The sequence below is a fragment of the Streptomyces sp. BBFR2 genome (assembly GCF_044497305.1).
In the GTDB taxonomy this organism is placed as follows: domain Bacteria; phylum Actinomycetota; class Actinomycetes; order Streptomycetales; family Streptomycetaceae; genus Streptomyces.
Map to the genome: position 1 here is coordinate 5325418 of NZ_CP172415.1, position 57671 is coordinate 5383088.

Annotated in this window: 53 protein-coding genes (2 of these 53 only partly in view); 42 read left to right on the forward strand and 11 right to left on the reverse strand. The window is 72.6% G+C overall.

Going from position 1 to position 57671, the window contains the following annotated elements; all coding sequences use genetic code 11:
* The 14 genes from ACGH2B_RS21665 to ACGH2B_RS21730 form a co-directional block, all read left to right on the forward strand.
* Positions 1 to 1137: the 3' portion of a peptidoglycan D,D-transpeptidase FtsI family protein gene (locus ACGH2B_RS21665; protein WP_399092318.1), read on the forward strand. It extends 897 nt beyond the left edge of the window; only the last 1137 of its 2034 coding nucleotides appear in the window; its start codon lies off the left edge, out of view; the stop codon is at positions 1135 to 1137.
* Between the two features lie 18 nt (positions 1138 to 1155).
* On the forward strand, positions 1156 to 2874 hold the full coding sequence (locus ACGH2B_RS21670) for a UDP-N-acetylmuramoyl-L-alanyl-D-glutamate--2,6-diaminopimelate ligase (RefSeq protein WP_399092321.1): 1719 nt from the start codon (positions 1156 to 1158) through the stop codon (positions 2872 to 2874).
* Positions 2875 to 2936: 62 nt separating this feature from the next.
* Positions 2937 to 4427 (forward strand): UDP-N-acetylmuramoyl-tripeptide--D-alanyl-D-alanine ligase, encoded by a 1491-nt coding sequence (murF, locus tag ACGH2B_RS21675; RefSeq protein ID WP_399092325.1) that lies wholly within the window; start codon positions 2937 to 2939, stop codon positions 4425 to 4427.
* A gap of 5 nt (positions 4428 to 4432) precedes the next feature.
* Positions 4433 to 5497, forward strand: a complete 1065-nt coding sequence (gene mraY, locus ACGH2B_RS21680; RefSeq protein ID WP_399092328.1) for a phospho-N-acetylmuramoyl-pentapeptide-transferase — start codon at positions 4433 to 4435, stop codon at positions 5495 to 5497.
* A complete protein-coding gene (murD, locus tag ACGH2B_RS21685; protein ID WP_399092331.1) occupies positions 5494 to 6939 on the forward strand; it encodes a UDP-N-acetylmuramoyl-L-alanine--D-glutamate ligase in 1446 nt (481 codons plus the stop codon). The genes mraY and murD overlap by 4 nt, the downstream gene beginning before the upstream one ends.
* Positions 6940 to 6993: 54 nt before the next feature.
* Positions 6994 to 8349 (forward strand): putative lipid II flippase FtsW, encoded by a 1356-nt coding sequence (gene ftsW, locus ACGH2B_RS21690; protein WP_399092334.1) that lies wholly within the window; start codon positions 6994 to 6996, stop codon positions 8347 to 8349.
* A 6-nt stretch (positions 8350 to 8355) separates the two neighbouring features.
* The gene (murG, locus tag ACGH2B_RS21695) at positions 8356 to 9447 is read left to right on the forward strand and encodes an undecaprenyldiphospho-muramoylpentapeptide beta-N-acetylglucosaminyltransferase (protein ID WP_399092337.1); all 1092 of its coding nucleotides are present in this window, start codon (positions 8356 to 8358) and stop codon (positions 9445 to 9447) included.
* 18 nt (positions 9448 to 9465) lie between these two features.
* Complete coding sequence (locus ACGH2B_RS21700) at positions 9466 to 10272, forward strand: cell division protein FtsQ/DivIB (protein ID WP_399092340.1); 807 nt, start codon at positions 9466 to 9468, stop codon at positions 10270 to 10272.
* A 284-nt stretch (positions 10273 to 10556) separates the two neighbouring features.
* Positions 10557 to 11783: a cell division protein FtsZ gene (gene ftsZ / locus ACGH2B_RS21705; RefSeq protein ID WP_399092343.1), complete on the forward strand. Its 1227-nt coding sequence runs from the start codon at positions 10557 to 10559 to the stop codon at positions 11781 to 11783.
* Between the two features lie 13 nt (positions 11784 to 11796).
* Positions 11797 to 12534, forward strand: coding sequence for a peptidoglycan editing factor PgeF (pgeF, locus tag ACGH2B_RS21710; RefSeq protein ID WP_399092346.1), 738 nt, complete (start codon positions 11797 to 11799; stop codon positions 12532 to 12534).
* The gene (locus ACGH2B_RS21715) at positions 12531 to 13250 is read left to right on the forward strand and encodes a YggS family pyridoxal phosphate-dependent enzyme (RefSeq protein ID WP_399092349.1); all 720 of its coding nucleotides are present in this window, start codon (positions 12531 to 12533) and stop codon (positions 13248 to 13250) included. The genes pgeF and ACGH2B_RS21715 overlap by 4 nt, the downstream gene beginning before the upstream one ends.
* 124 nt (positions 13251 to 13374) lie before the next feature.
* The gene (locus ACGH2B_RS21720; protein ID WP_399092352.1) at positions 13375 to 13995 is read left to right on the forward strand and encodes a cell division protein SepF; all 621 of its coding nucleotides are present in this window, start codon (positions 13375 to 13377) and stop codon (positions 13993 to 13995) included.
* A gap of 68 nt (positions 13996 to 14063) precedes the next feature.
* Entirely contained in the window at positions 14064 to 14357 is a 294-nt protein-coding gene (locus ACGH2B_RS21725; RefSeq protein WP_399092355.1) for a YggT family protein, read from the forward strand.
* Between the two features lie 49 nt (positions 14358 to 14406).
* Positions 14407 to 15513, forward strand: coding sequence for a DivIVA domain-containing protein (locus tag ACGH2B_RS21730; RefSeq protein WP_399092358.1), 1107 nt, complete (start codon positions 14407 to 14409; stop codon positions 15511 to 15513).
* Positions 15514 to 16265: 752 nt separating this feature from the next.
* Here the strand turns inward: ACGH2B_RS21730 and ileS are convergent.
* Positions 16266 to 19421 carry an isoleucine--tRNA ligase gene (gene ileS / locus ACGH2B_RS21735; protein WP_399092361.1) on the reverse strand — a complete coding sequence of 1052 codons (3156 nt, stop codon included), beginning with the start codon at positions 19419 to 19421 and terminating at the stop codon, positions 16266 to 16268.
* A 552-nt stretch (positions 19422 to 19973) separates the two neighbouring features.
* Here ileS and ACGH2B_RS21740 point away from each other — a divergent pair.
* The 4 genes from ACGH2B_RS21740 (at position 19974) to ACGH2B_RS21755 (ending at position 24562) form a co-directional block, all read left to right on the forward strand.
* The gene (locus tag ACGH2B_RS21740; RefSeq protein ID WP_399092364.1) at positions 19974 to 20738 is read left to right on the forward strand and encodes a TraR/DksA family transcriptional regulator; all 765 of its coding nucleotides are present in this window, start codon (positions 19974 to 19976) and stop codon (positions 20736 to 20738) included.
* 488 nt (positions 20739 to 21226) lie between these two features.
* On the forward strand, positions 21227 to 21829 hold the full coding sequence (lspA, locus tag ACGH2B_RS21745; RefSeq protein ID WP_399092367.1) for a signal peptidase II: 603 nt from the start codon (positions 21227 to 21229) through the stop codon (positions 21827 to 21829).
* A 69-nt stretch (positions 21830 to 21898) separates the two neighbouring features.
* A complete protein-coding gene (locus tag ACGH2B_RS21750; protein ID WP_399092370.1) occupies positions 21899 to 22840 on the forward strand; it encodes an RluA family pseudouridine synthase in 942 nt (313 codons plus the stop codon).
* A gap of 114 nt (positions 22841 to 22954) precedes the next feature.
* A complete protein-coding gene (locus ACGH2B_RS21755) occupies positions 22955 to 24562 on the forward strand; it encodes a Na+/H+ antiporter (RefSeq protein WP_399092373.1) in 1608 nt (535 codons plus the stop codon).
* Between the two features lie 21 nt (positions 24563 to 24583).
* On the opposite strand, the gene ACGH2B_RS21760 is transcribed toward ACGH2B_RS21755, so the two are convergent.
* Entirely contained in the window at positions 24584 to 25666 is a 1083-nt protein-coding gene (locus ACGH2B_RS21760) for a mechanosensitive ion channel family protein (protein WP_399097208.1), read from the reverse strand.
* Between the two features lie 166 nt (positions 25667 to 25832).
* Here ACGH2B_RS21760 and ACGH2B_RS21765 point away from each other — a divergent pair, with 166 nt between their 5' ends.
* Positions 25833 to 26444 carry a dienelactone hydrolase family protein gene (locus ACGH2B_RS21765; RefSeq protein WP_399092376.1) on the forward strand — a complete coding sequence of 204 codons (612 nt, stop codon included), beginning with the start codon at positions 25833 to 25835 and terminating at the stop codon, positions 26442 to 26444.
* 84 nt (positions 26445 to 26528) lie between these two features.
* Here the strand turns inward: ACGH2B_RS21765 and ACGH2B_RS21770 are convergent, their stop codons facing one another.
* The 4 genes from ACGH2B_RS21770 to ACGH2B_RS21785 all read right to left on the reverse strand — a co-directional run bounded on the left by ACGH2B_RS21770 (position 26529) and on the right by ACGH2B_RS21785 (position 31170).
* Positions 26529 to 28166, reverse strand: a complete 1638-nt coding sequence (locus tag ACGH2B_RS21770; protein WP_399097211.1) for an alkaline phosphatase D family protein — start codon at positions 28164 to 28166, stop codon at positions 26529 to 26531.
* Between the two features lie 139 nt (positions 28167 to 28305).
* The gene (locus ACGH2B_RS21775) at positions 28306 to 29307 is read right to left on the reverse strand and encodes a thioredoxin domain-containing protein (protein WP_399092379.1); all 1002 of its coding nucleotides are present in this window, start codon (positions 29305 to 29307) and stop codon (positions 28306 to 28308) included.
* 196 nt (positions 29308 to 29503) lie between these two features.
* The gene (locus ACGH2B_RS21780) at positions 29504 to 30373 is read right to left on the reverse strand and encodes a thioredoxin domain-containing protein (RefSeq protein WP_399092382.1); all 870 of its coding nucleotides are present in this window, start codon (positions 30371 to 30373) and stop codon (positions 29504 to 29506) included.
* 104 nt (positions 30374 to 30477) lie between these two features.
* On the reverse strand, positions 30478 to 31170 hold the full coding sequence (locus ACGH2B_RS21785; RefSeq protein WP_399092385.1) for a hypothetical protein: 693 nt from the start codon (positions 31168 to 31170) through the stop codon (positions 30478 to 30480).
* A 331-nt stretch (positions 31171 to 31501) separates the two neighbouring features.
* On the opposite strand from ACGH2B_RS21785, the gene dnaE reads away from it, so the two are divergent.
* Positions 31502 to 35044: a DNA polymerase III subunit alpha gene (gene dnaE / locus ACGH2B_RS21790; RefSeq protein ID WP_399092388.1), complete on the forward strand. Its 3543-nt coding sequence runs from the start codon at positions 31502 to 31504 to the stop codon at positions 35042 to 35044.
* Positions 35045 to 35169: 125 nt separating this feature from the next.
* On the opposite strand, the gene ACGH2B_RS21795 is transcribed toward dnaE, so the two are convergent.
* Positions 35170 to 35346, reverse strand: a complete 177-nt coding sequence (locus ACGH2B_RS21795; protein WP_399092390.1) for a hypothetical protein — start codon at positions 35344 to 35346, stop codon at positions 35170 to 35172.
* 272 nt (positions 35347 to 35618) lie between these two features.
* Here ACGH2B_RS21795 and ACGH2B_RS21800 point away from each other — a divergent pair, with 272 nt between their 5' ends.
* From ACGH2B_RS21800 to ACGH2B_RS21815, 4 genes are all read left to right on the forward strand, one after another.
* A complete protein-coding gene (locus ACGH2B_RS21800) occupies positions 35619 to 36899 on the forward strand; it encodes an NYN domain-containing protein (RefSeq protein ID WP_399092393.1) in 1281 nt (426 codons plus the stop codon).
* 62 nt (positions 36900 to 36961) lie between these two features.
* The gene (locus ACGH2B_RS21805; RefSeq protein WP_399092396.1) at positions 36962 to 37972 is read left to right on the forward strand and encodes an ABC transporter ATP-binding protein; all 1011 of its coding nucleotides are present in this window, start codon (positions 36962 to 36964) and stop codon (positions 37970 to 37972) included.
* Positions 37973 to 38009: 37 nt separating this feature from the next.
* Positions 38010 to 38867 (forward strand): ABC transporter permease, encoded by an 858-nt coding sequence (locus ACGH2B_RS21810; protein WP_399092399.1) that lies wholly within the window; start codon positions 38010 to 38012, stop codon positions 38865 to 38867.
* Positions 38868 to 38948: 81 nt separating this feature from the next.
* Entirely contained in the window at positions 38949 to 39632 is a 684-nt protein-coding gene (locus ACGH2B_RS21815) for an ABC transporter permease (RefSeq protein WP_399092402.1), read from the forward strand.
* Positions 39633 to 39792: 160 nt separating this feature from the next.
* On the opposite strand, the gene ybaK is transcribed toward ACGH2B_RS21815, so the two are convergent.
* The 3 genes from ybaK to ACGH2B_RS21830 form a co-directional block, all read right to left on the reverse strand.
* Complete coding sequence (gene ybaK, locus ACGH2B_RS21820) at positions 39793 to 40308, reverse strand: Cys-tRNA(Pro) deacylase (RefSeq protein ID WP_399092405.1); 516 nt, start codon at positions 40306 to 40308, stop codon at positions 39793 to 39795.
* Between the two features lie 56 nt (positions 40309 to 40364).
* The gene (locus ACGH2B_RS21825) at positions 40365 to 41111 is read right to left on the reverse strand and encodes an LON peptidase substrate-binding domain-containing protein (RefSeq protein WP_399092408.1); all 747 of its coding nucleotides are present in this window, start codon (positions 41109 to 41111) and stop codon (positions 40365 to 40367) included.
* 159 nt (positions 41112 to 41270) lie between these two features.
* Positions 41271 to 42896 carry an oxidoreductase gene (locus ACGH2B_RS21830; protein ID WP_399092411.1) on the reverse strand — a complete coding sequence of 542 codons (1626 nt, stop codon included), beginning with the start codon at positions 42894 to 42896 and terminating at the stop codon, positions 41271 to 41273.
* A 270-nt stretch (positions 42897 to 43166) separates the two neighbouring features.
* Here ACGH2B_RS21830 and hisD point away from each other — a divergent pair, with 270 nt between their 5' ends.
* Genes hisD through hisF form a run of 8 tightly spaced genes read left to right on the forward strand, consistent with a single transcriptional unit; the run spans position 43167 to position 48996 of the window.
* Positions 43167 to 44489 (forward strand): histidinol dehydrogenase, encoded by a 1323-nt coding sequence (hisD, locus tag ACGH2B_RS21835; protein ID WP_399092414.1) that lies wholly within the window; start codon positions 43167 to 43169, stop codon positions 44487 to 44489.
* Complete coding sequence (locus tag ACGH2B_RS21840) at positions 44486 to 45631, forward strand: histidinol-phosphate transaminase (protein ID WP_399092418.1); 1146 nt, start codon at positions 44486 to 44488, stop codon at positions 45629 to 45631. Before hisD ends, ACGH2B_RS21840 begins: the two co-directional genes overlap by 4 nt.
* On the forward strand, positions 45628 to 46221 hold the full coding sequence (gene hisB, locus ACGH2B_RS21845; protein ID WP_399092421.1) for an imidazoleglycerol-phosphate dehydratase HisB: 594 nt from the start codon (positions 45628 to 45630) through the stop codon (positions 46219 to 46221). The genes ACGH2B_RS21840 and hisB overlap by 4 nt, the downstream gene beginning before the upstream one ends.
* Entirely contained in the window at positions 46218 to 46382 is a 165-nt protein-coding gene (locus ACGH2B_RS21850; RefSeq protein ID WP_399092424.1) for a hypothetical protein, read from the forward strand. The genes hisB and ACGH2B_RS21850 overlap by 4 nt, the downstream gene beginning before the upstream one ends.
* Entirely contained in the window at positions 46373 to 47020 is a 648-nt protein-coding gene (gene hisH, locus ACGH2B_RS21855) for an imidazole glycerol phosphate synthase subunit HisH (RefSeq protein ID WP_399092427.1), read from the forward strand. Before ACGH2B_RS21850 ends, hisH begins: the two co-directional genes overlap by 10 nt.
* Positions 47020 to 47748 carry a bifunctional 1-(5-phosphoribosyl)-5-((5-phosphoribosylamino)methylideneamino)imidazole-4-carboxamide isomerase/phosphoribosylanthranilate isomerase PriA gene (gene priA / locus ACGH2B_RS21860; protein ID WP_399092430.1) on the forward strand — a complete coding sequence of 243 codons (729 nt, stop codon included), beginning with the start codon at positions 47020 to 47022 and terminating at the stop codon, positions 47746 to 47748. Before hisH ends, priA begins: the two co-directional genes overlap by 1 nt.
* Positions 47749 to 47771: 23 nt before the next feature.
* Positions 47772 to 48224: a RidA family protein gene (locus ACGH2B_RS21865; protein ID WP_399092433.1), complete on the forward strand. Its 453-nt coding sequence runs from the start codon at positions 47772 to 47774 to the stop codon at positions 48222 to 48224.
* Between the two features lie 4 nt (positions 48225 to 48228).
* Positions 48229 to 48996, forward strand: coding sequence for an imidazole glycerol phosphate synthase subunit HisF (gene hisF, locus ACGH2B_RS21870; protein WP_399092437.1), 768 nt, complete (start codon positions 48229 to 48231; stop codon positions 48994 to 48996).
* A 354-nt stretch (positions 48997 to 49350) separates the two neighbouring features.
* Here the strand turns inward: hisF and ACGH2B_RS21875 are convergent, their stop codons facing one another.
* Positions 49351 to 49983, reverse strand: a complete 633-nt coding sequence (locus ACGH2B_RS21875; protein WP_399092440.1) for a TIGR03085 family metal-binding protein — start codon at positions 49981 to 49983, stop codon at positions 49351 to 49353.
* 81 nt (positions 49984 to 50064) lie between these two features.
* Between ACGH2B_RS21875 and hisI the strand changes: the two genes are divergently transcribed.
* From hisI to ACGH2B_RS21925, 10 genes are all read left to right on the forward strand, one after another.
* Entirely contained in the window at positions 50065 to 50496 is a 432-nt protein-coding gene (hisI, locus tag ACGH2B_RS21880; protein ID WP_399092443.1) for a phosphoribosyl-AMP cyclohydrolase, read from the forward strand.
* 11 nt (positions 50497 to 50507) lie between these two features.
* Positions 50508 to 52046, forward strand: coding sequence for an anthranilate synthase component I (locus ACGH2B_RS21885; RefSeq protein ID WP_399092446.1), 1539 nt, complete (start codon positions 50508 to 50510; stop codon positions 52044 to 52046).
* A gap of 79 nt (positions 52047 to 52125) precedes the next feature.
* Positions 52126 to 52773, forward strand: coding sequence for a TIGR02234 family membrane protein (locus tag ACGH2B_RS21890; RefSeq protein WP_399092449.1), 648 nt, complete (start codon positions 52126 to 52128; stop codon positions 52771 to 52773).
* An 85-nt stretch (positions 52774 to 52858) separates the two neighbouring features.
* On the forward strand, positions 52859 to 53098 hold the full coding sequence (locus ACGH2B_RS21895) for an HGxxPAAW family protein (RefSeq protein ID WP_399092452.1): 240 nt from the start codon (positions 52859 to 52861) through the stop codon (positions 53096 to 53098).
* A 130-nt stretch (positions 53099 to 53228) separates the two neighbouring features.
* Complete coding sequence (locus tag ACGH2B_RS21900; protein WP_399092455.1) at positions 53229 to 53693, forward strand: DUF2752 domain-containing protein; 465 nt, start codon at positions 53229 to 53231, stop codon at positions 53691 to 53693.
* A 148-nt stretch (positions 53694 to 53841) separates the two neighbouring features.
* Entirely contained in the window at positions 53842 to 54651 is an 810-nt protein-coding gene (trpC, locus tag ACGH2B_RS21905; protein WP_399092458.1) for an indole-3-glycerol phosphate synthase TrpC, read from the forward strand.
* Positions 54652 to 54668: 17 nt separating this feature from the next.
* Positions 54669 to 54977, forward strand: a complete 309-nt coding sequence (gene trpM / locus ACGH2B_RS21910) for a tryptophan biosynthesis modulator TrpM (protein WP_399092461.1) — start codon at positions 54669 to 54671, stop codon at positions 54975 to 54977.
* Positions 54978 to 55385: 408 nt separating this feature from the next.
* The gene (gene trpB, locus ACGH2B_RS21915; RefSeq protein ID WP_399092464.1) at positions 55386 to 56630 is read left to right on the forward strand and encodes a tryptophan synthase subunit beta; all 1245 of its coding nucleotides are present in this window, start codon (positions 55386 to 55388) and stop codon (positions 56628 to 56630) included.
* Complete coding sequence (gene trpA / locus ACGH2B_RS21920) at positions 56630 to 57460, forward strand: tryptophan synthase subunit alpha (RefSeq protein WP_399092467.1); 831 nt, start codon at positions 56630 to 56632, stop codon at positions 57458 to 57460. The genes trpB and trpA overlap by 1 nt, the downstream gene beginning before the upstream one ends.
* A gap of 126 nt (positions 57461 to 57586) precedes the next feature.
* On the forward strand, positions 57587 to 57671 hold the beginning of the coding sequence (locus ACGH2B_RS21925; RefSeq protein ID WP_399092470.1) for a DsbA family protein. Its footprint extends 725 nt past the window's final position; the window shows 85 of its 810 coding nt (coding positions 1-85); the start codon lies at positions 57587 to 57589; its stop codon lies beyond the right edge, outside the window.

Here is a 57671-nt window from a genome sequence, read left to right on the forward strand (position 1 = left end):
CACCCCGCCGTCCCCGGCACCGACGTCCGCCTCACCCTGGACCGCGACATCCAGTGGGAGGCGCAGAAGGCCATCACCGAACAGGTCACCGAATCCAAGGCCGACCGCGGCTACGTCGTCGTGCAGGACACCCGCACCGGCCAGATCCTCGCCCTCGCCAACGCCCCCGGCTTCGACCCCAACCACCTCGACCGGGCGAACCCCGCGGCCCTCGGCAACGCCGCCCTCACCGACGCCTACGAACCGGGCTCCACCAGCAAGCTCATGTCGATGGCCGCCGTCCTGGAGGAGGGCGCCGCCACCCCCGCGACCCGCGTCACCGTCCCCAACCGCCTGCACCGCGGCGACCGGCTCTTCGCCGACGACGTCGACCACGACACCTGGCACCTCACGCTCAACGGCGTCCTCGCCAAGTCCAGCAACATCGGCACCATCCTCGCCACCGGCCAGCTCGGGAAGACCCAGCCCGAGGCCAACCGGGTGCTCCACTCCTACCTCGACAAGTTCGGCATCGGCCGCCCCACCGGGCTCGCCTTCCCCGGCGAGACCGACGGCATCCTGGCGAAGCCGCAGGACTGGAACACCTCGCAGCAGTACACGATCCCGTTCGGCCAGGGCCTCTCCCTCAACGCCGTCCAGGCCGCCTCCGTCTACTCCACCATCGCCAACGGCGGCGAGCGCGTCGCCCCCACCCTCGTCCGCGGCACCACCGGCCCGGACGGCCGGTACCGGCCGGCGCCCGCCCCGGAGAAGACCCGCGTGGTGAGCCCGAAGACCGCCCGGCAGCTCGCCACCATGCTCGAATCGGTCGTCGACGACCGGGAGGGCACCGGTGCCGCCGCGAAGATCGACGGCTACCGCGTGGGCGGCAAGACCGGCACGTCCAACCGGGTGGATCCCAAGACCGGCCGCTACCACGGCTACACCGCGTCCTTCGCCGGTTTCGCCCCCGCCGACGCCCCCCGCATCACCGTCTACTGCGCCGTCCAGAACCCCACCAAGGGCAGCTACTTCGGCGGTCAGGTCTGCGGACCCGTCTACCAGCAGGTGATGAAGTTCGCGCTGAAAACCCTCCAGGTCCCGCCCAGCGGCAGCGCGCCCCCGAGGCTGCCCGTCACCTTCACGCCAGGCGACTGAAAACGAGGCAACATCGCCGTGACGACGATCACTCCCCACCAAACACCCGACCCGGCGCACGACTCCCGCCCGCGGCCCTCGCTTCGCCTCGGAGCCGCCGCGCCCGGTACGCTCACCGCCGTGTCACATGCTGAACAGTCCCCCAACGCCCAGAAGGACGCCTCCGGAACTTATCCGGGAGCGCCCCGCCCCGAGGAGGTCCGGCCCACCCCCCTGGCGGTCCTCGCCGAGCAGCTGGGCAACCCGGCTCCGGAAGCGGCAGACGTCCAGGTCACCGGCATCACCCACGACTCCCGGGCGGTCCGTCCCGGTGATGTCTACGCGGCTCTGCCCGGGGCCCGCCTGCACGGCGCCGACTTCGTCGCCCAGGCCGCCGACCTCGGCGCCGCGGCGATCCTGACCGACCCGACGGGCGAGAAGCGCGCCGCCGGGACGGGCCTGCCGGTCCTCGTCACCGAGGACCCGCGCGCCCGGATGGGTGCCCTCGCCGTCTCCATCTACGGCGCGCCGGGCGAGGACCTCCTCCAGATCGGCATCACGGGGACCTCCGGCAAGACCACCACGGCGTATCTGATGGAGGGCGGGCTCAAGGCCGCGGCCGAGGCCGACGGCAAGGGCGCGCTGACCGGCCTGATCGGCACCGTCGAGACCCGTATCGGCGACGAGCGCATCAAGTCGGAGCGGACCACCCCCGAGGCCACCGACCTCCAGGCGCTCTTCGCCGTCATGCGCGAGCGGGGCGTCGGCTCCGTCGCCATGGAGGTCTCCAGCCACGCGCTGGTCCTCGGCCGGGTCGACGGCTGCGTCTTCGACGTCGCCGTCTTCAACAACCTCAGCCCGGAGCACATGGAGTTCCACTCCGGCATGGAGGACTACTTCCAGGCCAAGGCCCGCCTGTTCACCCGCGCCCGCAGCCGCGCCGGTGTCGTCAACCTCGACGACGAGTACGGCAAGCGGCTGGCCCGCGGCGAGGCCGAGGTCCCGGTGACCACCTTCTCCGCCGAGGGGCACCCGGACGCCGACTGGCGCGCCGCCGACGTCGAGATCGGCGCGCTCGGCTCGACGTTCACCGTGTACGGCCCGAACGGCGAGAAGCTGCGGGCCGCCTCGCCGCTGGCCGGCCCGTTCAACGTCGCCAACGCGCTCGCCGCGATCACCGCCCTGGTCGTCGCCGGGATCGACCCGCAGACCGCCGCCGACGGCGTCGCCGCGGTCCCCGGCGTCCCCGGCCGGCTGGAGCGCGTCGACGCCGGTCAGCCGTATCTCGCCGTCGTCGACTACGCGCACAAGACCGACGCCGTCGAATCGGTTCTGCGGGCCCTGCGCAAGGTGACCGACGGCAAGCTGCACGCCGTCCTCGGCTGCGGCGGCGACCGCGACCCGCACAAGCGCGTCCCGATGGGCGCCGCGGTGGCCCGCCTCGCCGACACCGCCGTACTGACCTCCGACAACCCGCGCTCCGAGGACCCGCTCGCGATCCTCGCCACGATGCTCGCGGGCGCCGCCGAGGTACCGATCCACGAGCGCGGCACCGTCCTCGTCGAGGAGGAGCGCGGCGCCGCCATCGCCGCCGCCGTCGCCCGCGCCGAACCGGGCGACACCGTGATCGTCGCCGGCAAGGGCCACGAACAGGGCCAGGACATCGCCGGAGTGGTCCGCCCCTTCGACGACCGCCAGGTGTTGCGCGAGGCCATCGTGGCCTCGATGTCCGAGCAGCAGCCGAACCACCAGGGATGACACACCGCCATGCGCGCACAACCTTTCCGCTGGTCTCTTCCGCCGCTCGCCGGGGGTGAGCTGTGATCTCCCTGACCCTCGCCGAGATCGCGAGCATCACCGGCGGGCAGCCGCACGACATACCGGACCCGGAACTCCAGGTCACCGGCCCGGTCGTGCAGGACTCCCGGCAGGTACGCCCCGGCAGCCTCTTCGTGGCGTTCGCCGGTGAACGCGCCGACGGCCACGACTTCGCCGCCGGCGCGGTCGCCGACGGCGCGACGGCGGTCCTCGCCGCCCGCCCCGTCGGCGTCCCGGCGATCGTCGTCGACGACGTCGTCGCCGCGCTCGGCGCGCTGGCCCGCGCCGTCGTCGGGCGGCTGGGCACCAACGTCATCGCCCTCACCGGCTCCGCGGGCAAGACCAGCACCAAGGACCTGATCGCCCAGTTGCTGCGGCGCAACGGCCCGACGGTGTGGCCGGAGGGCAACCTCAACAACGAGATCGGCCTGCCGCTCACCGCGCTCCGCGCCGACGAGACCACCCGCCACCTCGTTCTGGAGATGGGCGCGCGCGGCGTCGGCCACATCCGCTACCTCGCGGCGCTCACCCCGCCCCGGATCGGTGTGGTCCTCAACGTCGGCAGCGCCCACATCGGCGAGTTCGGTGGCCGCGAGCAGATTGCCCTGGCAAAGGGCGAACTGGTGGAAGCGCTGCCCGCCGCGGACGAAGAGGGGCCCGAAGGGCTTCCGCAGGAGGGTGGCGGCGGGCGACGGGCGGGCGGAGTGGCCGTGCTCAACGCCGACGATCCCTACGTCCGCGCCATGGTCCACCGCACGAAGGCCCGTACGGTCCTCTTCGGCGAGGCGCCGGAGGCCGACGTCCGTGCCGAGAATGTCCGGCTCACCACACTCGGTCAGCCCGCCTTCACGCTCCACACACCCTCCGGGTGCAGCGAGGTGACCATGCGGCTGTACGGTGAGCACCACGTGTCGAACGCGCTCGCCGCGGCCGCCGTCGCCCACGAGTCGGGCATGCCCGTGGACGAGATCGCCACCGCGCTCTCCGAAGCCGGCACGCTCTCCCGCTGGCGGATGGAGGTCACCGAGCGCGCGGACGGCGTGACGGTGGTCAACGACGCCTACAACGCGAACCCCGAGTCCATGCGAGCGGCGCTGCGAGCGCTGGTCGCGATGGGCGAAGCCGGCAAGGAGCGGGGCGGGCGCACGTGGGCGGTGCTCGGCGAGATGGCCGAGCTGGGCGAGGACGCCCTCGCCGAACACGACGCGGTCGGACGCCTGGCCGTCCGGCTCAACGTCAGCAAGCTCGTCGCGGTCGGCGGCAGGGAAGCCGCCTGGCTGCGGATGGGCGCTTACAACGAGGGTTCGTGGGGTGAGGAGTCGGTGCACGTGTCCGACACACGGGCGGCGGTGGACCTGTTGCGCAGCGAGCTGCGGCCGGGGGACGTCGTGCTGGTGAAGGCATCCAGGTCGGTGGGGCTCGAACGGGTCGCGGCGGCACTGCTGGAGGGTGAGGGCGTACAGGGCGCCGAGAGCGGGTCCGCGACCCGATGAACTCCATGAAGCAGATCCTCTTCTCCGGAATGATCGGGCTCTTCCTGACCCTGATCGGTACCCCGCTGCTGATCAAGCTGCTGGCCAAGAAGGGCTACGGGCAGTTCATCCGCGATGACGGCCCCCGCACCCACGGCAGCAAGAAGGGCACGCCCACCATGGGCGGTATCTCCTTCATCCTGGCCACGATCATCGCGTACGCCCTGACGAAGGTGATCACCTCCAGTGACCCGACGTTCTCGGGTGTGCTGGTCCTCTTCCTCTTCGCGGGGATGGGCCTGGTCGGCTTCCTCGACGACTACATCAAGATCGTCAAGCAGCGGTCGCTGGGTCTGCGGGCCAAGGCGAAGATGGCCGGCCAGTTGATCGTCGGTATCGCCTTCGCGGTGCTCTCGCTGCAATTCGCCGACCTGCGCGGTGCGACGCCGGCGTCCGACCGGATCTCGTTCACCCAGGACTTCGGCTGGCAGATCGGCCCGGTGCTCTTCGTCATCTGGGCGCTGTTCATGATCCTGGCGATGTCCAACGGCGTGAACCTCACCGACGGTCTCGACGGTCTGGCCACCGGCGCCTCGGTGATGGTCTTCGGCGCGTACACCTTCATCGGCATCTGGCAGCACCAGGAGTCCTGCGCCAACGCGATCACCGCGGGCCCCGGCTGTTACGAGGTCCGTGACCCGCTCGACCTCGCCGTCGTCGCCTCCGCCCTGATGGGCGCCTGCTTCGGCTTCCTGTGGTGGAACACCTCGCCCGCCAAGATCTTCATGGGTGACACCGGCTCGCTGGCGCTCGGCGGCGCCCTCGCCGGTCTCGCGATCTGCTCCCGCACCGAGCTGCTGCTGGCCGTCCTGGGCGGTCTGTTCGTCCTCATCACCATGTCCGTGGTCATCCAGGTCGGCTCGTTCCGCCTGACCGGCAAGCGGGTGTTCCGGATGGCGCCACTCCAGCACCACTTCGAACTCAAGGGGTGGTCCGAAGTCCTTGTCGTGGTCCGCTTCTGGATCATCCAGGGCATGTGCGTGATCGTCGGCCTGGGCCTCTTCTACGGCGGCTGGCAGGCCGCCAAGTGACCGCCGGATTCGCGGGCGCGTACATCACCGTCGCCGGTCTGGGCGTGAGCGGCATCAGCGCCGCCCGCGCCCTGGCCGGCCGCGGCGCCCACGTCACCGTCGTGGACGGCGGCGACGGCGAGCGGCAGCGGGCCGCCGCCGCGGAGCTGGAGAGGTGGGCGGAGAAGGAGGCCGCCGAGGGTTCGGTCACCGTCCGCCTCGGCGACGGCGCCACCCTCCCCGAGAGCACCGGCCTCGTCGTCACCTCGCCCGGCTGGAAGCCGGACAGCCCGCTGTTCACCGCGGCCGCCGAGGCCGGGGTGGACGTCGTCGGTGACGTCGAGATCGCCTGGCGGCTGCGCGGCCCGGACGCCGCCGACTGGCTGGCGGTCACCGGTACCAACGGCAAGACCACCACGGTGCGGATGCTCGCCGCGATCCTGGAGGCCGAGGGCCTGCGCACCACGGTCGCGGGCAACATCGGCACCCCGATCATCGACCTGGTCCTCGCCCAGGACACCGAGCACTACGACGTCCTCGCCGTGGAACTCTCCAGCTACCAGCTCCACTGGGCCCCGTCCGTACGGGCCCACTCCGGCGCGGTCCTCAACCTCGCCCCCGACCACCTCGACTGGCACGGCTCCATGGCGGCGTACGCCGCCGACAAGGGCCGGATCTACGAGGGCAACACCGTCGCCTGCGTCTACAACGTGGCCGACGAGGCGACCGAGGACCTGGTCCGCGAGGCCGACGTCGAGGAGGGCTGCCGCGCGATCGGTTTCACCCTCGGCACGCCCGGCCCCTCGCAGCTCGGCGTCGTCGAGGGCCTCCTCGTCGACCGCGCCTTCGTCGAGAACCGCCACAAGCAGGCCCAGGAACTCGCCGAGGTCGCCGACATCACGCCGCCCGCCCCGCACAACATCGCCAACGCCCTCGCGGCGGCGGCGCTGGCCCGTGCGTACGGCGTACGGCCCGCGGCGGTCCGGGAGGGGCTGCGGGCGTTCCAGCCGGACGCCCACCGCATCCAGCACGTCGCGGAGGTCGCCGGTGTGACGTACATCGACGATTCCAAGGCGACCAACACCCACGCGGCCGAGGCGTCGTTGGCCTCGTATGACCACATCGTCTGGATCGCCGGGGGACTCGCCAAGGGAGCCACCTTCGACGAGCTGGTGCGCACGGCCGCGGGACGGCTGCGCGGGGTGGTGCTGATCGGTGCCGACCGGGCGCTGATCCGCGAAGCCCTGGCGCGACACGCCCCCGATGTCCCGGTGGTCGACCTCGACCGGACCGACACTGGGGCGATGTCCGCGGCGGTCCGCGAAGCGGCCGCCCTGGCCGGGCCCGGTGACACGGTGCTCCTGGCCCCGGCCTGCGCCTCGATGGACATGTATCTGAACTACAACAAGCGCGGCGACGCCTTCGCCGACGCGGTGCGCGAGCTGAACGCACCAGGCCGGTAGCCGCTCGTCCCGCTCCCGTCGAGGATCTGCGGCCCGCACTGTGGAGGGGACGAGATGACGGCCCGATCGGCGAAGACGGCGCCGCCGCGGCCGCGGCGCACCGCCGCCGCGCCGCGGCCGCCGCGTGGGGGCCGCCGCCCGACCGGCGGCGCCCCGCGGCGGCTCTACACCCGGGTCCGGCGGGCCTGGGACCGTCCGCTGACGGCGTACTACCTGATCCTCGGCGGCAGCATGCTGCTCATCGTCCTCGGTCTGGTGATGGTCTACTCGGCCTCGCAGATCAAGGCGCTGCAGTCCGGGCTCGCGCCGAGCTTCTTCTTCCGCAAACAGTTGATGGCCGCGGTCATCGGCGCCGTGCTGCTCCACCTCGCCGCCCGGCTGCCGGTCCGGCTGCACCGCACGCTGGCCTATCCGCTGCTGGCCGTCTCGGTGTTCGCGATGTGTCTGGTGCAGGTGCCGGGGATCGGGGTCGCGGTCAACGGCAACCAGAACTGGATCAGTCTCGGCGGCGCCTTCCAGATGCAGCCCAGCGAGTTCGGCAAGCTCGCGCTCGTCCTGTGGGGCGCCGATCTGCTCGCCCGCAAGCAGGAGCGGAAGCTGCTGACGCAGTGGAAGCATCTACTGGTGCCGCTGATCCCGGTCGCCTTCCTGCTGCTCGGGCTGATCATGCTCGGCGGCGACATGGGCACCGCGATCATTCTCACGGCGATCCTCTTCGGACTGCTGTGGCTGGCGGGCGCTCCGACCCGGCTGTTCGCCGGGGTGCTGGGCGCCGCGGCGGTGATCGGCGCGCTGCTGATCAAGACCAGCGCCAACCGGATGTCCCGTCTCGCCTGCATCGGTGCGACCGATCCGGGCCCCAGCGACCAGTGCTGGCAGGCGGTGCACGGTATCTACGCGCTGGCCTCCGGCGGATTCTTCGGTTCCGGGCTCGGCGCGAGTATGGAAAAATGGGGTGAACTCCCTGAACCGCACACCGACTTCATCTTCGCCATCACCGGGGAGGAACTGGGACTGGCGGGGACGCTGTCGGTGCTCGCCCTGTTCGCGGCTCTAGGCTATGCGGGTATCCGCGTGGCCGGACGCACGGAGGACCCCTTCGTGAGGTACGCCGCGGGAGGTGTGACCACCTGGATCATGGCCCAGACCATGGTCAACATCGGTGCGGTGCTCGGCCTGTTGCCGATCGCCGGCGTCCCGCTCCCGCTGTTCTCCTACGGAGGCTCCGCCCTGCTGCCGTCGATGTTCGCCGTCGGGCTGCTGATCGCCTTCGCGCGTGACGAGCCCGCGGCACGGGCGGCGCTGGCCGCGCAGGCCACGCGGCGGCCGGGTTCCGGAAGGAAACCGGCCGGGGTGAGATGGAAGACGATGAGACGGCGCGTCACGAGGCGACCGTCCGGAGAGCGGTGAATTTCGGTGCATGTCGTACTCGCCGGCGGGGGGACCGCCGGCCACATCGAGCCCGCGCTCGCCCTCGCGGACGCCCTGCGGAGGCAGGACCCGACCGTGGGGATCACGGCCCTCGGCACGGAACGGGGTCTGGAGACCCGGCTCGTCCCGGAGCGCGGCTACGAGCTGGGACTGATCCCGGCCGTACCGCTGCCCCGTAAGCCCACCCCCGAACTCATCACCGTCCCCGGGCGGCTGCGCGGCACCATCAAGGCGGCCGAGCAGATCCTGGAGCGGACGAAGGCGGACTGCGTCGTCGGCTTCGGCGGCTACGTCGCGCTGCCCGGCTACCTCGCCGCCAAGCGGCTGGGCGTGCCGATCGTCGTCCACGAGGCCAACGCCCGCCCCGGCCTCGCCAACAAGATCGGCTCGCGGTACGCCAAGTACGTCGCGGTCTCCACCCCGGACAGCAAGCTGCGCGGCGCCCGCTACGTCGGCATTCCGCTGCGCCGCACCATCGCGACGCTCGACCGGGCGGCCGTCCGCCCCGAGGCGCGCGCCGCGTTCGGGCTCGACCCGAACCTCCCGACGCTGCTGGTCTCCGGCGGCTCCCAGGGCGCGCGCCGCCTCAACGAGATGATCCAGGCGGCGGTTCCGGCGCTCCAGCGCTCCGGCATCCAGGTGCTGCACGCGGTCGGCCCGAAGAACGAACTGCCGCACGTCGACAACATGCCGGGGATGCCCCCCTACGTCCCGGTACCGTACGTGGACCGGATGGATCTCGCGTACGCCGCGGCGGACATGATGCTCTGCCGCGCGGGCGCGATGACCGTCGCCGAACTCTCCGCCGTCGGGCTCCCCGCCGCCTACGTCCCGCTGCCGATCGGCAACGGCGAACAGCGGCTCAACGCCCAGCCGGTGGTCAACGCCGGCGGTGGACTCCTCGTCGACGACGCCCAGCTCACCCCGGAGTGGGTGCAGTCCACGGTCCTCCCGGTCCTCGCCGACCCGCACCGGCTGTACGAGATGTCCCGCGCGGCCTCCGAGTTCGGCCGCCGGGACGCCGACGAACTCCTCGTCGGCATGGTGTACGAGGCGATTGCCCAGCGGAACAGCTAGACGAAAGGCAGGGGGAGCGTGGCCGGACCGACCGCCGCCCGCAGCGGTACCAAGGGGGCGCCGGTCTCCGGCCCGCCCCCCGCCGAACCGGCCCGCGCCCGACGGCGTTTGTGGCCACGCCTCCCCGCCCGCCGCGGTCTGATCATCACTCTGATCGCGGTGTTCCTCCTCGGCGGCTTCACGGTCTGGGCCCTCTACGGCTCCGACTGGCTACGGGTGACGGGCGTCCGGACCTCCGGCACCCGCGTGCTGACCCCCCGCGAGGTGACCGAAGCCGCCGATGTCCCGCTGCACACCCCGCTGGTCTCGGTCGGCACCGACGAGATCGGCGCCCGGTTGCGCCACCGGCTGCCGCGGATCAAATCCGTGGACGTGGTCCGTTCCTGGCCGCACACCATCGCCTTGAAGGTGACCGAAAGGGTGCCGGAACTGGTCATGCCCGAAGGCGGCAAGTACGTCGAAGTCGATGCCCAGGGCGTCCGTTTCGCGACGGTGCCCGCACCTCCCAAGGGCGTTCCCGCACTTCAGCTCGCGGCGGACAACGCCCCGAGCCTGGACCGCTTCGGCCCCGCCCGGCTGCGCCGCGCCGCGGTCGAAGTGGCGTCCAGCCTCCCCAAAACCCTTCATCATCAGGTCAAAACCGTGCGCGTGACGTCGTACGATGCGATCACACTCGAACTGAACGGGAACCGCACGGTGCTGTGGGGAAGCAGTGAACGCGGCACCCGGAAGGCCGCGGTGCTGACCGCTCTCCTCAAAGCCGCGCGTGACGCACGCCACTTTGACGTATCCGTTCCCAGCGCACCTGCGGTGTCCGGGAGTTGACGGCCGTCGTCGCAGGCCAGCCCCCTGGATGGCTATCACCGCGGGTGATCACATAGGGTGAAAAGAAAAACGGGAGGTTCGGCGTGTTCGTTGAACGTGCGCCACTTGTCGACTTAGTGTCTCGTTCCAAAGGGACTTTGCTTCCAAGGAACACGGATACAAGTAACCCTAAACTTCAACGTTAGGGTTCGGGTCGGCATTAACGGACCGTCCCATCGGCATCAGTCGGCGTCCACAAGGAATGTGAGGCGGCGACACGTAACTCGAGGCGAGAGGCCTTCGACGTGGCAGCACCGCAGAACTACCTCGCAGTCATCAAGGTCGTCGGCATCGGCGGCGGTGGCGTGAACGCCATCAACCGGATGATCGAGGTCGGGCTCAAGGGCGTCGAGTTCATCGCGATCAACACCGATGCGCAGGCGTTGCTGATGAGCGACGCCGACGTCAAGCTCGACGTCGGCCGCGAAATGACCCGCGGACTCGGCGCCGGGGCCAACCCGGACGTCGGCCGTAAGGCGGCCGAGGACCACCGCGAGGAGATCGAGGAGGTCCTCAAGGGGGCCGACATGGTCTTCGTGACCGCGGGCGAGGGCGGCGGCACCGGCACCGGCGGCGCCCCCGTCGTCGCCAACATCGCCCGTTCGCTGGGCGCCCTGACGATCGGTGTGGTCACCCGGCCGTTCACCTTCGAGGGCCGCCGACGGGCCAACCAGGCCGAGGACGGCATCGCCAGCCTCCGCGAAGAGGTCGACACCCTCATCGTCATCCCCAACGACCGCCTGCTGTCCATCTCGGACCGCCAGGTGAGCGTGCTGGACGCGTTCAAGTCGGCGGACCAGGTGCTGCTGTCGGGTGTCCAGGGCATCACCGACCTGATCACCACGCCGGGCCTGATCAACCTCGACTTCGCCGACGTCAAGTCCGTGATGTCGGAGGCCGGTTCGGCGCTCATGGGTATCGGCTCGGCGCGCGGCGACGACCGCGCGGTGGCCGCCGCGGAGATGGCGATCTCCTCGCCCCTCCTGGAGGCGTCCATCGACGGCGCCCGTGGCGTGCTGCTCTCCATCTCCGGCGGCTCGGACCTCGGTCTCTTCGAGATCAACGAGGCCGCGCAACTGGTCAGCGAGGCGGCGCACCCCGAGGCGAACATCATCTTCGGCGCGGTCATCGACGACGCGCTCGGCGACGAGGTGCGCGTCACCGTCATCGCCGCGGGCTTCGACGGCGGTCAGCCGCCGGCCCGCCGCGACACGGTCATCGGCTCCTCCTCGGCCAAGCGCGAGGACCCGGCCCCGGCCCCGAGCCGTCCGGTCACCCCGCCCGAGCCGCGTTCGTCGTCCTTCGCCGGACTGGGCGCGGTGCCGGTGCGCGACGAGGAGCCGGCCCCGGCCGAGTCCTCCTCGCTGGGCGAGGTGCTGTCCCCGCAGCCCACCACCCCGCAGGTGCCCCCGGCCCGTCCGTACTCGGACACCGCGGCCGAGGAGCTGGACGTCCCCGACTTCCTGAAGTAGCCGAAGCACAGCAGTGATAGGGCAGCAGCGGTACGCGAGCGGCGCGCACTTCGCCTTCACCGACAGGTGGGGCGGGGTGAGCGCCGCTCCGTACGATCAGCTCAATCTCGGCGGCGCGGTCGGCGACGACCCCGCGGCCGTACGGGAGAACCGTGCCCGCGCCGCCCGGGAGCTCGGCCTCGCGCCCGGGTCCGTGGTCTGGATGAACCAGGTGCACGGCAAGGACGTCGCGGTGGTCGACGGACCGTGGCGCGACGACGCCATCCCCTGTGTGGACGCGCTGGTGACCACCCGCCGGGGCCTGGCCCTCGCGGTGCTCACCGCCGACTGCACCCCGGTACTCCTCGCCGACCCGGTCGCCGGGGTCATCGGCGCCGCGCACGCCGGGCGGCCCGGGATGGTGGCGGGCGTGGTGCCCGAAACGGTCCGCGCCATGACCGCACTGGGCGCGCGGCCCGACCGGATCACCGCCCACACCGGACCGTCGGTGTGTGGACGGTGTTACGAGGTGCCCGCCGCGATGCGGGACGAGGTCGCGTCCGTGGTCCCCGAGGCGTGGGCGACCACCTCCTGGGGCACCCCGGCGGTCGATGTCACCGCGGGTGTCGTGGCCCAACTCGCCGCCGCCGGCGTACCGGTCAGTGAAGATTCCCACATCTGCACCCTGGAATCGGCGGACCACTTCTCCTATCGGCGCGACCGCACCACCGGGCGGCTCGCGAGTTACGTATGGCTGGACGGGGCGTTGTGACGGATCGCAGGACGGAACTGGCCGCCAATCTGGCGCGGGTCGAGGAGCGCATCGCGGCCGCGTGCGCCGCCGCCGGGCGCCAACGTGACGAGGTCACGCTGATCGTGGTCACCAAGACCTACCCGGCGAGCGATGTACGGCTGCTCGCGGAGCTGGGAGTGCGTCAGGTCGCGGAGAACCGCGATCAGGACGCGGCGCCGAAGGCCGCCGAATGTTCTGATCTGCCCCTTACTTGGCATTTTGTTGGTCAACTGCAGACCAACAAGGTCCGCTCCGTGGCCGGCTACGCCGGGCTCGTGCAGTCCGTCGACCGCGCCCGTCTGGTCACCGCGCTCTCCAGGGAAGCGGTGCGCGCGGAGCGGGAGATGGGGTGCCTGATCCAGGTGGCGCTGGATGCCGAGGCGGGGGAGCGGGGTGACCGCGGCGGGGTGGCGCCGGACGGTGTCGCCGCTCTCGCGGAGGCGATCGACGGCGCTCAAGGGCTGCGCCTGGACGGTGTGATGACGGTCGCACCGCTGGCCGGGCCGTATGCCGGGCGCCAACGGGCCGCGTTCGAGCGGCTCATGGAAATCTCAACCGACCTGCGCGCCGCTTATCCTGCTGCCACCATGGTGTCGGCGGGCATGAGCGCGGACCTGGAGGACGCCGTGGCGGCCGGAGCGACACATGTGCGCGTCGGCACTGCGGTGCTCGGAGTCCGTCCACGCCTCGGGTAACGTCGCCAAGCAAGTCGGACCACAGCACAAAATATGGTCATTCCCGTAAAAAATGGGACAGGCCCAGTGGATCCAGGGCACCCGGTGACGGAGCCGATCCACCACAGAGCGGAGGACGCAGAGAATGGCCGGCGCGATGCGCAAGATGGCGGTCTACCTCGGCCTCGTGGAGGACGATGGGTACGACGGCCGGGGGTTCGACCCCGATGACGAGTTCGAGCCCGAGCTCGATCCGGAGCCCGACCGCGGGCGGCGGCAACAGCAGCAAGTGCAGCCGGAGACACGCCCGGAGCGGGAGGAGCCGGTCAGATCCGTACAGCCTCCCGCGCAGCGTGAGCCTGCTCCGCTGCCCGCGGAAAGCGGACGACCCGCCCGAATCGCCCCCGTGGCATCCATCACACCCGACCGTCCGAATCTGGAGAAGAACGCACCGGTGATCATGCCCAAAGTTGTGTCCGAGCGGGAGCCTTACCGCATCACCACACTGCACCCCCGGACCTACAACGAAGCCCGTACCATCGGGGAACACTTCCGTGAGGGCACTCCGGTGATCATGAATCTCACGGAGATGGACGACACCGACGCGAAGCGACTTGTCGACTTTGCCGCCGGGCTAGTCTTCGGTCTGCACGGCAGCATCGAGCGCGTGACGCAGAAGGTGTTCCTGTTGTCGCCTGCTAACGTCGATGTCACGGCGGAGGACAAGGCCCGTATCGCAGAGGGTGGGTTCTTCAACCAGAGCTGAGACGCAACACCGGGCACACCGAGGCCGCGAGGCCGACACGAGGGATCAGGGGAGAGGGACGCGCGAAGATGAATGTCTTTGGGCAGGTGATCTACATCGCGCTGTACTGCTTCCTGATCGTGTTGATCTTCCGGCTGGTGATGGACTACGTGTTCCAGTTCGCCCGTTCATGGCAGCCAGGCAAGGCAATGGTCGTCATTCTCGAGGCCGCTTACACCATCACGGATCCGCCACTCAAGCTTCTGCGGCGGGTCATCCCGCCGCTGCGTCTCGGGGGCGTGGCGCTTGACCTGTCCTTCTTCGTATTGATGATCATCGTATACATCCTGATCACCGCTGTGAGGTCGGTGTTGTTGGTGTGAACGATACGGTCTTGCCGATTGCCGACGACTACGTTGAGGTGAAGTAGAGATGCCGTTGACCCCCGAGGACGTGCGGAACAAGCAGTTCACGACCGTCCGCCTCCGAGAAGGCTATGACGAGGACGAGGTCGATGCCTTCCTCGACGAGGTGGAAGCCGAACTGACCCGTCTGCTGCGGGAGAACGAGGACCTGCGCGCGAAGCTGGCCGCCGCCACGCGGGCCGCCGCGCAGAACCAGCAGCAGGGCCTGCGTAAGGGACCCGACCAGCAGCAGGAGCAGCAGCAGCGCGGCGGGGCCCCGGTGCCCGCCGCCATATCGGGTCCGCAGCCGGTCCCGCCGCAGCAGCAGGGGATGGGTGGACCTCCCCAGCTTCCCGGCGGTGCACCCCAGCTGCCCGCAGGTCCCGGTGGACACGGCCCGCAGGCCGGTCCGCACGGCCCCGGCCCGATGGGCCCCGGCGGTCCGATGGGTGGCGGCCCCCTGGGCGGCCCCGGCGGTCCGCAGCAGTTGCCCCAGGGCGGGCAGCAGCAGGGCGGTCCCGGCGGTGACAGCGCGGCGCGCGTGCTGTCGCTGGCGCAGCAGACCGCCGACCAGGCGATCGCGGAGGCCCGTTCCGAGGCCAACAAGATCGTCGGCGAGGCGCGTTCGCGCGCCGAGGGCCTGGAGCGGGACGCCCGCGCCAAGGCCGACGCGCTGGAGCGGGACGCGCAGGAGAAGCACCGCGTCGCGATGGGCTCCCTGGAGTCCGCCCGCGCCACGCTGGAGCGCAAGGTCGAGGACCTGCGCGGCTTCGAGCGCGAGTACCGCACGCGTCTGAAGTCGTACCTGGAGAGCCAGCTTCGTCAGTTGGAGAACCAGGCGGACGACTCGCTGGCCCCGCCGCGGACCCCGGCGACCGCGTCGCTGCCGCCGTCGCCCTCGATGGCGTCGGCCGGTGCCGGCTCCATGGGCGGTGGCAACCACACCATGGGTGGCGGTCAGTCGATGGGCGGCCACAACGGCGGCTCCAGCGGCGGCCCGTCGTACGGCGGCCAGCAGCAGATGGCGCCCGCGATGACCCAGCCGATGGCTCCGGTGCGGCCGCAGAGCCCGCAGCCGATGGGCCAGGCGCCGTCGCCGATGCGCGGCTTCCTCATCGACGAGGACGACAACTGACGTAGACCGGCGCTCCGCGTCGCACACGTTCGGCAATCAGGGCCGGGCCCCGAGGGACATGTTCCCCCGGGGCCCGGCCCTTTCGCGTGTGCGGAGCGATGGGGTGCGCCGGAATGGGGTGGTGGGTGTGGGGAGTTGGTCCGGCTTCCGGCGGACGCCCGGCGGGCGTGATGCGGGCCGGCCGTTGCGAGGTTCGCGGTCCGGCGCGTTCTGCCGGGGTTGTCAGCCGTGGTGTGCGTCGCGTCCCCCGTTCGTGCGGCGCTCGTTCGGGGGGTGGTGGCCCGGGGTGGCGCGGCGGGTGCCGGGCGGGAAATCGCACCGGTCCGGACGGAGAACGTGCGGGTGCCCGGCCCCGTCGGGCGGGAACGCACCGGGCGGCCGGGCCGGTCGGGGCGGAGAACGTACCGGGTGCTGGGCCGGGGCCGGGCGGAGAACGTACCGGGTGCTGGGCCGGGGCCGGGCGGAGAACGTGCCGGGTGCTGGGCCGGGGCCGGGCGGAGAACGTGCCGGGTGCTGGGCCGGGGCCGGGCGGAGAACGTACCGTCACCCGGCCTCGTACGAGGGGAAACATCAGCTCCGGGACCTGCCGGGGGTGAGGGTGAGGCGGCCCCGCCGTGCGGGGGCACGCCGGGGGCGCCGGGCGGGGCGTCACGCGGGGGGCCACGGCCCGGGGTCCGGGGGAGCGCCGGGCCCCGGCGCACGCGAGGTGTGCCGGGGCCCGGTGCCGTACGGCGGGCGGGGCCCGCCCGGGGTTATGCCTTGCGGAGGCGGAAGGTGAGGTTCAGGGGCTCGTCGGTGAACGGGGCGCCGTAGCCGTCGGTGGTGCCGGACGCCTCCTGCTCGGTGGCGAAGGCGGTGGCCAGGACCTCGTCGGCGATGAGTGCGGCGTGCTCGGCCAGGGCGGTGCGCAGCTCCGCGTCGGGGGTCTCCCAGCGCAGGGCGATCCGGTCGGAGACGTCCAGTCCGCTGTTCTTGCGCGCCTCCTGGATGAGGCGGATCGCGTCGCGGGCCAGACCGGCGCGGCGCAGCTCCGGGGTGATCTCCAGGTCGAGGGCGACGGTCGCACCGGCGTCGGACGCCACCGACCAGCCCTCGCGCGGGGTTTCGGTGATGATCACCTCGTCCGGGGCGAGGGTGACGGTCTCGCCGTCGACCTCGACCGTGGCCTCGCCGTCGCGCAGCGCCAGCGAGAGCGCCGCGGCGTCGGCGGCGGCGACGGCCTTGGCGACCGCCTGGACGCCCTTGCCGAACCGCTTGCCCAGGGCCCGGAAGTTGGCCTTGGCGGTGGTGTCGACCAGCGAGCCGCCCATGTCGGAGAGGGCGGCGAGCGAGGTGACGTTCAGCTCCTCGGTGATCTGCGCGCGCAGGTCGTCGGAGAGGGCGGCGAAACCGTGCGCCGCGACCAGCGCGCGGGAGAGCGGCTGGCGGGTCTTCACACCGGATTCGGCGCGGGTGGCCCGGCCCAGCTCGACGAGCCGGCGCACCAACTGCATCTGCGCGGACAGCTCCGGGTCGATGAGCCCCGGGTCGGCCAGCGGCCACGACGACAGGTGGACGGAGTCCGGCGCCTGCGGGGTGACCGGCACGACCAGGTCCTGCCAGACCCGCTCGGTGATGAACGGTGTGAGCGGCGCCATCAGCCGCGTCACCGTCTCGACGACCTCGTGCAGGGTGCGCAGCGCGGCCGGGTCGCCCTGCCAGAAGCGGCGGCGGGAGCGGCGCACGTACCAGTTGGAGAGGTCGTCGACGAAGGACGACAGCAGCTTGCCGGCGCGCTGGGTGTCGTACGCCTCCAGCGCCTCGGTGACGCCCTCGACGAGAGTGTTCAGCTCGCCGAGCAGCCAGCGGTCGAGCAGCGGGCGCTCGGCCGGGGCCGGGTCGGCGGCGGAGGGGGCCCAGTGGGAGGTGCGGGCGTAGAGCGCCTGGAAGGCGACGGTGTTCCAGTACGTCAGCAGGGTCTTGCGGACGACTTCCTGGATGGTGGTGTGGCCCACCCGGCGGGCGGACCAGGGGGAGCCGCCGGCGGCCATGAACCAGCGGACCGCGTCGGCGCCGTGCTGGTCCATCAGCGGGATCGGCTGGAGGATGTTGCCCAGGTGCTTGGACATCTTGCGGCCGTCCTCGGCGAGGATGTGGCCCAGGCAGACGACGTTCTCGTAGGACGACTTGTCGAAGACGAGGGTGCCGACGGCCATCAGCGTGTAGAACCAGCCGCGGGTCTGGTCGATGGCCTCGGAGATGAACTGCGCCGGGTACCGCTTCTCGAAGAGTTCCTTGTTGCGGTACGGGTAGCCCCACTGCGCGAACGGCATCGAGCCCGAGTCGTACCAGGCGTCGATGACCTCGGGTACGCGGGTGGCGGTGAGCGCGCAGCCCTCGTGGGTGCAGCCGAAGGTGACGGCGTCGATGAAGGGGCGGTGCGGGTCGAGGCCGGACTGGTCGGTGCCGGTCAGCTCGGTCAGCTCGGCGAGCGAGCCGACGCAGGTCAGGTGGCCCTCCTCGCAGCGCCAGATGGGCAGCGGGGTGCCCCAGTAGCGGTTGCGGCTCAGCGCCCAGTCGATGTTGTTCTGCAGCCAGTCGCCGAACCGGCCGTGCTTGACGGAGTCCGGGAACCAGTTGGTGTTCTCGTTCTCGCGGAGCAGGGCGTCCTTGACGGCGGTGGTGCGGATGTACCAGGACGGCTGCGCGTAGTAGAGCAGCGCGGTGTGGCAGCGCCAGCAGTGCGGATAGCTGTGCTCGTAGGCGACGTGACGGAAGAGCAGGCCGCGGGCGTCGAGGTCGGCGACGAGCGCCTCATCCGCCTTCTTGAAGAACTCGCCGCCGACGAGCGGCAGCTCCTCGGCGAAGGTGCCGTCGGGGCGGACGGGGTTGACCACCGGCAGGCCGTAGCTCTTGCAGACCTTGAGGTCGTCCTCACCGAAGGCCGGGGCCTGGTGGACGAGACCGGTGCCGTCCTCGGTGGTGACGTAGTCGGCGTTGACGACGAAGTTGGCGCCCTCCAGCTCGACGAAGCCGAACGGGCGGCGGTAGGCCCAGCGCTCCATCTCGCGGCCGGTGAACGACTCGCCGGTGGCGCTCCAGCCCTCGCCGAGCGCCTTCTCCAGCAGCGGCTCGGCGACGACCAGCTTCTCGTGGCCGTCGGTGGCGACGACGTAGGTGACGTCCGGGTGGGCGGCGACGGCGGTGTTGGAGACCAGCGTCCAGGGCGTGGTCGTCCAGATCAGCAGCGACGCCTGGCCGGCGAGCGGGCCGGAGGTCAGCGGCAGCCGGACATAGACGGACGGGTCGACGACCGTTTCGTAGCCCTGCGCCAGCTCGTGGTCGGACAGGCCGGTGCCGCAGCGGGGGCACCAGGGGGCGACGCGGTGGTCCTCGACCAGCAGGCCCTTGGCGAAGATCTCCTTCAGCGACCACCACACCGACTCGATGTAGTCGGGGTCCATGGTGCGGTACGGGGCGTCGAGATCGGTCCAGTACCCCATGCGGGTCGTCAGCTCGGCGAAGGCGTCGGTGTGGCGGGTCACCGACTCGCGGCACTTGGCGTTGAACTCGGCGATGCCGTACGCCTCGATGTCCTTCTTGCCGTTGAAGCCCAGCTCCTTCTCGACGGCCAGCTCGACGGGGAGGCCGTGGCAGTCCCAGCCGGCCTTACGGTCGACGTGGTAGCCCTGCATCGTGCGGAAGCGGGGGAAGACGTCCTTGAAGACGCGGGCCTCGATGTGGTGGGCGCCGGGCATGCCGTTGGCGGTCGGGGGGCCCTCGTAGAAGACCCACTCGGGCCGGCCCTCGGACTGCTGGAGGGTGCGGGCGAAGACCTTCTGTTCCTGCCAGAAATCGAGCACGGCGTGCTCAAGGGCGGGTAGGTCGACCTGCGCGGGCACCTGGCGGTACTGCGGCTGCTCACTCATCGGGTTCCTCCGGCGGACACCTGCTGCGTTCTCCGTCCGGAGGGACGAGAGCACTGCTCCCGCGGTACCACCCTCCTTGGCGGTGGGCCTGCCACCGCCCCCTCATTGGGGTCGCGCTGCCGGTTCTACTCGCCCGGGACGTGCCACGGGCTTTCTTCCGGCGGCTCCGGGGTGATCTTCACGTCGCGCACGCCTCCGGGCTCCCACCGTCCCCGGATCGCTGCTGGCTGCCTACGACGCTACTCGTCCCATCGACGCCTGTCGCTGCGCCCAGTGTACGGGGCGGCGGGGACGGTGACCGACCGGTTTTCCCCGGTGGGGGCCGGGCGCCGCCGCCACCCGAACGCGGGCGCGGGGCGGACGGTGCGGCGGCCGGGGCCGCGGGGCGGCCGGGCCCGTGGCGGGCCTGGTGGTTGGCCGGGTGGCGGCGGGGGCAGAACCGGGGCGGAGCGGGGGTATGGGCGGTGCGTCCCATTGCCGCACCCCGTGTGGCGATTTATCGTTCCCGTCACGATTCGCGAACAAGATCACATAGGTGAAGGGGTCGCGGCCATGGTGGCGAAAAAGTCCGCCGCGCAGAAGAGCACGACACCCGCCGAGGAGCCCGGCGCGGCCCGTCCCGCCGCTCCGCAGGACACCGGGGCGACGGACTCCGGCACCCCGGAGACACCGGCCGCGACCCGGAAGGCCCCGGCCGGGAGGACGGCGAAGAAGGCCCCGGCGAAGAAGGCCCCGGCGAAGAAGGCGGCGGCGAAGAAGGCCGCGCCGCGGAAGACGGCCGGGGCCGAGGTCCCGGCGAAGAAGACGGCCGCCGCGAAGAAGACGGCGAGGAAGACGGGAGCCCGGACGGTGACGGAGAAGACCGCGGCGGCGCACGGCACGGACCCGGCGGCAGCCGCGGCCCTCACGGCCGCCGCCCCCGACGACCTGGCCGTCCGGCCCGGCGAGGACCCCTGGACACCGGAGGAGGTCGACGAGGCGCGGGCCGGTCTGCTGGCCGAGGCGGAGCGGCTGCGGACCGAGATCGCCGCCTCCGAGGACGCCATCGCCGGGCTGATGCGCGACTCCGGGGACGGCGCGGGCGACGACGAGGCGGACACCGGCACCAAGAACATCACCCGCGAACACGAGCTGGCGCTGGCCTCCAACGCCCGCGAGATGCTGCTCCAGACCGAACGCGCCCTGGGCCGCCTGGACGCGGGCACGTACGGGCTCTGCGAGAACTGCGGCAACCCGATCGGCAAGGCCCGGATGCAGGCGTTCCCCCGGGCCACCCTCTGCGTGGAGTGCAAACAGAAGCAGGAACGGCGCGGCTGAGGGGGCGGGCGGCGGCCCGCCGAGGGGCGCGCTCCCGTATGAGGGGACGCGCGCCCGGGTGCGGCCGGGTGCGTGGGGCTCCCTTCCGTACGTCGGGTCGCGCCGCCCGGTCCCGGCCGCGGCCACGCTCGCCCTCGCCCCGCGCCGCCCGGTCCCTGCCGCGGCCACGCTCGCCCTCGCCCCGCGCCGCCCGGTCCCTGCCGCGGCCACGCTCGCCCTCGCCCCGCGCCGCCCGGTCCCTGCCGCGATCACGCTCGCCCCGCGCCGCCCGGTCACGGCCGCGCTCGCCCCGTGCCGCGCCGCTCGGAGCCGCGTCCTCCCGCCCCGGGCCGCCGCTCCGTGCCCGTATCCGGCCCCGTTCACGGCCGTCCGCGCCCGCCCGTCGCCCCGTGCACCCGGCCCCGGCGTTCCCCCGGGTGGGTGCCGTACCCTCGTTCCTCAGCCAGGCGCGGCCTGGCGGGGACGCTACGGGTTGAGGGACGCACACAGTGGCAGAGGCGGAACGCATCACCGGTACGCCGGAATCCGGATCGGGTTCCGGGGCGGACTCCGACGCGGGTTCGGAGGGGGGACGTCCGGCGGAGCCGGAGCGGGGCGAGCGCCGCGGCAAGCGTCGTATCCCGGCGCTGCTGCTGGTCGCGCTCGTCGCGTACGTACTGGATCTGGGCAGCAAGCTGCTGGTGGTCGCGAAGCTGGAGCACCACGCGCCGGTCGAGGTCATCGGGACGCTGCTCCAGCTCTCGGTGATCCGTAACCGCGGGGCGGCGTTCAGCATGGGGGAGGCGCTGACGATCTTCCTCACCATCATCGCGGTGGCGGTGATCGTGGTGATCTTCCGGATCGCGCGCAAGCTCTACAGCCTGCCGTGGGCGATCGCGCTGGGGCTGCTGCTCGGCGGCGCCTTCGGCAACCTCACCGACCGGCTCTTCCGCTCGCCGGGCGTCTTCGAGGGCGCGGTGGTCGACTTCATCGCCCCGGCGCACTTCGCGGTCTTCAACCTCGCCGACTCCGCGATCGTCTGCGGCGGCATCCTGATCGTGATCCTTTCCTTCCGGGGGCTGGACCCGGACGGCACGCTCCACAAGGACTGATCCGCCCCGCGCGGGCGGGCCCGTCGGCCGCCGGGCGGGCCACCCCGGTCGGACTGCCATACTCGTGGGGTGAGCACGCTTCCCGATATCCGCACCCTGCCCGTACCGGACGGCCTGGAGGGCGAGCGCGTCGACGCCGCGCTGGCCCGCATGTTCGGCTTCTCCCGTACGAAGGCCGCGGAGCTGGCGGCCGCCGGCAAGGTCCGGGTCGACGGCTCCGAGGTGATGAAGTCCGAGCGGGTGCACGGCGGCGCCTGGCTGGAGGTCGAGATGCCGCAGGCGGCGGCGCCGGTCGAGATCGTCGCCGAGCCCGTCGAGGGCATGGAGATCGTCCATGACGACGACGACGTCGTGGTGATCGTCAAGCCGGTCGGCGTCGCCGCGCACCCCAGCCCCGGCTGGAGCGGCACCACCGTCATCGGCGGGCTGGCCGCCGCCGGATACCGCATCTCCACCTCCGGCGCCGCCGAGCGCCAGGGCATCGTGCACCGCCTCGACGTCGGCACCTCCGGGCTGATGGTCGTCGCCAAGTCCGAGCGCGCGTACACCCTGCTCAAGCAGCAGTTCCGGGAGCGGACGGTCGACAAGCGCTACCACGCGCTGGTGCAGGGCCACCCCGACCCGATGAGCGGCACCATCGACGCCCCCATCGGCCGCCACCCGCAGCACGACTACAAGTGGGCGGTGACCGCCGAGGGCAAGGCGTCGGTGACCCACTACGACCTCATCGAGGCGTACCGCGCCGCCAGCCTCCTCGACATCAAGCTGGAGACCGGGCGGACCCACCAGATCCGGGTCCACATGTCCGCCCACCGCCATCCTTGCGTCGGTGACCTGACGTACGGCGCGGACCCGACGATGGCCAAGCGGCTGGGGCTGACCCGGCAGTGGCTGCACGCGATGCGGCTCGGGTTCGAGCATCCGTCGGACGGCCGCTGGGTCGAGTTCGAGAGCGCCTACCCGGAGGATCTCCAGCGGGCGCTGGACACCGTGCGGGACGAGAGTTCCTGACGCTCCGCCGGGTTTCGGGGGCGGTCAGCATCGGAAGGTGACCGTCCGCTTTCTGTCCGGTCATGGCAGGCTTGGGGCGAAAAGTGATCGATCCCGACACCGGAGCGTAACCCCGTGGACCAGCTCGCCCTGCTGTTCGTGCTTCTCCTGGGGGCGGTGGTCACGGTCCCGCTCGGTGACCGGCTGGGCCTGCCCTCGCCGGTGCTGATGACCATGGCCGGTGCCGTCCTCGCGCTCCTGCCGTTCGTCCCCAACGTCGACATCCCGCCCGAGTACATCCTCCCGCTGGTGCTGCCGCCGCTCCTGTACGCGGCGGTGCAGCGCACCTCGTGGCGGCAGTTCACGGCGAACATCCGCCCGATCTTCCTGCTCGCCGTCGCGCTGGTCTTCGCCACCACGGCGGCGGTCGCGGCGGTCGCCCAGGCGGTGGTGCCGGGCATGCCGCTGGCCGCCGCGGTGGTGCTCGGCGCGCTCGTCGCCCCGCCCGACCCGGTCGCCGCGACGGCGGTCGCCGGCAAGCTGGGGCTGCCCCGCCGCATGGTCTCCATCCTGGAGGGCGAGGGCCTGTTCAACGACGTCACCGCGATCGTCCTCTACCACGTCGCCCTCGCCGCGGCGGTCAGCGGCACCTTCTCCGTGCCGGGCGCGGTCGGCTCCCTGGTGCTCTCCGCCGTCGTCGCCCTCGCCGTCGGTCTGGTCATCGGCTGGGTCGCCAACAAGCTGATGGGCGTCCTCGGCGACCCGACGCTCCAGATCGGCCTGACGCTGCTGGTGCCGTTCGTCGCCTACGTGCTCGCCGAGGAGTTCCACGGCTCCGGTGTGCTGGCCGTGCTGACCTGCGCGCTCTTCCTCGCCGAGTACGCGGTCGACGCCGACGACGTGATGGGCCGCCTCGCCGGCTACACCTTCTGGGAGATCGTCGACACCCTCGTCACCGGCGTCGCGTTCGGACTGATCGGCCTGGAGCTGCACAACATCGTCGGCTCCGCGTCCGGCCACTGGAGCGAACTGCTGCGGGCCGGTGCCGCCGTCGTCGGTGTGGTCGTCGTCGTCCGGCTGCTGTGGCTGCTGCCCGCCGCCTGGCTGGCGAAGCGGATGCACAAGCGGCGCGACTACGACGAGGACATCCCGATGTCGTGGCGGGAGACGATCATCATGTGGTGGTCGGGGATGCGCGGGGTGGCGTCGGTGGCGCTGGCGCTGGCCATCCCGTACACCGTCGACGGCGGCGGGGACTTCCCGGCGCGCGAGGAGATTCTCTTCATCGCCTTCGCGGTGGTGCTCACCACCCTCATCGTGCAGGGGCTGACGCTGCCCTGGCTGGTGCGCAAGCTGCGGGTGAAGGCCGACTCGGAGGCCGAGGACGAGCTGGAGCGGGCGCTGGCGCTCCGCGTCATCAAGGCGTCCAAGCACCGCCTCAAGGAGATCCTGGAGGTCGAGGAGCTGCCCGAGGAGATCAGCGAGCAGCTCGCCCGCCGCGCGTACGACATCGGGGCGCGGATCGCGCCGGACATCGTCGACGACGACCGGCGCGAGCACTTCGAGAAGCGCATCACCCGGATGAAGAAGGTGCAGCGCATCCAGAACGAGATGCTGTCCGCCGCGCGCCACGAGGTGCTCGCCGCCCGCAACGAGCCGGGCGCCGACCCGGAGATCGTCGACCGGGTGCTGCGCCAGCTCGACATGCGCAGCCTGCGCAGCACACCGGAGGCGCACGGGTGAGCCGTGCGGGGCCCCGCACGCTCAGCGCTCCTCGGCGGTGCGCTGTCTGCCCAGCTCCGGGGCGCGGTCGCCGGGGGCGGACGCGGTGGTGATCCGCGGCAGCGCGGAGGGGTGTTCGGCCGCCAGCCAGGCGATCATCCGCTCGCGGACCCGGCAGCGCACCTGCCACAGGGCGTCCGAGTCGCGGGCGGTGACCAGCGCGCGGACCACCAGCGTCGACGGTGTGGTGTCGGTGACCAGCAGGCTCCAGGCACGGCCGTCCCACTCCGGGCACTCCTGGAGGATCCGGTGCAGCTCCTCGCGCATCTCCTCCAGCGGCGCGGTGTGGTCGAGGTGGAGGAAGACCGTGCCGGTCAACTGGGCCCCGCCGCGCGACCAGTTCTCGAACGGGGTGCCGGTGAAGTACGACACCGGCATGGTGATCCGCCGCTCGTCCCAGGTCCGCACGGTCAGATACGTCAGGGTGATCTCCTCGACCGTGCCCATCTCGCCGTTGACCACGACCGTGTCACCGATGCGGACCATGTCGCCGAAGGCGATCTGGAGTCCGGCGAAGAGGTTGCCCAGCGTGGACTGGGCCGCGACACCGGCGACGATGCCCAGCAGTCCGGCCGAGGCCAGGACGGAGGTGCCGACCGTCCGCATCGCCGGGAACGTCAGCAGCATCGCCGCCGCCGCCACGATGATCACGATCGCGCTGACCACCCGCTGGATCAGCGTGATCTGCGTCCGCACCCGCCGTACCCGCGCCGCGTCGTGCGCGCTCGCGGCGTAGCGCGCGTACGACGACTGGACGATGGCCGCCGCGGCGCGCACCGTCAGCCACGCCGACGCGGCGATCAGCACCAGGGTCAGCGTCCGGCCGATGCCCACCTGGTGATCGCGGACCAGGTCGAGGCCGGTCGCGTCGTACGACCCGCGCAGCAGCGCCGCGCAGAGCAGGACCTGCAGCGGTATCCGGCAGCGCCGCAGCGCGCCCCACAGCGGGGTCTCGGGGTGGGCGGCGTCGATCCGGCGCAGTACGCGGTCGGCGAGCCAGCCCAGGACGGCCGTGACGACGACCGAACCGCCGATGACGCTCAGCGGGCGCAGTACGTCCTCCAGGGACACGTCGCGTTTCCTCCTCGGCTCGGGTGCCCGTCCGCCGTACCCCGGTGGGCCGGCGTACGGCATCAGGGCACCGTACGGCACCCGGCGCGCGGCGGCTGTGACGGGGGCCGCGCCCCGGCCTGGCAGGATGGGGGGCTGCCGTTTCGACCCCAGGGAAGTGATGTACGTGCCGCCCACCAGCGAGTCCGCGACCAGCGGTGCCGCGACGATTGTGCTGTTCCACTCGGTGTGCGGGCTGCGCCCCGCGGTGCACGCCGCCGCCGACCGGCTGCGGGCCGCGGGCCATGAGGTGATCGTCCCGGATCTGTTCGACGGGCGGACCGCGGACTCCGTCGGTGACGGTATGGAGATCAAGGAGGAGATCGGCAAGGAGACGCTGCTGCGGCGCGCGGTGACGGCGGCGGCGCCCTACTCCGACCGCGGTCTGGTCTACGCCGGGTTCTCCTTCGGCGGCGCGGTGGCGCAGAATCTGGCCCTCGCCGACGAGAAGGCCCGCGGGCTGCTGCTGATGCACGGCACCTCGGACATCGCCGAGGACACCGAGGCCGACGATCTGCCGGTCCAACTGCACGTCGCCGACCCGGACCCGTTCGAGCCGCACGACTGGCTGACCGCCTGGTACCTCCAGATGCGCCGGGCGGGCGCCGATGTCGAGGTCTTCCGCTACCCGGGCGCCGGCCACCTCTTCACCGACCCGGACCTGCCCGACCACGACCCGGAGGCGGCGGAGAGCGCCTGGCGGACCGCGCTGGGGTTCCTGGAGACGCTCTGAGCCTCCGGGGCGGAAAGGGGGCCGGGCCCGTTCCGGCCCGGCCCCCGGCCCGGTGCGCACGGCCACGCCCCGCGCGCCCCTGACTCACCGCACCGGCGTGTCGCTCCGCTCCACCCGCTGCGTGCCCGACCGCGTCCGGTACGAGCGCACCAGCTCGCTGGTCGCCTCCGGGTCCCGCTTGTCGGAGACCGCGAAGTAGTCCATCTGCGTCCGCTCCGCGTCGACGTCCAGGACGCCGTAGCCGTGCGCGTCCATGTCCAGCCACTTCACATGGCGGTTGGCGGCGCGGACGGCGGTGGCCGCGGGCAGCGAGAGGGTGCCCGGGGCGACGTGCAGGATGTCGTCGAGGTTGTCCGAGGTGACGGAGGTGACCACGAACTCCGTCGCCACCGGCGCGGTCGCCGGGTACGTCGCCGCCTTCACCGGCACGTCGTTGGCCCACGCCATGTGGATGTCGCCGGTCAGGAAGACGGTGTTGCCGATACCCCGGTCGCTGAGGTGGCCGAGCAGTTCCCGGCGGTCGTCGGTGTAGCCGTCCCACTGGTCGGTGTTGACGGCGATGCCCTCCTTGGGCAGGCCGAGGAGTTCGGCGAGCGGCCCGAGCAGATGTGCCGGGACGGAGCCGAACGCCACCTGGGAGATCATCACCGACGTGCCGACCAGCCGCCACGCGGTGTCCGAGCGCTCCAGACCCGCCTTGAGCCAGTCCAGTTGGGCCCGCCCGGTGAGCGTGCGGCCCGGGTCGTCGACCGCGCCGCTGCCCGGCTTCGCCTGCTCGTCGCGGAACGACCGCAGGTCCAGCAGGTGCAGATCGGCGAGGGTGCCGAAGCGCAGCCTGCGGTAGGTGGTCCCGGCGGTCGACGGGCGCACCGGCATCCACTCGAAGTACGCCTGCTTCGCCGCCGCCATCCTCCGCGCCCACGGGCCCTCGGCGTCCGGCTGGTGGTTGACCGCCCCGCCCGACCAGGCGTTGTCGGCGAACTCGTGGTCGTCCCACATCGCGATCACCGGGTGCGCGGCGTGCATCGCCAGCGCGTCCGGGTCGGTCTTGTGGACGCCGTGCCGGACGCGGTAGTCGGCGAGCGTGAGGAGTTCGTGGGCGGGGGAGTGCGGCCGGACGACCTCCTTGAACTCCGGGTACTCACCGGATTTGTACTCGTAGAGGTAGTCGCCGAGGTGCAGCACCGCGTCCAGATCGGCGCGGGCGGCGAGGTGGCGGTAGGCCGAGAAGTAGCCGGACTCCCAGTTGGCGCAGGAGACCACCCCGAAGCGGACGTTGCCGGCCGCCGCGTCGTGGGCCGGGGCGGTACGGGTGCGGCCCACCGGCGAGGTCCGCCCGCCCGCGGTGAAGCGGTAGAAGTACGCGGTGGCCGGGCGCAGCCCGCGGACATCCGCCTTGACGGTGTGGTCGCTCGCCGCGGAAGTCCGTACGGTGCCGTGCGCCACGACGCGGGTGAAGCCGCGGTCGGCGGCCACCTCCCAGACGACGTCGGTGGCCGCGCCCCGGCCCGAACCGGGGACCGCGTCCGGACCGGGCGTCACCCGGGTCCACAGCAGGATGCCGTCGGGCAGCGGATCTCCGGACGCCACACCGTGGCAGAACTCCGGCGCGGGCCCGGTCGCGCCCTTGCCGGCGGCGGCGGACGGTGCCGCGGAAGCGGCGGAGGCGGGAGCGGCCGCGGCGAGCGGCAGCAGGGCGGCGGTGGCGGCCGCGGCCGTCATGGCGGTACGGCGCGAGAGCTGGTCATGATCGGTCACGGCCGCTCACCCTACTGGCCGGTACGGGCGGCGGGCAGCCTCCGGACACGCCGGAATCGGAAATTCTTTCGCCCGCCGCCTGCCGGACACCTGCCGCGTCGGCTCAGCGCGCGCTCGGGTCCTTCTCGCCCTTCGCGATACCGGGCGCGCCGCCCGGCGCACCGTCCTTGGCGGCGCTCGGGTCCTTCTCGCCCTTCGCGATGCCCGGCGCGCCGTCCTTCCCGGCGCTCGGGTCCTTCTCCCCTTCGGCGACGCCGGGCCCGCCCTGGGCCGGGCCGAACTCCTTGTCGATCATCTTCTTGAAGTTGGCGTCGGCGAGCTGGTTGTACTGCTCCCGCGTCATCCGCCGCTGCGGTACCGGCGGCAGCTCCAACTTCTTGTCGCCGTGCAGGAAGGTCGGGGTGCCCTTGACGCCCTTGCGGCCGAACTGCGCGGTCATGTCCATCGCCCAGCGGTCGTAGGTGCCCTTCTTCACCGCCTGCTCGAAGCCCTTGTCGTGTGCCAGCTCCGGCACCTCGGACGCGATCTTGAGGAGGACGGAGTCCTTGGCGAACGCGTCGTCCTGCTCCTCGGGGTGGTTCTTCAGCGAGTACAGCGCCGACTTGTACTTGAGGAACGCCTCCGGGCCGACGTTCAGCGCCGCGCCGAGCGCGCTCAGCGCGTTCTTGGAGCCCTCGCCGCCCTGGGCGCCGTCGAGGAAGGTGTACATCGTGAAGCGGACCTTGTACCGCCCGTCCTCGATGTCCTTGAGCAGGGAGGCGCCGGAGGACTGCTCGAACGACGCGCACATCGGGCAGCGCAGATCCTCGAAGACCTCCAGGGTCTCCTTGGCGCTCTTGTCGCCGATCAGGATCTCGGTGCCGTTCTTGCCCTGGGTGTGCGCCGGGGCGACCGGTTTCGCCTCCTTGGCGGCTTCCCACCCGGTCGGCTCGGTCGCCTTCACCACGGCGAAGCCGGCGCCGCCCGCGACGACGAGGACGCCTGCCACGACGGCGGCGACCGTCAACTGGCGCCGTACCCGGTCCTTCTTCTTCTGCCGCTCCCGCTCGGCGCGGATCCGCTCACGCGCGGCCGACGGGCTCTTCCGGCCGGTGCCGTTGCTCATCTGTCTCCCGATCCCTCGGTGCTGCGGCTGGCAGTTGCGTCGATGGCGTACGCACCGGGGAACGGCGGGCCGCGGTGCGGCAGGCAGCGGATCAGGAGGAGCGTGGGGGGCATGCCGGGAGTCTGCCATGTCCACGGCAGACTCCCGGGTCAAGATTTGGCATCGGGCGGCGGGCACGCGCCCGCCGCCCGGAGCCCTACTTCAGACCTTCACCGACGATGCGGTTGAAGTCGTCCGGGGTGGACGGGGCGACCTTGTTCGGGCCGCTCTGGATCCCGATCTCCTTGCCGTCGAGCTTGACCGTCGGGGTGTTGTTGACGTCCTTGTGCGAGTTGAACTCGACGGACATCTCCAGCGCCCAGCGGTCGTAGACGCCCGCCTTCACGGCCTTCTCGAAGTCCTTGTTGCCCTTCAGCGCGGGCACGGTGTCGGCGACCTTGAGCAGGTAGTTGTCGTCGGCGAACTTGTCCGGACCCATCTCGTCCGGGTGGAACTCCTTGGAGTACAGCGCTTCCTTGTACTTGAGGAACGCGTCCGTGCTGACGTTCAGTGCCGAGCCCAGTGCGCTCAGCGCGTTCTTGGAGCCGGTGCCCTTGAGGTTGGAGTCCAGGAAGGTCGCCAGGTGGAAGCGGGCCTTGTACTTGCCGTCCTCGATGTCCTTCTGGACGATCTCGCCGACGTTCTGCTCGAAGTTGGCGCAGCCGGGGCAGCGCGGGTCCTCGAACAGCTCCAGGGTGTGCTTGGCGTCCGCCTTGCCGATGACGAGGGTGGTGCCCTTGGCGCCGGCGGTGTGCGCGGGCTTGACCAGCTTGGCCTTGGCCGCCTTGGCCCACGCCTTGCTGTCGCCCGCCATGTCGCTGACGGTGGCGGTGGCGCTGGTGGTGTCGCCGCCACCGGACTTGGCGACCATGACGCCGATGCCGCCGGCGATCGCCAGCACCGCGACGATCGCGCCGCCGACGGTCAGTTGCCGCCGCATCTTGTCCTTCTTCGCCTGCCGCTCACGCTCGGCACGCAGCCGCTCGCGCGCCGCCTGCTTGTTGGCCTGGGTGTTGCGGTTGCTCATGACATGTCTCCGGAGAAATCCGTGGGAAGGGTGTGCGGTGCGTACGGAACGCGTACGCACCCGGGAAAAGGGAGCGGTACGCGGGCTGCGGCCCGGAAAAGGGCTCAGGCAGCGAGTACGCAGGGCGGTCCACGGCGGACGACGGAGTGCACCAGCAGCGGCGGGCGGGGTGCGGGCGGATCACCGGCGCCCCGGCGGGCGGCCGGCCGCCGAGGGGCGGGCACCCGTACGCACAGCGCGACGGCGGCCAGCAGCGGGCGGAACGCGAAGTGGGCGACCGCGCCGAGCAACTGCGCCAGCGCCGCCTCGCCGCGGCGCAGCCAGGCGGCGGCCACCAGCCCGACCAGCAGATGCGCGACCAGCAGCAGCCACCCGGACCCGGCGGGGAAGGCGAGCAGCGGCCCGGCGCCCCGCCCGGAGAACTGCGCCAGCGGGGCACCGACGTCCCCGCCGCCGCAGAGCAGATCGATGCCCAGGGTGTGCAGCGGACCGGTCACCGGGCCGCCGGAGAGGCCGTAGCAGGCGTGCTGGCCGTAGCTGAAGACCGCGTCGGCGGCCAGTTCCAGCGGCAGCAGCAGGGCGGCGATCCGCCCGAAGCTCCGCTCGCCGCCGGCCAGCGCGTAGGCGAGGGCGAAGACCGCGCCCGAGACGACGGCGACGGTGGTGAGCGGCAGCGGCATCCGCGTCAGCAGCACATGGGACGCGGCGGACAGCGCCACGCACAGCGCTGTGAAAAGCGCCGCACGCACCGCCCGCAGGTGTGCCGCCGAGATGTCCATCGCCAGCGAGTGTGCCATGAACCCGCGCGAGCGGTCCCCGAGGGTGCGGGCCGGACGCCGTTCCCGGTGGCCGGTGGCCGGTTTCCGCAGCGTGCGGGCGGCTTCCGGGGTGGTGCGGCGGCCACCGGGGCGGGCGCCGCGGGGGATCGCCGCGAGCCGTCCGCCGCCCGTCCGCGGGGGCCGGACGGGCGGGCGCGCGCACCCGCGTCACGGGTCGCGGCGGAGCCGCGTTGTCGGTGCCGGGCCGTAGACTCCGAAGCTGCCCACACCTTCCGCGGTGCGGCGCCCCGGGCGCCGCCCGTAGCTCGTCGTGCCCCCGTCCGCCGCCCTTCTCCGGAGGTCTCCCGCCGTGACCAAGCCGCCCTTCACGCACCTGCACGTCCACACCCAGTACTCGCTGCTGGACGGTGCCGCGCGGCTCAAGGACATGTTCGCCGCGTGCAACGAGATGGGCATGACGCACATCGCCATGTCCGACCACGGCAACCTCCACGGCGCGTACGACTTCTTCCACTCCGCGCAGAAGGCGGGGGTCACCCCGATCATCGGCATCGAGGCGTACGTCGCCCCCGAGTCGCGGCGGCTCAAGCGCAAGGTGCAGTGGGGCCAGCCGCACCAGAAGCGCGACGACGTCTCCGGTTCCGGTGGGTACACCCACAAGACCATCTGGGCGGCGAACAAGACCGGGCTGCACAACCTCTTCCGCCTCTCCTCGGACGCCTACGCCGAGGGCTGGCTCCAGAAGTGGCCGCGGATGGACAAGGAGACCATCGCCCAGTGGTCCGAGGGCCTGATCGCCTCCACCGGCTGCCCCTCCGGCGAGCTCCAGACCCGGCTGCGGCTGGGCCAGTACGAGGAGGCCAGGAAGGCGGCGGGCGAGTACCAGGACATCTTCGGCAAGGAGCGGTACTTCCTGGAGCTGATGGACCACGGCATCGACATCGAGCGCCGGGTCCGCGAGGACCTCCTCAAGATCGGCAAGGAGCTGGGCATCCCGCCGCTGGTCACCAACGACTCGCACTACACCTACGCGCACGAGGCCACCGCCCACGACGCGCTGCTGTGCATCCAGACCGGCAAGAACCTCTCCGACCCCGACCGCTTCCGCTTCGACGGCACCGGCTATTACCTCAAGTCCACCGACGAGATGTACGCCATCGACTCCTCGGACGCCTGGCAGGAGGGGTGCCGCAACACCCTCCTGGTCGCCGAGCAGATCAACACCGACGGCATGTTCGAAAAGCGCGACCTCATGCCGAAGTTCGACATCCCCGAGGGCTACACCGAGGTCACCTGGTTCCAGGAAGAGGTCCGGCGCGGCATGGCCCGCCGCTTCCCCGGAGGCATCCCGGACGACCGCCAGAAGCAGGCGGAGTACGAGATGGACATCATCATCCAGATGGGGTTCCCCGGGTACTTCCTCGTCGTCGCCGACTTCATCATGTGGGCGAAGAACAACGGCATCGCGGTGGGCCCGGGCCGTGGCTCCGCGGCCGGTTCGATCGTCGCGTACGCCATGGGCATCACCGACCTCGACCCGATCGAGCACGGGCTGATCTTCGAGCGGTTCCTCAACCCCGAGCGCGTCTCCATGCCCGATGTCGACATCGACTTCGACGAGCGCAGGCGCGTCGAGGTGATCAGGTACGTCACGGAGAAGTACGGCGCCGACAAGGTCGCCATGATCGGCACCTACGGCAAGATCAAGGCGAAGAACGCCATCAAGGACTCCGCGCGCGTCCTGGGCTACCCGTACGCGATGGGTGACCGCCTCACCAAGGCGATGCCGGCCGACGTCCTCGGCAAGGGCATCGACCTCTCCGGCATCACCGACCCCAAGCACCCCCGCTACAGCGAGGCGGGCGAGATCCGCTCGATGTACGAGAACGAGCCGGACGTCAAGAAGGTCATCGACACCGCCAAGGGCGTCGAGGGGCTGGTCCGGCAGATGGGTGTGCACGCGGCGGGCGTGATCATGTCCAGCGAGCCGATCGTCGACCACGCCCCGGTCTGGGTGCGCCACACCGACGGCGTGACCATCACGCAGTGGGACTACCCCCAGTGCGAGTCGCTGGGCCTGCTGAAGATGGACTTCCTGGGCCTGCGCAACCTCACCATCATGGACGACGCCGTCAAGATGGTGGAGGCCAACAAGGGCATCAAGCTGGACCTCCTGGAGATCCCGCTGGACGACCCCAAGACGTACGAACTCCTCTGCCGCGGTGACACGCTCGGCGTCTTCCAGTTCGACGGCGGTCCGATGCGGTCGCTGCTGCGCCAGATGCAGCCCGACAACTTCGAGGACATTTCCGCCGTCTCGGCCCTGTACCGCCCGGGCCCGATGGGCATGAACTCCCACACCAACTACGCCGAGCGCAAGAACGGCCGCCAGGAGATCACCCCGATCCACCCGGAGCTGGAGGAGCCGCTCAAGGAGGTCCTGGGCCTGACCTACGGCCTCATCGTCTACCAGGAGCAGGTCCAGAAGGCCGCCCAGATCGTCGCCGGGTACTCGCTCGGCGAGGCCGACATCCTCCGCCGCGTGATGGGCAAGAAGAAGCCCGAGGAGCTGGAGAAGAACTTCGTCCTCTTCCAGGCGGGCGCCAAGAAGAACGGCTTCAGCGACCAGGCGATCCAGGCACTGTGGGACGTCCTGGTCCCGTTCGCCGGCTACGCGTTCAACAAGGCGCACTCCTCCGCGTACGGCCTGGTCACCTACTGGACCGCCTACCTCAAGGCCAACTACCCGGCCGAGTACATGTCCGCGCTGCTCACCTCGGTCCGTGACGACAAGGACAAGTCGGCGGTCTACCTGAACGAGTGCCGCCGCATGGGCATCAAGGTGCTGCCGCCGAACGTCAACGAATCGCTGGCCAACTTCGCCGCCCAGGGCGACGACGTGATCCTCTTCGGCCTCACCGCGGTCCGCAACGTCGGCCAGAACGTCGTCGATTCGATCATCCGGTGCCGCAAGGCCAAGGGGAAGTACACCTCCTTCCCCGACTACCTCGACAAGGTCGACGCGGTCGTCTGCAACAAGCGCACCACCGAATCGCTGATCAAGGCGGGCGCGTTCGACGAGATGGGCCACACCCGCAAGGGCCTCACCGCGCAGTACGAGCCGATGATCGACAACGTCGTGCAGGTCAAGCGCAAGGAGGCCGAGGGACAGTTCGACCTCTTCGGCGGCATGGGCGACGACAGCGGCGACGACGGCCCCGGCTTCGGCCTCGACGTCGAGTTCTCCGACGTCGAGTGGGACAAGACGTACCTGCTCGCCCAGGAGCGCGAGATGCTCGGCCTGTACGTCTCCGACCACCCGCTCTTCGGGCTGGAGCACGTCCTCTCCGACAAGGCGGACGCGGCGATCTCCCAGTTGACCGGCGGCGACTACTCCGACGGCTCGATCGTCACCATCGGCGGCATCATCTCCGGTCTCCAGCGGAAGATGACCAAGCAGGGCAACGCCTGGGCCATCGCCACCGTCGAGGACCTCGCCGGCTCCCTGGACTGCATGTTCTTCCCCGCCACCTACCAGCTCGTCTCCACCCAGCTCGTCGAGGACGCGGTGGTCTTCGTCAAGGGACGGCTCGACAAGCGCGAGGACGTGCCGCGGCTGGTCGCCATGGAGATGATGGTCCCCGACCTCTCGGAGGCGGGCGCCAACGCCCCCGTCACGATCACCATCCCGACGCTGAAGGTCACCCCGCCGCTGGTGGAGAAGCTCGGCGAGGTGCTGACCAGTCACCGCGGCTCCACCGAGGTACGGATCAAGCTCCAGGGCACCCGCAAGACCACGGTCCTCCGCCTCGACCGGCACCGCGTCACGCCCGACCCGTCGCTCTTCGGCGATCTGAAGGTGCTGCTCGGCCCGTCCTGCCTGGCCGGCTGAGAGCACACCGCACACCTTCGAGGGGCGCGCCCGCAGCGGGCGCGCCCCTCGACTTCCCTGCGGCGGACGTCCGTTGACCTCCGCCCGCGGCGGCGCTCACCGCGCCGCGTCACCTGTGTTCCGGATCAGTTGTGCCCGAAGCGCCGCTGGTGCTTGCGCGCGACATCCGCCGGGCTGCCCTGCGCCGTGTGCTGCTGCGAGTGCTGGATCGCCTCGATCGTCGACTTCTGCGCTTCCTCGCGGCCCTGCTGGGCCGGGCCGCCCCGCTGCTGCTTACTTCGGTCCTTCTTGTGCTTGGCCATGACCGTGCCTCCTGAGGGGGATCCTGTGATCGGGCCGTGACCAGACTTACACGCGGGACGAAACCCTGCATTTCCGGCAATTACCATGGGTGAGAAGGGGATCCGCGCGCCGCGCCCACCCCGCTCGCCCGCGGACCCGTCCAATCCGCCACGCCGAAGATCGAGTTCCGGCAGTTAACCCCCGTACGGTCGGGCAGACTCGAAGGAAAGCCGAAGGAAACTCGCACCGGGGGGCGATCGGACTTCAGCACCTCCAGGGAAGAGGGTGGATCGTGGATCGCTGCGTCGTCCTGGTGGACGCCGGGTACTTGCTCGGAGCCGCCGCCAGCCTGCTTGCCGGAGAGCCCGCGAGGTCCCGGATCACCGTCGATCACGCGGCCCTGATCCAGGGGCTGCGCCGCCGCGCCGAGGCCGACACCGAGCGGCCGCTGCTGCGGATCTACTGGTTCGACGGCGCCCCCGACCGCGTCCCGCAGCCCGAGCACCGCCGGCTGCGCGTGATGCCCCGCGTCACCGTCCGGCTCGGCGCCCTGACCCGCAGCGACGGCCGCTGGGCGCAGAAGGGCGTGGACGCTGCCATGCACGCCGAGCTGACCGAGCTGGCCCGTAACCGCGCCTGCTCCGACATCGTCCTGGTCACCGGCGACGGCGATCTGCTGCCCGGCCTGATGTCCGCCAAGGAGCACGGCGTCGCCGTCCACCTCTGGGCCGTCCAGGCCGCTGACGGCGACTACAACCAGTCCGAGGACTTGGTCGCCGAGGCCGACGAACGCCGCGTCCTGGACCGCGCCTGGATCACCCGCGCCATCCGCGCCAAGGAGCTGGGCGGCCCCTGCGCCCCGCCGCCCGCGCCCCGCCCGGAGATCGCCGCGATCCTCTCCGCGCCGCTGCCCGAGTCCGCGGTGGCCGCCGCCGCGGCCGCCGCGTCCCCCGCCCGCCCCGACGGCGACCGCCCCGGCACCGACCGCCCGGCACCGGCCACGCCCGCCCGGAACGGCGGCCGCGACACCGCCTCCGACACCAACGGCTCGCCCGCCGCCAAGGTCGTCCCCACCCCCAAGGATCTCGCCGGTCTCGGCCGCGCCCACGGCACCGCCCCGGCCTCCGCGGCGTCCCAGCAGCCCGCCCCGAGCGCCACCCTGCGCTGGTCGTCCGACCGCGGCTGGGTCGAGCGCGGCGGCCCCGCCGGCGAGCCCTCCGAGACCGCCTCGCTGCCCACCCTCGCCCAGCTCACCAGCGCCGAGCAGCGCTGGGCCGACCGCGAGGAGGACATCACCGCCGTCAGCGGCGACCCGTTCGAGGTCGGCCAGGTCTTCGCCCGCCGCTGGACCGAACGCCTCTCGGACACCGTCCACCTCCAGCAGCTCTCCACCGAGTACCCGCGCATCCCGCACCGCATCGACGGTGAACTGCTGCGCTACGCCGCCCGCTTCGGCCTCCTCGCCCACAAGGACGACCAGATCGACGAGCACGACCGGTACGCGATCCGCGCCGGGTTCTGGCGCGAGGTCGACGTGCGCACCGCCGCCGGGCACGTCCCCGCCGCCGACTGACCGCGCCGCGCCCGCCGCCCCGCGGGCCGGGAGCGGTCCGCGGGCGCGTACCCTCATAGCTCGTGAGCACGGGCACGGAACAGGCGGAACACGGCGGAACGGTCTGCGCCGTGCGGGACCTGATCAAGACGTACCCCGCGGTACGCGGGCGCCGGGGCGCGGCACGCACCCCCGAGGTACGCGCCAACGACGGCATCAGCCTCGACGTCCGCCGCGGAGAGATCTTCGGACTGCTCGGCCCCAACGGCGCAGGGAAGTCCACCCTCGTCCGCCAGCTCACCGGACTGCTCCGCCCGGACTCCGGCACCGTCCGCATCCTCGGCCACGACGTGGTCCGCCACCCCGACCGCGCCGCCCGGCTCCTGGGCTACCTCGGCCAGGAGTCCACCGCCCTCGACGAGATGACCGTCGCGCTGGCCGTGGAGACCACCGGCCGGCTGCGCGGGCTGGGGCCGCACGAGGCCCGCGCCGAGCGCGACGCCGTCCTCGCCGAACTCGCCCTCGACGCGCTCGCCGACCGCCCGCTGAAGAAGCTCTCCGGCGGCCAGCGCCGCCTCGCCTGCTTCGCCGCCGTCCTCACCGGCGACCGTCCGCTCCTCGTCCTGGACGAGCCGACCACCGGTATGGACCCGGTGGCCCGCCGTGCCGTCTGGGCCGCCGTCGACCGCCGCCGCGCCGACCGCGGCGCCACGGTGCTGCTGGTGACCCACAACGTCCTGGAGGCGGAGACCGTCCTGGACCGCGTCGCGGTGATCGACCGCGGTCAGGTCATCGCCTGCGACACGCCCGGCGGGCTGAAGGAGCGGGTCAGTGACGAGGTCCGGCTCGATCTGGTCTGGCGTGACCGGCCGCCGCTCGACGTCCCCGAGGTCGCGGCGCTGGAGCCCGCCGCGCGCGTCGCGGGCCGCCGCTGGACGCTGCGGCTGCCCGCCGACGCCGCCCGCGCCGCCGTCGCCGACGTCACCTCCGGTGCCGCCTTCGCGGCGCTCGACGATTTCACTCTCGCCACCCCGAGCCTGGAGGATGTCTACCTCGCGCTCGGCGGCCGCGCCGAGGGACTGGTCAAGGCGTGAACCGCCGGGCCGCCGAACCGAAAGGCAGAGTGAACGCGTGAGTGGGGTTTCCGCGCGAGCGGTGGCCGGGGCGGCACCGGCGGACGGGCGGGCGCGGCCCGGCGACGCCCCGGAGGCGCACCACGACCGGGAGCCGTGGCCCGCGCCGCTGGCCCCGCGCGCCCGGCTGCTGCCCGCGCTCGGCGCCGTCTACCGCGCGCAGCTCTCCCGCGCCCGGGTCGCCCGTATCCCGCTGCTCTTCGTCGCCACCTTCCAGTCCGTCGGGATCATGGTCCTGATGCGCGGGGTGGCCGACGGGCCCGCCGAGGCGCGGGCCGTGGTCGCCGGGTCCAGCGTGCTGGTCGTCGCCTTCGTCGCGCTCAACCTGCTGGCGCAGTACTTCGGGCAGTTGCGGGCGGGCGGCGGGCTCGACCACTACGCGACGCTGCCGGTGCCGCCCGCCGCCGTGGTGCTGGGCGCAGCCGCCGCGTACGCGTCGTTCACCGTCCCCGGCACGGTGGCCACGGCGGTCATCGGCTGCGTGCTGTTCCAGTTGCCGATGGCGCATCTGTGGGTGCTCGCCGCCGTGCTGCCGCTGGCCGGTGCGGCGCTCGCCGGGCTCGGCGCCTTCCTCGGGCTGCTCGCGCCGCGTCAGGAACTGGCGACGCTCTGCGGACAGCTCGGCATGTCGGCGGCGCTGCTGCTCGGGGTGCTGCCCGCCGAGCGGCTGCCCGCGGTCCTCGGTCTCGCCCGCGATCTGCTGCCGTCGACGTACGGCGTGGAGGCGCTGATCCGCACCTTCGACGCGGACCCGGACTGGCTGGTGGTCGCCGTCGACCTGGGTGTCTGCGCCGGGGTGGGGCTGCTCGCGCTGACCGCCGCGACCTGGGCGTTCCGCCGCGCGGCGACCCGCTGACGTACCACCGCCGCGGCGGCGGGCGCGGCCCGGCGCCGTCCTGCCGCCGGAGCCACCCCGCCCACCTGGCACGATGACGGGGTGACCGCACCGCTGACGCCACGCGACGACCAACCGTCCGACGAGCCGCCCACCCCGCCGACCGACACCGGCGCGGGGTCGTCGGCCACCCCGCCCGCGCATCCGCCGACCGGTGAGGCGTCCGACGGCCCGCCGCTCGGCCAGGAGCTGCGCGAGGCGGCGCTGACCGCCCTCGTCCTCGCGCTCATCGGCGCGCTGCTCGGCCTGCTCTGGCTCTGGCTGGCCCCGCGCGTCCCGCTGATCGCCAACACCCACAGCGTCTACCTCAAGGACACCGAGGGGGAGGAGGCGATCGGCGCCGACGGTGTCTTCCTGCTGCTCGCGGCCGGTTTCGGCATCGTCAGTACGGCCGTGCTGTTCCGGTTGCGCCGCCGCGGCGGGGTGCCGCTGGTGATCGCGCTGGCCGTCGGCGGACTCCTCGGCTCCGTCCTGGGCTGGCAGCTCGGCATGGTGCTCGGCCCGACCGACGACCTCGCCGCCCACGCCGTGCAGGTCGGCCCCGGCGTCGTCTTCGACGGACCGCTGCGCCTCCAGGCCATGGGCGTCCTGCTGGCCTGGCCGATCGCCGCGATGGTGACCCAGCTCGCCCTGACCGGTCTCCTCGCCCCCCGCGACGAGGAACTGCTGCCGGGGACACCGGTGCCGGGGGCGCCGGACCTGACGAAGGACGATCCGGCGGGCTGACGGCCCGGCGCGGTGACGGCCCGCCGGTGCGTACGCGGCGGCGGGCCGGAAGCAGCCGCGTACGGCGGGGATCGCCGCGTACAGGGCGGTCGCCGGACGCCGGGAGCGGCCGGACGCGGGCGTCCGGCCGCTGCCGCCGCGCACGGACCGGTCCGCCCGCTCAGCCCCGTCCGATCGGCGCCACCACGGCGCCGGTGAGGGTGACGAGGTCCGCGGGGGAGAGTTCGACCTCCAGGCCGCGGCGGCCGGCCGAGACGCAGATGGTGGGGCGGCCCTCGGCCGAGGCGTCCACGACCGTCCGCAGCCGCTTGCGCTGGCCCAGCGGGGAGATGCCGCCGCGGACGTAGCCGGTGCTCCGCTCGGCGGCGGCCGGATCGGCCATCGCGGCCCGCTTGCCGCCCACCGCCGCCGCCAGCGCCTTGAGGTCGAGGGAGCCGGAGACCGGCACCACCGCGACGGTCAGCGCGCCGTCGACGTCCGCCAGCAGCGTCTTGAACACCTGCTCGGGCGCGACCCCGAGCGCCTCGGCGGCCTCCTCGCCGTACGAGGCGGCGGCCGGATCGTGGGTGTAGGCGTGCACGGTGAAGGGCACGCCCGCGGCGGTCAGCGCGACCGTCGCCGGGGTGCCGCCCGCCGCGGCGTGCGTGCCCTGGGCCTTCTTCGACTTCTTGGACAACTCGTCGGCGCCTTGCGTTCGGGAACGGGGGAGGCGGGCTCGCGGGCCGCGGCGGATCAGTTGGGGCTGGTCGGCCGCCGGGTCAGATCCACCGCCGGCAGCGACGGGAGCTTACCGAGCACCGCCGACTCGCGGCGCAGGATCTCCAGCTCCTGGCCGAGCCGGTCCGCGGTGTCGGCCGCCGCCAGCAGCCGCTGCTTGGCCGGGACGTCGAGCACCGCCGCCGCGGCCACCAGGTACGACAGCACCGACGGATCGCCCGGCAGATCCTGCCCGCCGGCCAGCGTCCGCTCGTTCGCCCAGGCCAGCCGCTTCTGATACGTACGGAACGCCCGGACCACACCGGACGCCAGCGCGCCCGCGCCCTCGCCGCCGTCCTCGTCCAGCTCCTCGACCTCGGCGGTCAGATACGGCCCGGAGGCGTCCACCGACAGCAGCCGGAAGCGGGTGGTGCCGGTGGCCAGCACCTCGTAGCCGGAGTCCTCCTCGGGGGACTTCGGCCGGATCGTCGTCGCGTCGGCGACACAGCCGACGGTGTGGAACGCGGCCATCGGGTCGTCACCGAACCCGGCGGCGGGCCCGTCCGCGGCCGGCAGCGTGGCGTCCGGCATGCCCTGGGCGGTCGGTGCCACCTCGCGGCCGTCGCGGATCGCGATCACCCCGAACCGGCGCTCGTCCTCGGGCAGCTCACCGAGGTCGCGCATCAGCGCCCGGTAGCGGGCCTCGAAGACGTTCAGCGGGAGAACGAGTCCGGGGAAGAGCACCGAGTTGAGCGGGAAGAGCGGAAGCCGTACGGAGGTCACAGCGGGTAAGCCTAGAGGCTGGGCCGCGCCGCCCGGATGCGGGGAGCTACGCGGAGGGCGAAAGCCCCGGTGACGGCGGGTGCGGAGCGGGCGGGGAACGGGCCGCACCGCGTTCCCGGCGAGCGCCGCCCGGCGCCGCTCACCGCCCGTCCGCCCCCGCTACTGCCGCCGCAGCAGCCGTGACGCGCCCGCCGCGACCGTCGTCGCCAGGATCCAGCCGGCGATGATCAGCACCGCCGCCACCCACTGCGCGCCGCCGCGCGGGTTCCACGCCGCCCGCTGGCCGAGGTCGATCACCGGCAGCAGCAGATCCAGGACGTACAGGTACGGATTCCACGGCGGCGCCTCGTCCGCCTTGAGCGGCGGGGGCGGCGAGGAGGTGAAGAAGACCGTGCCCAGCGCCCACAGGATCGCCATCCACAGCGAGGCCCGCCCGGGGCGGTAGCCGTACGCCACCGTCCAGTCCTGGAGGTAGCCCCACGCCTTCCCGGCCAGCGGTAACGTCTCGCGCCGCCGCCGCTGCTTGGCCAGCAGCACCACCCGCGCGTCCGCGTCCTCGCCGCTGGAGCGCAGCGCCGTGGCGAGCATCTCGTACGGCTCCGGGGCGTACTCCGGGGTCGCCGCCGCCACCCACTGCAACCGCGCGGACAGCGGGAAGTGGCCCCGGGGGATCAGCGTCTCGTAGGCGAAACCGGCCATCTGGAGGCTGCCCGCGCCGGGCCAGCTCGCGGAGCGGTCGACGAGGTTGACGACCCGGGCACCGGAGACGATCACCCGGCCCCGCTGCGGCCGCTCCCCGAGGAACCGCAGCTCGGGCGTCTGGATACGGCGCAGCGACAGCTCCTGGTCGGACTCCATCACGAACCGCGCGTGCTCCAGATCGACCGCGTCGCCGAACCGCCCGTCGTCCAGCCGCATCCCGCCCTCGCACTCGAACCGCTGCATCCGCGTGCCGCGCGGCGGCGTGGTGACCGTGCCGTACGCCGGGGTGTGGACCGTGCCGAACGGCGGCGTGGCGCCGGAGGCGAACGGGGAGTTCACCAGGCCCGCGGCGGTCAGGTGCAAGGTGCGCTCGACGGTGAGCTGCGGGGCGTTCAGCGCGCGGCGGCCGAACGGGTTGCTCAGCCGGCTGCCGCGCAGACTCAGCGACCCGCCGACGGTCGTCCCGCGCAGCGACAGCTCGCCGTACGACTCCAGCATCTCGGCCTGGAGGTCCTGGGTGACGGTCATCCCGTCCGCCGTGATCGAGCGGCCCTGTCGGTCCTTGTGCACCACCGCCTGGCTCAGCAGCAGATCCGTGCCGATGTGCGCGTCCGTCAGCCGGACGCCGGAGAGCACCACGCACCGCGGCAGGTGCAGATCGCCCTCGGTGGTCAGCCGCGCCGCCTCCACCCGCGGCATCGCGCAGTTCACCAGCCGCAACGTCGTGAAGTGCGCCTCCGGCAGGACGACCTCGCCCTCGAACCGGCAGTCCCGCAGCTCCACGAATGGCTTGATAGAGCCGCCCGCGACGTCGAGGATGTCGGTGATGTACGCCCCGGTGACCTTCAGCGCCGAGACCCGTCCGGGCTGTGCCGGCGGCCCGTCGAGCAGCAGCAGTGCCAGCACCCGCGCGCGTATCCGGCGCTCCGGTCCCCACAGGTGGCGGCCGTGCGGATCGTCCCGGGCCGGATCCCCGATGTGCAGGTCACAGGTGCTGCCGTTGCGGAACGCCTGCCACATGCTCCATTCCGCCGACGTGAGCTGCAGATCCGCCGGTGCGTCCCCGTCCCCGGGTTCGAGCACGTCGCGTCCCCCTTCCGTTCGATGTCCGGATGCGCCCGCGTGTCGCCCGCCGTCCGCGCGCCACACCGGTACGCGGAGCGGGAACCGGGGGCGGGCGGCGGGACACGCCGAAGCCGTCATCCGGCCTTTGCCCGCCCCGTGACCTGTTGAACACGCGTGGTCAGGGCCAACTCCGGTCAACTTCACGGGCCCGTCCGCAGCGCATTGTGCGGTGTATCACTGGGTGATACGGCGGGCCGGGCCGGAGGGCGGGTCTGAGACACTGGGAGGGTGATCTCCCGAATCGATCTGCGCGGTGACGCCCTTCCCGAGGGCGGCGCCCTGCGCGACCTGCTGCCCCGTGCCGAGTTCGACGTGGAAGCCGCCCTGGAGAAGGTGCGGCCCATCTGCGAGGACGTACGCCATCGCGGCACCGCCGCGCTGATCGACTGCGCGCGGCGGTTCGACGGTGTCGAGATCGAGCGGGTCCGGGTCCCGGCGGAGGCGATCGAGCGGGCCCTGGCCGAGCTGGACCCGGCCGTCCGCGCCGCCCTGGAGGAGTCCATCCGGCGCGCCCGCCTCGTCCACCGCGAACAGCGCCGTACGGACACCACCACCAAGGTCGTCCCCGGCGGCACGGTCACCGAGCGCTGGGTGCCGGTCGAGCGGGTCGGGCTGTACGTCCCCGGTGGCCGCGCGGTCTACCCGTCGTCCGTCGTGATGAACGTCGTCCCCGCCCAGGAGGCCGGGGTCGAGGGCGTCGCGATCAGCTCGCCGCCGCAGAAGGAGTTCGGGGGCCTGCCGCACCCGACGATCCTCGCCGCCTGCGCCCTGCTCGGCGTCGACGAGGTCTACGCCGCCGGTGGCGCCCAGGCCATCGCGATGTTCGCGTACGGCACCGACGAGTGCCGCCCGGTCAACCTCGTCACCGGCCCCGGCAACATCTACGTCGCCTCCGCCAAGCGCCTGCTCAAGGGCCGGATCGGCATCGACGCCGAGGCCGGGCCCACCGAGATCGCGGTGCTCGCCGACGCCACCGCCGACGCCCGCCACGTCGCCGCCGACCTGATCAGCCAGGCCGAGCACGACACCCTCGCCGCCGCCGTCCTCGTCACCGACTCCGCCGAGCTGGCCGAGGCGGTCGAGGCCGAGCTGAAGACGCAGACGGCCGCCACCAAGCACACCGAGCGGATCACCGAGGCGCTGGCCGGACAGCAGTCCGCGATCGTCCTCGTCGACGGTCTCGACGACGGGCTGACGGTCGTCGACGCGTACGGCGCCGAGCACCTGGAGATCCAGACCGCCGACGCCCCGGCCGTCGCCGCCCGGGTCCGCAACGCCGGCGCGGTCTTCGTCGGTCCGTACGCCCCGGTCTCGCTGGGCGACTACTGCGCCGGCTCCAACCACGTCCTGCCGACGGGCGGCTGCGCCTGCCACTCCTCGGGCCTGTCCGTGCAGTCGTTCCTGCGCGGCATCCATGTCGTGGACTACTCCCGCGACGCGCTGGCCGAGGTCGCCCACCATGTGGTGACCCTCGCCGAGGCCGAGGATCTCCCGGCCCACGGCGCCGCGCTGAAGGCCCGGTTCGACTGGAAGGTCCCGCAGAGCAAGTGACGAACAGCCCCGACGCGTTCCCCTGGGACGCGCTCCCCATCCGGGACGAACTGCGCGGCAAGACCCCGTACGGCGCCCCGCAACTGGACGTACCGGTCCGGCTGAACACCAACGAGAACCCCTACCCGCTCCCCGAGGAGCTGGTCCGGCGGATCGCCGAGCGGGTCGCCGACGCCGCCCGCGACCTCAACCGCTACCCGGACCGCGACGCCGTCGAGCTCCGCACCGAGCTGGCCCGCTACCTCACCCGCACCGGCGGCCACCCGGTCACCGCGGAGCAGGTCTGGGCGGCCAACGGCTCCAACGAGGTCCTCCAGCAGTTGCTGCAGACCTTCGGCGGTCCCGGCCGCGCGGCCCTCGGCTTCGAGCCCTCGTACTCCATGCACGGGCTGATCTCCCGCGGCACCGGCACCGAGTGGATCTCCGGACCGCGCCACGACGACTTCACCATCGACGTCGCGGCGGCCACGGCGCTCATCGCCGAGCGCCGCCCGGACGTGGTCTTCATCTGCTCGCCGAACAACCCGACCGGCACCGCCGTCGACGCGGAGACGGTCCTCGCGCTGTACGACGCCGCGCAGGCGGCGCGAGCGGCGACCGGCGGCGCGCTGGTGGTGATCGACGAGGCGTACGGCGAGTTCAGCCACCGGCGCTCGCTGCTGCCGCTGATCGAAGGGCGGCGCAACCTCGTCGTCTCGCGGACCATGTCGAAGGCGTTCGGCGCCGCCGGGCTCCGCCTGGGCTACCTCGCCGCCGACCCCGCCGTGGTCGGCGCCGTCCAGCTCGTCCGGCTGCCCTACCACCTCTCCGCCGTGACCCAGGCGACCGCGCTGGCCGCCCTGGAGCACACCGACACCCTGCTGAAGTACGTCGAGCAGTTGAAGGCCGAACGCGACCGTCTGGTGGCGGAGTTGCGCGCGGCGGGCTGCGAGGTCGTCGACTCCGACGCCAACTTCGTGCAGTTCGGCCGGTTCGACGGCGCGGGCGGCGCGCACGCCGCCTGGCAGGCCCTCCTCGACCGGGGCGTCCTGGTCCGGGACAACGGTGTGCCGGGCTGGCTGCGGGTCACCGCGGGAACCCCGGCCGAGAACGACGCGTTCCTCGAAGCGGTACGCCAGATCATGAAGGAGCCAAGCGCATGAGCCGCGTCGGACGCGTCGAGCGCACGACCAAGGAAACCTCGGTGCTCGTCGAGATCGACCTCGACGGTACGGGCCAGGTCGATGTGTCAACGGGTGTCGGTTTCTACGACCACATGCTCGACCAGCTCGGGCGCCACGGTCTCTTCGACCTCACCGTCAAGACCGACGGTGACCTGCACATCGACACCCACCACACCATCGAGGACACCGCCCTCGCGCTCGGCGCCGCCTTCCGGCAGGCGCTCGGCGACAAGGTGGGCATCTACCGCTTCGGCAACTGCACCGTGCCGCTCGACGAGTCCCTCGCGCAGGTCACCGTCGACCTCTCCGGCCGCCCGTACCTCGTGCACACCGAGCCGGAGAACATGGCGCCGATGATCGGCACCTACGACACGACGATGACCCGGCACATCTTCGAATCCTTCGTGGCCCAGGCACAGATCGCCCTGCACATCCACGTCCCGTACGGCCGCAACGCCCACCACATCGTGGAGTGCCAGTTCAAGGCGCTGGCGCGGGCGTTGCGGTACGCCAGCGAACGCGACCCGCGCGCCGCCGGAATCCTCCCCTCCACGAAGGGTGCCCTGTGAACGGCCTGTCGACCGTCTTCATCCTGGTCGGTCTCTTCCTCGTCGGCGGCATCTACTCCTTCTGGAAGCAGAAGATGCCCCGCAGCCTGATCACGCTGCTGTCCATCGGCGCGGCGATGTGCCTCGTCGCCGGGGTGATGCGGCTGGAGGTGTGGAATTGACGGCCGCGAAGAAGGTCGTGGTCTTCGACTACGGCTTCGGTAACGTCCGCTCCGCCGAGCGCGCGCTGGCCCGTGCCGGCGCCGATGTGGAGATCACCGGCGACTACGACCGCGCGATGAACGCCGACGGGCTGCTCGTCCCCGGCGTCGGCGCGTTCGCCGCCTGCATGAAGGGGCTGCGCGACGCGCGCGGCGACTGGATCGTCGGCCGCCGCCTCTCCGGCGGCCGCCCGGTCATGGGCATCTGCGTCGGCATGCAGATCCTCTTCGCCCGCGGCATCGAGCACGGCGTGGAGGCCGAGGGCCTCGACGAGTGGCCCGGCACCGTCGGCCCGCTCAAGGCCGACGTCGTCCCGCACATGGGCTGGAACACCGTCGAGGCGGCCGACGGCTCGCGTCTCTTCGCCGGTCTGGACGCGGACGCCCGCTACTACTTCGTCCACTCGTACGCGGCGCACGACTGGGAGCTGGAGATCGGCAACCCGCACATCGCCGCCCCCAAGGTCAGTTGGGCCACCCACGGTGCGCCCTTCGTGGCCGCGGTCGAGAACGGCCCGCTGTGGGCCACGCAGTTCCACCCCGAGAAGTCCGGCGATGCCGGAGCCCAACTGCTGAGCAATTGGATCGAGACCCTGTGATGGCCCACCCGAAGCTCGAACTCCTCCCCGCCGTCGACGTCCGCGACGGCCAGGCCGTCCGCCTGGTGCACGGCGAGTCCGGCTCCGAGACCTCCTACGGCGACCCGCTCCAGGCGGCGCTGGCCTGGCAGCAGGCCGGTGCCGAGTGGCTGCACCTCGTCGACCTCGACGCGGCGTTCGGCACCGGCGACAACCGCGCGCAGATCGCCGAGGTGGCCCGCGCCATGGACATCAAGGTCGAGCTGTCCGGCGGGATCCGCGACGACGCCTCGTTGGAGGCGGCGCTCGCCACCGGCTGCCGCCGCGTCAACCTCGGCACCGCCGCGCTGGAGGCCCCCGAGTGGGTCGCCAAGGTCATCGCCGAGCACGGCGACAAGATCGCGGTGGGTCTGGACGTCCGCGGCACCACGCTCCGCGGCCGTGGCTGGACCCGCGACGGCGGTGACCTCTACGAGACGCTGGCCCGCCTCGACTCCGAGGGCTGCGCCCGCTACGTCGTCACCGACATCAACAAGGACGGCACGCTCCAGGGCCCCAATGTCGAGCTGCTGAAGAACGTCTGCGCGGCCACCGACCGCCCCGTCGTCGCCTCCGGCGGCGTCTCCTCCCTCGACGACCTGCGGACGCTGGCGTCCCTGGTGCCCGAGGGCGTGGAGGGCGCGATCGTCGGCAAGGCGCTCTACGCGAAGGCGTTCACCCTTCAAGAGGCGCTCGCGGCAGTGTCGTGACCGGATGACCGAAAGGCGGCGTGATGACCATCGAGCGGGTACGGACGGACAGTCCCTGGGAAGAGGCGATCGGCTTCGCCCGCGCGGTGGCCGCCGGTGACCGGGTCCTGGTCGCCGGCACGCTGCCGCTCGCCGGCGGCGTGCTCCAGGGCGAGGGCGATCCGTACGAACAGACGAAGGCCGCCTTCGGCAACGCCCTGGCGGCCCTGGAACCGTTCGGGCTGGACGCCTCCGCCGTCCTGCGCACCCGGATGTATCTGACCCACGCGCGGGACGTGGACGCCGTCGGCCGGGCCCACCGGGAGATCTTCGGCGCCGCGCCGCCGGCCGCGACCCTCGTCGTGGTCTCCGGCTTCGTCGACTCCCGCGTCCTGGTCGAAGTAGAACTGGAAGCCTTCAAGCAACCGGAAGGCTTCACGCAACCCGAAGCCTCCAAGCAACCGGAAGGCTTCACGCACCCCTCCGAAGGAGCCTGACGCCATGACCTTGGCGGTCCGAGTCATCCCCTGCCTGGACGTCGACAACGGCCGGGTCGTCAAGGGCGTGAACTTCCAGAACCTGCGCGACGCGGGCGACCCCGTCGAGATGGCGCGGATCTACGGTGAGGAGGGCGCCGACGAGCTGACCTTCCTCGACATCACCGCCTCCTCCGGCAACCGCGAGACCACCTATGACGTGGTCCGCCGCACCGCCGAGCAGGTCTTCATCCCGCTGACCGTCGGCGGCGGGGTGCGCACCGCCGAGGACGTCGACAAGCTGCTGCGGGCCGGCGCCGACAAGGTCGGTGTGAACACCGCGGCGCTCGCCCGGCCCGAGCTGATCCGGGAGATCGCGGAGCGGTTCGGCAGCCAGGTGCTGGTGCTCTCCGTCGATGCCCGCCGGGTGCCGTCCGACGACGGCGCCACGTCCTTCGAGGTGACCACGCACGGCGGGCGCCGCTCCGCCGGGGTCGACGCCGTCGAGTGGGCGCACCGCGCGGCGGAGCTGGGCGCCGGGGAGATCCTGCTGAACTCCATGGACGCCGACGGCACCAAGGACGGCTACGACACGGAGATGATCGAGGCGGTCCGCAAGCACGTCTCCGTCCCCGTCATCGCCTCCGGCGGCGCGGGCCGCCTCGCCGACTTCGCCCCCGCCGTGGCCGCCGGCGCCGACGCGGTCCTCGCCGCCTCCGTCTTCCACTTCGGCGACCTGCGCATCGGCGAGGTCAAGGGCGCCCTGCGGGAGGCGGGCCACCCGGTGCGCTGAGGCCGGGAGCCGGCCGGTGCCGTCGGCCCGCCGGGCCCGGTGGGGGAGGCGGTGCCGGGGGCCGTACGGGCCGGGACCGACCCGTAAGGGGAAAGCGGGCCGCAGGGGGAAGCAAGCTCAGCCGGACGCGGCGCCGTGGCTCCGAGCGCGGCCGAGCCGCGAGCCCGGCCGGACGCGGCGCCGTGGCTCCGAGCGCGGCCGACACGCAAGCCCGGCCGGACGCGGGACCGTGGCTCCGAGCGCGACTGAGCCGCGAGCCCGGCCGGACGCGGGACCGTGGCTCCGAGCGCGACTGAGCCGCGAGCCCGGCCCGCCCCCACGCCCTCACACCTCCACGTGGCGACCGCCCCGCCCTCAGACCCCCAGCTCCGCCTGCCGGGCGCCCGCCACCGCCTCCGGGTCGCCGGTCAGTTCCACGTCCACGGCCTGCTGGCGGCCGAAGGCGAAGAGGGTCAGCTCGCCGGGCTCGCCGACGACCGTCACCACCGGGGTGCCCCGGTGGGCCACCGCGGTCCGTCCGTCCGGGCGCCGCAGCACCAGGCCCACCGGCGACTTCCGGCCCAGCAGCTTCGCCATCTTCTCCAGCCGCGTCCACAGCGCGTCCGCGAAGACCGGGTCCACCTCCCGCGCCGCCCAGTCCGGCTGCGCCCGCCGTACGTCCTCGGCGTGGACGTAGAACTCGACGGTGTTCGACGCCTCGTCGATCTGCTTCAGCGCGAACGGCGACATCCGCGGCGGGCCGCTGCGGATCAGCCCCAGCAGCTCGTCGTACGGCTTCGCGGCGAACTCCGCCTGGACCCGTTCCAGCCGGGCCGCCAGCGGCTTGAGCAGCAGGCCGCCCGCCGCGTCCGCCCGGCGCTCGCGCACCACCACATGGGCCGCCAGATCGTGGGTGCGCCAGCCCTCGCAGAGCGTCGGCGCGTCGGGACCGGCGCTCTCCAACAGGTCGGCGAGCAGGAGCCGTTCACGCTTCGCATGGGTCGACATACGGTCAGCCTACGACCGGCCCCGCCGCCCTGCCACGCACGGGCGGCCCGCGCCACCGGACCCGCACGGCACAATGGCCCCATGAGCAGCCGCGCCACCGACACCACCGCCACCGACCCGCGGGACCGGACCGCCCCGGACGGCCCCGCGGCCCCCGGCAGCACCGCCCTCGACCCCGCCGTCGCCGCCCGCCTCAAGCACGGCGCGGACGGTCTCGTCCCGGCCATCGCCCAGCAGTACGGCACCGGCGAGGTCCTCATGCTCGGCTGGATGGACGACGAGGCGCTGCACCGCACCCTCACCACCGGCCGCTGCACCTACTGGTCCCGCAGCCGCCGCGAGTACTGGGTCAAGGGCGACACCTCCGGCCACGTCCAGCGCGTCCGCTCGGTCGCCCTCGACTGCGACGCCGACACCGTCCTCGTCACCGTCGAGCAGACCGGCGCCGCCTGCCACACCGGGGCCCGTACCTGCTTCGACGCCGACGTGTTGCTCACGGACGGCGACCAGTAGGCTCCGCTGCCATGACCACGGGAACCACCGGCACCGCCACACCGGACCTCGACAGCTTCCGCACCTTCGCCAAGGACCGCCGGGTCATCCCCGTCACCCGGCGCCTGCTGGCCGACGGCGACACCCCGGTGGGCCTCTACCGCAAACTCGCCGGGGAGCGCCCCGGCACCTTCCTCCTGGAATCCGCCGAGAACGGCCGGACGTGGTCGCGGTACTCGTTCATCGGCGTCCGCAGCGCCGCCACCCTCACCGCCCGCGACGGCGAGGCCCACTGGCTGGGCACCCCGCCCGTCGGCATGCCCTCCGGCGGCGACCCGCTGGCCGCGCTCCGCGCCACCGTCGAGGCCCTGCACACCCCGCGTGACCTGCTTCAGGACGCCGGTCTGCCGCCCTTCACCGGCGGCATGGTCGGCTACCTCGGCTACGACGTCGTCCGCCGTCTGGAGAAGATCGGCGAGCGGACCGAGGACGACCTCGGGCTGCCGGAGCTGACCATGCTCCTCACCTCCGACCTCGCCGTCCTCGACCACTGGAACGGCACCGTCCTCCTCATCGCCAACGCGATCAACCACAACGACCTCGACACCGGCGTCGACGAGGCGTACGCGGACGCCGTCGCCCGCCTCGACGCGATGGCCGACGACCTCGCCCGCCCGGCGCCCGCGAGCGCCGCCGCGCTGCCGCCGTCGGAGCTGCCGCCGTTCACCGCCGAGTGGGGCGGCGCCGCCTACCAGGACGCCGTCGAGGACATCAAGGAGCGCATCCGCGCCGGTGAGGCGTTCCAGGTGGTGCCCTCGCAGCGCTTCGAGACGCCGTGCACGGCGAGCGCCCTCGACGTCTACCGGGTGCTGCGGGCCACCAACCCCAGCCCGTACATGTACCTCTTCCGCTTCGCCGCCGACGGTGACCGCGGCGCCTTCGACGTGGTCGGCTCCAGCCCCGAGGCGCTGGTCAAGGTCGAGGACGGCCGCGCCATGGTGCACCCCATCGCGGGGACCCGCCCGCGCGGCGCGGGCGTCCAGGAGGACCAGGCCCTCGCCGACGAGCTGCTGGCCGACCCCAAGGAGCGCGCCGAGCACCTGATGCTCGTCGACCTGGGCCGCAACGACCTGGGCCGGGTCTGCGCGCCGGGCAGCGTCGAGGTCGTCGACTTCATGTCGGTGGAGCGCTACAGCCACGTCATGCACCTGGTCTCCACCGTCACCGGCACCGTCGCCGAGGGCCGCACCGCCTTCGACGTCCTCACCGCCTGCTTCCCCGCGGGCACCCTCTCCGGCGCGCCCAAGCCCCGCGCCCTGCAGATCATCGAGGAGCTGGAGCCGACCCGCCGCGGGCTGTACGGCGGCTGCGTCGGCTACCTCGACTTCGCCGGCGACTCCGACACCGCCATCGCCATCCGCACCGCCCTGCTGCGCGAAGGCACCGCGTACGTGCAGGCCGGTGCGGGCGTCGTCGCCGACTCCGACCCGGTCGCCGAGGACACCGAGTGCCGCAACAAGGCCGCCGCCGTGCTGCGCGCCGTCCACACCGCCAACCGCCTCGGCGGCTGACCTCGCGCGCCCCCGAGCCGCCCGCGGCACCGGCCACCCCGTGGCCCGGCCGTCGCGGGCGGTGCGCGATAGTGGGGGAGTGAGTGCCGCAACCCAGCCCCCCGCCGCCACCGCGCCCGCGCCCACCGCCCGGCCCCGCAGCGCCCGGCGCAGCCTCGCCGCAGCCCTGCTGCTGGGCGCCGCCGGTTCCGCTCTCGTCCTGCTCGCCTCGGGCCGGGTCTGGTCCCGGGGCACCGCCGCCCTCGCCCAGGGCGATCTGCCGCGCTCGGTGACCGGCTCGGACGTCACGGGCGTCCCCGCCGCGCTGGCCGTCGTCGGCCTCGCCGCGCTGGTCGCGGTCTTCGCGGTACGGCGCGCCGGACGGTACGCCGTCGCCGCCCTCCTCGCCCTCAGCGGCGCGGGCACCGCGCTCGCCGCGGCGCTCGGCCACGGCGACACCACCGCACTGCGCGAACAGGCCGCCACCGCCGTCGGACTGAGCGGTACGGATGTGCATCACGTCACGCACAGCCTCTGGCCGTGGGTCTCCTTCGCGGGCGGCGTACTGCTGCTGACCGCCGGTCTCCTCGCGCTCCTCTTCGGCCGCCACTGGCCCGCGATGTCGGGCCGTTACGAGCGCACGGCGGGCGGCGCGCGCCCGCCGCGCCGGGCCGCCGCGCCGGTGGACCCGGACCGTCCCGAGGAGCTGTGGAAGTCGCTCGACCGGGGCGAGGACCCCACCCGGTAACGGCGTTTCCCCCGGCATCGGTGACAATGGACGACGAGGTATCACCGCGCCCCGATCCGGCGCGACAGAGCTACGAGGAGCACTCATGTCGAGCAGTGGCCACGGACACACCCCCGCCGCCTGGACCGGCGTCATCATCTCGTTCATCGGCTTCTGCGTCGCGGGCGCCTTCACGGTCCTGGCCAACGTGCCGGGCTTCTGGGCCGGCATCGTCCTCATCGGTCTCGGCGCCGTCGTCGGCGGTGTGATGCGCGTCGCCGGCCTCGGCTCGCAGCCCAAGCGCTCCGCCGCCCCGGTCGCCGTGGCCCAGCCCCAGGAGGGCTGACCCGCGTGGCGCCCCGCCCGGCGCCACACCCCGCACCTGCGAAGGCGCCGCTTCCCGGTCGCCGTCCGCCGTACCCCGTACGGCTGCCGGGAAGCGGCGCCTTCGCGTATCCCCCGGGACAATCGGCGGGGTGAACGCACCCGTGGCCCCGCCCCGGCCCGCAGCCTCCCGCCCCGCGCCGCCCGGTGGCCGCCCGGGAGCGCCGCGCCGCCTCGCCGCCCCGCTGGGCACGGCCGCCGCCGCGGTCGCCGCCTTCGGCTACGTCGGCGCCGTCGACCCGAACCGCCCCGGCCACTACCCGGTCTGCCCGCTGCTGCACCTGACCGGCCTGTACTGCCCGGCCTGCGGAGGGCTGCGCAGCGCCCACGCGGTGGCCCACGGCGAGCTGCCCGCCGCGCTCGGCGCCAACGCCGTGGCGGTGGCCGGGTACGCGCTCTGCGCGGTGTTCTGGGCGGTCTGGACGGTGCGCGCGGCGCGCGGGCTGCCGACCGCCGGGCCGCGCCCGCGCCCCGTCCACTGGTGGTCGGTGGCCGCCGTCCTCGCGCTCTTCACCGTCGTCCGCAATCTTCCCTTCGGCCTCTTCCTGCGGCCCTGACCTGGGGCGCCGCTGTCCAGGTCGTGGGACGGCAGCGGCCGGGTGCCCGACCTGCGGCCGCGGCCGGATACCATCGGAAGTGCCTACGGGGAGTACCGCTCGCCGCCGGCGCCCGTCCCCTCCACCGCTTCAGAAGGAGGCCGCTCGCGTGAGTGTGCTCGACGAGATCATCGACGGAGTCCGCGCCGACCTCGCCGAGCGGCAGGCGCGCGTCAGCCTCGACGAGCTGAAGGAGCGCGCCCGCGCCGCCCGCCCGGCCAAGGACGGCGTCGCCGCCCTCAAGGGCGAGAGCGTGACGGTCATCTGCGAGGTCAAGCGCTCCAGCCCCTCCAAGGGCGCGCTGGCCGCCATCGCCGACCCGGCGGGCCTCGCCGCCGACTACGAGGCGGGCGGCGCCGCGGTGATCTCCGTCCTCACCGAGCAGCGCAAGTTCGGCGGCTCGCTCGCCGACCTCGAAGCGGTCCGCGCCCGGGTCGACATCCCGGTGCTGCGCAAGGACTTCATCGTCACCGCCTACCAGCTCTGGGAGGCCCGTGCGTACGGCGCCGACCTCGCGCTGCTGATCGTCGCCGCGCTGGAGCAGGAGGCGCTGGTCTCGCTCATCGAGCGGGCCGAGTCGATCGGCCTGACGCCGCTGGTCGAGGCGCACGACGAGGAGGAGGTCGAGCGCGCGGTGGCCGCCGGCGCCAAGATCATCGGCGTGAACGCGCGCAACCTCAAGACCCTGGAGGTCGACCGCGGCAACTTCGCCCGGATCGCCCCCGAGATCCCCGACCACATCGTCAAGATCGCCGAGTCGGGCGTGCGCGGCCCGCACGACCTGATCGCGTACGCCAACGACGGCGCGGACGCCGTTCTCGTCGGCGAATCGCTGGTCACCGGCAAGGACCCGCGCACCGCCGTCGCCGATCTGGTCGCGGCCGGCTCCCACCCCGCGATCCGGCACGGCCGGGCCTGAGGACGGAAAACCACCCCATGACCGCCACCGGCACCCACCGCACCGCCCGGGAGCAGTTCCCGGGCGCGTCCGGCGTGCCCGGTGGCAGCGAGACGCCTGACGGCCCCGGCCCCGGCGGTCTCGCCCTCACCGGCCACGGACCCGCTCCGGTGTGCCGCATCCGCCGGGTACCGCGCCGCGCGGCCGTCCGCTGCGCGCTGCCGCCCTGGCACCGCGGCTGCCGGGCCCCCGCGCGCCGGGTGCACGGCCGCCGGGTCAGGTACCACATCGGCTCCGAGCCCGGCCAGACCAACGGCATGCGATGGCGCCGGGGGCCCGTGCGCTGACGCGTGCGCGGCCCCGGCGGCCGGTGCGTGGCGGTACGCCGCCGCGGGCCGCCGGTGTGCCGTCCGGCGGGAAGCCGTGGCCGGATCTCCGGCCGGGTGCCTCCTGCCGGTGTCCTCATGGGCCGGTCGCCCGTTAGACAGCGCGCGGCGCCCGCACGGTACGGGGACGCCCGGTGGCCGTGACCGGCACCGGGCCCTTCACCGGCCATCCGGCGGACGCCCGACGGCCGTACGGCCACCGGGAGCCCGTACCCCGGAGGCCGGACCCGTCGGCGTACCCCGTCCGCGCCCGGCACCACGCCCGCGGCGGCGCCTGCCCCCTTTACGTCTCCACACGTCACCCCCTCTTCTTTTCTCTCCGAATGACCCAGATGTCCGGGGCGAGGGCCCCGGCAGAGGAGTGCTCAGATGTCCTCCGAATTCTTCGTGCCCGACCCGGAGGGGCTGGTCCCCGGCCCCTCCGGCTACTTCGGCGCCTACGGCGGCAAGTTCATCCCCGAGGCGCTGGTCGCCGCGGTCGACGAGGTCGCCGCCGAGTACGAGAAGGCCAAGGCCGACCCGGCGTTCGCGGCCGAGCTGAACGAGCTGATGGTCAACTACACGGGGCGGCCCAGCGCTCTCACCGAGGTGCGGCGGTTCGCCGAACACGCCGGTGGCGCCCGGGTGTTCCTCAAGCGCGAGGACCTCAACCACACCGGCTCGCACAAGATCAACAACGTGCTGGGGCAGGCGCTGCTCACCAGGCGGATGGGCAAGACCCGCGTCATCGCGGAGACCGGCGCCGGCCAGCACGGCGTCGCCACCGCCACCGCCTGCGCCCTCTTCGGCCTCGACTGCACCATCTACATGGGCGAGATCGACACCGAGCGGCAGGCGCTGAACGTCGCCCGGATGCGGATGCTCGGCGCCGAGGTCATCGCCGTGACCTCCGGCAGCCGCACGCTCAAGGACGCCATCAACGAGGCGTTCCGCGACTGGGTCGCCAACGTCGACCGCACCCACTACCTCTTCGGCACGGTCGCCGGACCGCACCCCTTCCCGGCGCTGGTCCGCGACTTCCACCGGGTCATCGGCGTCGAGGCGCGGCGGCAGATCCTGGAGCGCGCCGGGCGGCTGCCCGACGCCGCGGTCGCCTGCGTCGGCGGCGGCTCCAACGCCATCGGCCTCTTCCACGCCTTCCTGCCCGACGAGAGCGTCCGGCTGGTCGGCTGCGAGCCCGGCGGCCACGGCGTCACCACCGGCGAGCACGCCGCCACCCTCACCGCGGGCACCCCGGGCATCCTGCACGGCTCGCGGTCGTACGTCCTCCAGGACGAGGACGGGCAGATCACCGAGCCGTACTCGATCTCCGCGGGGCTCGACTACCCGGGCATCGGCCCGGAGCACTCGTACCTCAAGGACACCGGGCGGGGCGAGTACCGCGCGGTCACCGACGACGCGGCGATGCAGGCGCTGCGGCTGCTGTCGCGCACCGAGGGCATCATCCCGGCGATCGAGAGCGCGCACGCGCTGGCCGGCGCCCTGGAGCTGGGCCGCGAGCTGGGCCCCGACGGCCTGCTGCTGGTCAACCTCTCGGGCCGGGGCGACAAGGACATGGACACCGCGGCCCGCTACTTCGGGCTGTACGACAACGCCGGTGAGGGAGAGAAGTGATGACGGGGACGACGACGGGCAACATCGCGCTGCTGGACTCGGTGCTGGCGACGGCGCGTGAGGAGAACCGCGCCGCGCTGGTCGGCTACCTCCCGGCCGGGTTCCCGACCGTGGAGGGCGGCATCCGCGCGGCCACCGCGATGCTGGAGGGCGGCTGCGACATCGTCGAGGTGGGCCTGCCGCACAGCGACCCGGTCCTCGACGGGCCGGTCATCCAGACCGCGGACGACATCGCGCTGCGCGGCGGTGTGCGGATCACCGACGTCATCCGCACGGTCGGCGAGGCGCACGCCGCCACCGGCGCCCCGGTGCTCTGCATGACGTACTGGAACCCGGTCGACCGCTACGGCGTCGAGCGGTTCGCCGCCGATCTGGCCGCCGCGGGCGGCGCCGGATGCATCCTGCCGGACCTGCCGGTCCAGGAGTCCGCCCAGTGGCGGGCGGCCGCCGAGCGGCACGGCCTGGCGACCGTCTTCGTCGTCGCGCCGAGCAGCCTGGACGCACGCCTGGCCGAGATCACCGCGGCGGGCAGCGGCTTCGTCTACGCGGCGTCGCTGATGGGCGTCACCGGCACCCGCGAGTCGGTCGGCCACGAGGCGCGGGAGCTGGTCCGCCGCACCCGCGCCACCACCGACCTGCCGGTCTGCGTCGGCCTCGGCGTCTCCAACCCCGAACAGGCCGCGGAGGTCGCGGAGTTCGCGGACGGCGTCATCGTCGGCTCGGCCTTCGTCAAGCGGATGCTGGCCGACGAGGGCGACTTGGAAGCCGCGCTCGCCGGGGTCCGGACGCTGGCCGGGGAGCTGGCGGCCGGGGTGCGCAAGCGCTCCTGACGCCGCCGGGGGCGGGGCCGGGCGGGCCGCGGGTACGTGTGTGCGGCGCGGCGGGTTCCGTCCCCCGATAGGGCGAACATCGGTGCGGAGGGGTGCGGCAGCGCCCCTCCGCTTCGTTTTCCTGGGGTGAGCCAGAAGAACGATGACGGTAAGAGCAGCGCCCGTGAGCGGTTGAAGGCACAGCGTGAGAAGGAGAAGGCCCGCGCCCGGC

Excerpts from the sequence above, each read along its gene's own strand:
- ACGH2B_RS21865 (WP_399092433.1), top strand. The coding sequence starts at position 47,772 with ATGACCATCGAGCGGGTACGGACGGACAGTCCCTGGGAAGAGGCGATC.
- ACGH2B_RS21780 (WP_399092382.1), bottom strand. The coding sequence starts at position 30,373 with ATGAGCAACCGCAACACCCAGGCCAACAAGCAGGCGGCGCGCGAGCGG.
- ACGH2B_RS21875 (WP_399092440.1), bottom strand. The coding sequence starts at position 49,983 with ATGTCGACCCATGCGAAGCGTGAACGGCTCCTGCTCGCCGACCTGTTG.
- hisI (WP_399092443.1), top strand. The coding sequence starts at position 50,065 with ATGAGCAGCCGCGCCACCGACACCACCGCCACCGACCCGCGGGACCGG.
- ACGH2B_RS21730 (WP_399092358.1), top strand. The coding sequence starts at position 14,407 with ATGCCGTTGACCCCCGAGGACGTGCGGAACAAGCAGTTCACGACCGTC.
- priA (WP_399092430.1), top strand. The coding sequence starts at position 47,020 with ATGGCCCACCCGAAGCTCGAACTCCTCCCCGCCGTCGACGTCCGCGAC.
- trpM (WP_399092461.1), top strand. The coding sequence starts at position 54,669 with ATGACCGCCACCGGCACCCACCGCACCGCCCGGGAGCAGTTCCCGGGC.
- hisB (WP_399092421.1), top strand. The coding sequence starts at position 45,628 with ATGAGCCGCGTCGGACGCGTCGAGCGCACGACCAAGGAAACCTCGGTG.
- ACGH2B_RS21740 (WP_399092364.1), top strand. The coding sequence starts at position 19,974 with ATGGTGGCGAAAAAGTCCGCCGCGCAGAAGAGCACGACACCCGCCGAG.
- ACGH2B_RS21765 (WP_399092376.1), top strand. The coding sequence starts at position 25,833 with ATGTACGTGCCGCCCACCAGCGAGTCCGCGACCAGCGGTGCCGCGACG.
- ACGH2B_RS21895 (WP_399092452.1), top strand. The coding sequence starts at position 52,859 with ATGTCGAGCAGTGGCCACGGACACACCCCCGCCGCCTGGACCGGCGTC.
- ACGH2B_RS21885 (WP_399092446.1), top strand. The coding sequence starts at position 50,508 with ATGACCACGGGAACCACCGGCACCGCCACACCGGACCTCGACAGCTTC.
- ACGH2B_RS21795 (WP_399092390.1), bottom strand. The coding sequence starts at position 35,346 with ATGGCCAAGCACAAGAAGGACCGAAGTAAGCAGCAGCGGGGCGGCCCG.
- ACGH2B_RS21775 (WP_399092379.1), bottom strand. The coding sequence starts at position 29,307 with ATGAGCAACGGCACCGGCCGGAAGAGCCCGTCGGCCGCGCGTGAGCGG.
- trpB (WP_399092464.1), top strand. The coding sequence starts at position 55,386 with ATGTCCTCCGAATTCTTCGTGCCCGACCCGGAGGGGCTGGTCCCCGGC.
- mraY (WP_399092328.1), top strand. The coding sequence starts at position 4,433 with ATGAAGCAGATCCTCTTCTCCGGAATGATCGGGCTCTTCCTGACCCTG.
- hisF (WP_399092437.1), top strand. The coding sequence starts at position 48,229 with ATGACCTTGGCGGTCCGAGTCATCCCCTGCCTGGACGTCGACAACGGC.
- ftsW (WP_399092334.1), top strand. The coding sequence starts at position 6,994 with ATGACGGCCCGATCGGCGAAGACGGCGCCGCCGCGGCCGCGGCGCACC.
- ACGH2B_RS21720 (WP_399092352.1), top strand. The coding sequence starts at position 13,375 with ATGGCCGGCGCGATGCGCAAGATGGCGGTCTACCTCGGCCTCGTGGAG.
- trpA (WP_399092467.1), top strand. The coding sequence starts at position 56,630 with ATGACGGGGACGACGACGGGCAACATCGCGCTGCTGGACTCGGTGCTG.
- ACGH2B_RS21785 (WP_399092385.1), bottom strand. The coding sequence starts at position 31,170 with ATGGCACACTCGCTGGCGATGGACATCTCGGCGGCACACCTGCGGGCG.
- ileS (WP_399092361.1), bottom strand. The coding sequence starts at position 19,421 with ATGAGTGAGCAGCCGCAGTACCGCCAGGTGCCCGCGCAGGTCGACCTA.
- ACGH2B_RS21770 (WP_399097211.1), bottom strand. The coding sequence starts at position 28,166 with ATGACGGCCGCGGCCGCCACCGCCGCCCTGCTGCCGCTCGCCGCGGCC.
- ACGH2B_RS21725 (WP_399092355.1), top strand. The coding sequence starts at position 14,064 with ATGAATGTCTTTGGGCAGGTGATCTACATCGCGCTGTACTGCTTCCTG.